This window comes from Arthrobacter sp. D3-18, assembly GCF_054408525.1.
Genome location: NZ_CP096440.1, coordinates 1,536,508 through 1,591,184 on the forward strand (window position 1 = coordinate 1,536,508; position 54,677 = coordinate 1,591,184).

At 62.5% G+C, this 54,677-nt stretch carries 59 protein-coding genes and 1 riboswitch (2 of these 60 only partly in view); of the genes, 34 read left to right on the plus strand and 25 right to left on the minus strand.

The annotated features are described in order from the left end of the window. Positions 1-15, minus strand: partial view of an SGNH/GDSL hydrolase family protein gene (locus tag M1D89_RS09195; protein ID WP_498649967.1) — the 5' portion only. Its footprint begins 981 nt before the window's first position; 15 of the gene's 996 nt are visible here — the first part of the coding sequence; its start codon is at positions 13-15; its stop codon lies off the left edge, out of view. A 160-nt stretch (positions 16-175) separates the two neighbouring features. Between M1D89_RS09195 and typA the strand changes: the two genes are divergently transcribed. Both typA and M1D89_RS09205 read left to right on the plus strand, forming a co-directional pair. Further along, positions 176-2,092, plus strand: a complete 1,917-nt coding sequence (typA, locus tag M1D89_RS09200; protein WP_498649969.1) for a translational GTPase TypA — start codon at positions 176-178, stop codon at positions 2,090-2,092. 40 nt (positions 2,093-2,132) lie between these two features. Further along, on the plus strand, positions 2,133-2,564 hold the full coding sequence (locus M1D89_RS09205; protein ID WP_498649971.1) for a hypothetical protein: 432 nt from the start codon (positions 2,133-2,135) through the stop codon (positions 2,562-2,564). Here M1D89_RS09205 and M1D89_RS09210 read toward each other — a convergent pair. Continuing rightward, positions 2,497-2,748 (minus strand): putative acetyltransferase, encoded by a 252-nt coding sequence (locus M1D89_RS09210; protein ID WP_498649973.1) that lies wholly within the window; start codon positions 2,746-2,748, stop codon positions 2,497-2,499. The genes M1D89_RS09205 and M1D89_RS09210 overlap by 68 nt on opposite strands. 135 nt (positions 2,749-2,883) lie before the next feature. Here M1D89_RS09210 and fdxA point away from each other — a divergent pair, with 135 nt between their 5' ends. The 3 genes from fdxA (at position 2,884) to M1D89_RS09225 (ending at position 5,887) form a co-directional block, all read left to right on the plus strand. Then, positions 2,884-3,210, plus strand: coding sequence for a ferredoxin (fdxA, locus tag M1D89_RS09215; RefSeq protein ID WP_017200392.1), 327 nt, complete (start codon positions 2,884-2,886; stop codon positions 3,208-3,210). 12 nt (positions 3,211-3,222) lie between these two features. Further along, complete coding sequence (gene dapC / locus M1D89_RS09220; protein WP_498649975.1) at positions 3,223-4,371, plus strand: succinyldiaminopimelate transaminase; 1,149 nt, start codon at positions 3,223-3,225, stop codon at positions 4,369-4,371. A gap of 232 nt (positions 4,372-4,603) precedes the next feature. Then, the gene (locus M1D89_RS09225) at positions 4,604-5,887 is read left to right on the plus strand and encodes a citrate synthase (protein ID WP_026005754.1); all 1,284 of its coding nucleotides are present in this window, start codon (positions 4,604-4,606) and stop codon (positions 5,885-5,887) included. Positions 5,888-5,974: 87 nt separating this feature from the next. Here the strand turns inward: M1D89_RS09225 and galE are convergent, their stop codons facing one another. Continuing rightward, positions 5,975-7,015 (minus strand): UDP-glucose 4-epimerase GalE, encoded by a 1,041-nt coding sequence (gene galE, locus M1D89_RS09230; RefSeq protein WP_026005471.1) that lies wholly within the window; start codon positions 7,013-7,015, stop codon positions 5,975-5,977. 80 nt (positions 7,016-7,095) lie between these two features. On the opposite strand from galE, the gene M1D89_RS09235 reads away from it, so the two are divergent. Further along, positions 7,096-7,722 (plus strand): TetR/AcrR family transcriptional regulator, encoded by a 627-nt coding sequence (locus tag M1D89_RS09235; RefSeq protein WP_498649977.1) that lies wholly within the window; start codon positions 7,096-7,098, stop codon positions 7,720-7,722. 108 nt (positions 7,723-7,830) lie between these two features. Continuing rightward, the gene (locus M1D89_RS09240) at positions 7,831-8,442 is read left to right on the plus strand and encodes a hypothetical protein (RefSeq protein WP_402934032.1); all 612 of its coding nucleotides are present in this window, start codon (positions 7,831-7,833) and stop codon (positions 8,440-8,442) included. A 17-nt stretch (positions 8,443-8,459) separates the two neighbouring features. Here the strand turns inward: M1D89_RS09240 and M1D89_RS09245 are convergent, their stop codons facing one another. Both M1D89_RS09245 and dapD read right to left on the minus strand, forming a co-directional pair. Beyond that, positions 8,460-9,299: a hypothetical protein gene (locus tag M1D89_RS09245; protein ID WP_498649979.1), complete on the minus strand. Its 840-nt coding sequence runs from the start codon at positions 9,297-9,299 to the stop codon at positions 8,460-8,462. 13 nt (positions 9,300-9,312) lie between these two features. Then, the gene (dapD, locus tag M1D89_RS09250; RefSeq protein ID WP_498649981.1) at positions 9,313-10,338 is read right to left on the minus strand and encodes a 2,3,4,5-tetrahydropyridine-2,6-dicarboxylate N-succinyltransferase; all 1,026 of its coding nucleotides are present in this window, start codon (positions 10,336-10,338) and stop codon (positions 9,313-9,315) included. A gap of 85 nt (positions 10,339-10,423) precedes the next feature. On the opposite strand from dapD, the gene dapE reads away from it, so the two are divergent. Then, positions 10,424-11,548 (plus strand): succinyl-diaminopimelate desuccinylase, encoded by a 1,125-nt coding sequence (gene dapE / locus M1D89_RS09255; protein WP_498649983.1) that lies wholly within the window; start codon positions 10,424-10,426, stop codon positions 11,546-11,548. Between the two features lie 89 nt (positions 11,549-11,637). Here the strand turns inward: dapE and M1D89_RS09260 are convergent, their stop codons facing one another. From M1D89_RS09260 to M1D89_RS09275, 4 genes are all read right to left on the minus strand, one after another. Then, entirely contained in the window at positions 11,638-12,504 is an 867-nt protein-coding gene (locus M1D89_RS09260; RefSeq protein ID WP_178997006.1) for an amino acid ABC transporter permease, read from the minus strand. After that, positions 12,501-13,151 carry an amino acid ABC transporter permease gene (locus tag M1D89_RS09265; protein ID WP_498649985.1) on the minus strand — a complete coding sequence of 217 codons (651 nt, stop codon included), beginning with the start codon at positions 13,149-13,151 and terminating at the stop codon, positions 12,501-12,503. The genes M1D89_RS09260 and M1D89_RS09265 overlap by 4 nt, the downstream gene beginning before the upstream one ends. A gap of 92 nt (positions 13,152-13,243) precedes the next feature. Then, positions 13,244-14,119, minus strand: a complete 876-nt coding sequence (locus tag M1D89_RS09270) for a glutamate ABC transporter substrate-binding protein (RefSeq protein WP_498649987.1) — start codon at positions 14,117-14,119, stop codon at positions 13,244-13,246. A gap of 55 nt (positions 14,120-14,174) precedes the next feature. Beyond that, positions 14,175-14,930 carry an amino acid ABC transporter ATP-binding protein gene (locus tag M1D89_RS09275; RefSeq protein WP_011775438.1) on the minus strand — a complete coding sequence of 252 codons (756 nt, stop codon included), beginning with the start codon at positions 14,928-14,930 and terminating at the stop codon, positions 14,175-14,177. A gap of 163 nt (positions 14,931-15,093) precedes the next feature. Between M1D89_RS09275 and M1D89_RS09280 the strand changes: the two genes are divergently transcribed. From M1D89_RS09280 to M1D89_RS09295, 4 genes are all read left to right on the plus strand, one after another. After that, the gene (locus M1D89_RS09280) at positions 15,094-15,933 is read left to right on the plus strand and encodes an LOG family protein (protein ID WP_498649989.1); all 840 of its coding nucleotides are present in this window, start codon (positions 15,094-15,096) and stop codon (positions 15,931-15,933) included. An 18-nt stretch (positions 15,934-15,951) separates the two neighbouring features. Then, on the plus strand, positions 15,952-16,293 hold the full coding sequence (locus M1D89_RS09285; RefSeq protein ID WP_498649991.1) for a DivIVA domain-containing protein: 342 nt from the start codon (positions 15,952-15,954) through the stop codon (positions 16,291-16,293). A 104-nt stretch (positions 16,294-16,397) separates the two neighbouring features. Next, positions 16,398-17,603, plus strand: a complete 1,206-nt coding sequence (locus tag M1D89_RS09290; protein WP_498650926.1) for a putative hexosyltransferase — start codon at positions 16,398-16,400, stop codon at positions 17,601-17,603. A gap of 226 nt (positions 17,604-17,829) precedes the next feature. Next, positions 17,830-17,997 (plus strand): DUF3117 domain-containing protein, encoded by a 168-nt coding sequence (locus tag M1D89_RS09295; RefSeq protein ID WP_009357720.1) that lies wholly within the window; start codon positions 17,830-17,832, stop codon positions 17,995-17,997. 109 nt (positions 17,998-18,106) lie between these two features. Here the strand turns inward: M1D89_RS09295 and M1D89_RS09300 are convergent, their stop codons facing one another. After that, the gene (locus tag M1D89_RS09300; protein ID WP_498649993.1) at positions 18,107-18,739 is read right to left on the minus strand and encodes an O-methyltransferase; all 633 of its coding nucleotides are present in this window, start codon (positions 18,737-18,739) and stop codon (positions 18,107-18,109) included. A 237-nt stretch (positions 18,740-18,976) separates the two neighbouring features. Here M1D89_RS09300 and sigE point away from each other — a divergent pair, with 237 nt between their 5' ends. Genes sigE through M1D89_RS09315 form a run of 3 tightly spaced genes read left to right on the plus strand, consistent with a single transcriptional unit; the run spans position 18,977 to position 20,940 of the window. After that, positions 18,977-19,600 (plus strand): RNA polymerase sigma factor SigE, encoded by a 624-nt coding sequence (sigE, locus tag M1D89_RS09305; RefSeq protein WP_017198611.1) that lies wholly within the window; start codon positions 18,977-18,979, stop codon positions 19,598-19,600. Between the two features lie 7 nt (positions 19,601-19,607). Continuing rightward, positions 19,608-20,522 carry a hypothetical protein gene (locus M1D89_RS09310; protein ID WP_498649996.1) on the plus strand — a complete coding sequence of 305 codons (915 nt, stop codon included), beginning with the start codon at positions 19,608-19,610 and terminating at the stop codon, positions 20,520-20,522. A gap of 31 nt (positions 20,523-20,553) precedes the next feature. Next, a complete protein-coding gene (locus tag M1D89_RS09315; RefSeq protein WP_498649998.1) occupies positions 20,554-20,940 on the plus strand; it encodes a twin-arginine translocase TatA/TatE family subunit in 387 nt (128 codons plus the stop codon). Positions 20,941-20,992: 52 nt separating this feature from the next. Here the strand turns inward: M1D89_RS09315 and M1D89_RS09320 are convergent, their stop codons facing one another. The 3 genes from M1D89_RS09320 to M1D89_RS09330 are packed head-to-tail and all read right to left on the minus strand — an operon-like array spanning position 20,993 to position 24,119. Further along, positions 20,993-22,120: an Mrp/NBP35 family ATP-binding protein gene (locus tag M1D89_RS09320; RefSeq protein ID WP_498650000.1), complete on the minus strand. Its 1,128-nt coding sequence runs from the start codon at positions 22,118-22,120 to the stop codon at positions 20,993-20,995. 3 nt (positions 22,121-22,123) lie between these two features. Further along, positions 22,124-22,855 carry a DUF1003 domain-containing protein gene (locus tag M1D89_RS09325; RefSeq protein ID WP_498650002.1) on the minus strand — a complete coding sequence of 244 codons (732 nt, stop codon included), beginning with the start codon at positions 22,853-22,855 and terminating at the stop codon, positions 22,124-22,126. Continuing rightward, entirely contained in the window at positions 22,836-24,119 is a 1,284-nt protein-coding gene (locus M1D89_RS09330) for a magnesium transporter MgtE N-terminal domain-containing protein (RefSeq protein ID WP_011775428.1), read from the minus strand. Before M1D89_RS09330 ends, M1D89_RS09325 begins: the two co-directional genes overlap by 20 nt. A gap of 76 nt (positions 24,120-24,195) precedes the next feature. On the opposite strand from M1D89_RS09330, the gene M1D89_RS09335 reads away from it, so the two are divergent. Then, on the plus strand, positions 24,196-25,017 hold the full coding sequence (locus M1D89_RS09335; protein ID WP_498650005.1) for a YflT domain-containing protein: 822 nt from the start codon (positions 24,196-24,198) through the stop codon (positions 25,015-25,017). Positions 25,018-25,144: 127 nt separating this feature from the next. On the opposite strand, the gene M1D89_RS09340 is transcribed toward M1D89_RS09335, so the two are convergent. Further along, on the minus strand, positions 25,145-26,719 hold the full coding sequence (locus M1D89_RS09340) for an aminopeptidase P family protein (RefSeq protein WP_498650007.1): 1,575 nt from the start codon (positions 26,717-26,719) through the stop codon (positions 25,145-25,147). An 80-nt stretch (positions 26,720-26,799) separates the two neighbouring features. Here M1D89_RS09340 and M1D89_RS09345 point away from each other — a divergent pair, with 80 nt between their 5' ends. Both M1D89_RS09345 and M1D89_RS09350 read left to right on the plus strand, forming a co-directional pair. After that, positions 26,800-27,645 carry a PHP domain-containing protein gene (locus tag M1D89_RS09345; RefSeq protein WP_498650009.1) on the plus strand — a complete coding sequence of 282 codons (846 nt, stop codon included), beginning with the start codon at positions 26,800-26,802 and terminating at the stop codon, positions 27,643-27,645. Further along, positions 27,645-28,253, plus strand: coding sequence for a MarC family protein (locus M1D89_RS09350; protein WP_091468732.1), 609 nt, complete (start codon positions 27,645-27,647; stop codon positions 28,251-28,253). Before M1D89_RS09345 ends, M1D89_RS09350 begins: the two co-directional genes overlap by 1 nt. Here the strand turns inward: M1D89_RS09350 and M1D89_RS09355 are convergent. From M1D89_RS09355 to M1D89_RS09365, 3 genes are all read right to left on the minus strand, one after another. Then, entirely contained in the window at positions 28,226-29,140 is a 915-nt protein-coding gene (locus M1D89_RS09355) for a DNA-methyltransferase (protein ID WP_498650011.1), read from the minus strand. The genes M1D89_RS09350 and M1D89_RS09355 overlap by 28 nt on opposite strands. Before the next feature lie 8 nt (positions 29,141-29,148). Continuing rightward, positions 29,149-30,861, minus strand: a complete 1,713-nt coding sequence (locus tag M1D89_RS09360; RefSeq protein ID WP_498650013.1) for a DEAD/DEAH box helicase — start codon at positions 30,859-30,861, stop codon at positions 29,149-29,151. Between the two features lie 277 nt (positions 30,862-31,138). Beyond that, entirely contained in the window at positions 31,139-32,623 is a 1,485-nt protein-coding gene (locus M1D89_RS09365) for an RNB domain-containing ribonuclease (protein WP_498650015.1), read from the minus strand. 41 nt (positions 32,624-32,664) lie between these two features. Here M1D89_RS09365 and M1D89_RS09370 point away from each other — a divergent pair, with 41 nt between their 5' ends. Next, positions 32,665-33,333 (plus strand): ferritin-like fold-containing protein, encoded by a 669-nt coding sequence (locus tag M1D89_RS09370; protein WP_498650017.1) that lies wholly within the window; start codon positions 32,665-32,667, stop codon positions 33,331-33,333. Positions 33,334-33,362: 29 nt separating this feature from the next. Here the strand turns inward: M1D89_RS09370 and thiE are convergent, their stop codons facing one another. Beyond that, the gene (gene thiE, locus M1D89_RS09375; protein ID WP_498650019.1) at positions 33,363-34,034 is read right to left on the minus strand and encodes a thiamine phosphate synthase; all 672 of its coding nucleotides are present in this window, start codon (positions 34,032-34,034) and stop codon (positions 33,363-33,365) included. Between the two features lie 27 nt (positions 34,035-34,061). Continuing rightward, positions 34,062-34,180: riboswitch (TPP riboswitch) on the plus strand. Here thiE and thiO point away from each other — a divergent pair. From thiO to M1D89_RS09395, 4 genes are all read left to right on the plus strand, one after another. Continuing rightward, on the plus strand, positions 34,173-35,465 hold the full coding sequence (gene thiO / locus M1D89_RS09380; protein WP_498650020.1) for a glycine oxidase ThiO: 1,293 nt from the start codon (positions 34,173-34,175) through the stop codon (positions 35,463-35,465). (Overlaps the previous riboswitch by 8 nt.) Then, complete coding sequence (thiS, locus tag M1D89_RS09385) at positions 35,462-35,698, plus strand: sulfur carrier protein ThiS (RefSeq protein WP_017198595.1); 237 nt, start codon at positions 35,462-35,464, stop codon at positions 35,696-35,698. The genes thiO and thiS overlap by 4 nt, the downstream gene beginning before the upstream one ends. A gap of 2 nt (positions 35,699-35,700) precedes the next feature. After that, positions 35,701-36,498, plus strand: coding sequence for a thiazole synthase (locus M1D89_RS09390; RefSeq protein WP_498650023.1), 798 nt, complete (start codon positions 35,701-35,703; stop codon positions 36,496-36,498). Positions 36,499-36,511: 13 nt separating this feature from the next. Next, positions 36,512-36,847 (plus strand): 4a-hydroxytetrahydrobiopterin dehydratase, encoded by a 336-nt coding sequence (locus M1D89_RS09395; RefSeq protein WP_498650025.1) that lies wholly within the window; start codon positions 36,512-36,514, stop codon positions 36,845-36,847. Positions 36,848-36,922: 75 nt separating this feature from the next. On the opposite strand, the gene M1D89_RS09400 is transcribed toward M1D89_RS09395, so the two are convergent. The 3 genes from M1D89_RS09400 to M1D89_RS09410 are packed head-to-tail and all read right to left on the minus strand — an operon-like array spanning position 36,923 to position 38,273. Continuing rightward, positions 36,923-37,225 (minus strand): hypothetical protein, encoded by a 303-nt coding sequence (locus M1D89_RS09400; RefSeq protein WP_017198593.1) that lies wholly within the window; start codon positions 37,223-37,225, stop codon positions 36,923-36,925. Positions 37,226-37,263: 38 nt separating this feature from the next. Then, positions 37,264-37,488, minus strand: a complete 225-nt coding sequence (locus tag M1D89_RS09405; protein WP_011775412.1) for a DUF3107 domain-containing protein — start codon at positions 37,486-37,488, stop codon at positions 37,264-37,266. Positions 37,489-37,538: 50 nt separating this feature from the next. After that, positions 37,539-38,273, minus strand: a complete 735-nt coding sequence (locus tag M1D89_RS09410; protein ID WP_017198592.1) for a TetR/AcrR family transcriptional regulator — start codon at positions 38,271-38,273, stop codon at positions 37,539-37,541. Between the two features lie 6 nt (positions 38,274-38,279). Here M1D89_RS09410 and moeB point away from each other — a divergent pair, with 6 nt between their 5' ends. After that, positions 38,280-39,482: a molybdopterin-synthase adenylyltransferase MoeB gene (moeB, locus tag M1D89_RS09415; RefSeq protein WP_498650027.1), complete on the plus strand. Its 1,203-nt coding sequence runs from the start codon at positions 38,280-38,282 to the stop codon at positions 39,480-39,482. A gap of 77 nt (positions 39,483-39,559) precedes the next feature. Here moeB and M1D89_RS09420 read toward each other — a convergent pair whose 3' ends face one another. Further along, a complete protein-coding gene (locus M1D89_RS09420) occupies positions 39,560-40,882 on the minus strand; it encodes a glutamyl-tRNA reductase (protein ID WP_498650029.1) in 1,323 nt (440 codons plus the stop codon). A gap of 158 nt (positions 40,883-41,040) precedes the next feature. On the opposite strand from M1D89_RS09420, the gene hemE reads away from it, so the two are divergent. The 10 genes from hemE (at position 41,041) to M1D89_RS09470 (ending at position 52,359) form a co-directional block, all read left to right on the plus strand. Further along, entirely contained in the window at positions 41,041-42,156 is a 1,116-nt protein-coding gene (gene hemE / locus M1D89_RS09425; protein WP_498650031.1) for a uroporphyrinogen decarboxylase, read from the plus strand. Positions 42,157-42,161: 5 nt separating this feature from the next. Next, on the plus strand, positions 42,162-43,634 hold the full coding sequence (gene hemG, locus M1D89_RS09430; protein WP_498650033.1) for a protoporphyrinogen oxidase: 1,473 nt from the start codon (positions 42,162-42,164) through the stop codon (positions 43,632-43,634). A gap of 87 nt (positions 43,635-43,721) precedes the next feature. Further along, positions 43,722-44,423 (plus strand): hydrogen peroxide-dependent heme synthase, encoded by a 702-nt coding sequence (gene hemQ / locus M1D89_RS09435; RefSeq protein WP_498650035.1) that lies wholly within the window; start codon positions 43,722-43,724, stop codon positions 44,421-44,423. Further along, on the plus strand, positions 44,420-45,643 hold the full coding sequence (locus M1D89_RS09440) for a ferrochelatase (RefSeq protein ID WP_498650037.1): 1,224 nt from the start codon (positions 44,420-44,422) through the stop codon (positions 45,641-45,643). Before hemQ ends, M1D89_RS09440 begins: the two co-directional genes overlap by 4 nt. Beyond that, positions 45,640-46,638, plus strand: a complete 999-nt coding sequence (hemC, locus tag M1D89_RS09445) for a hydroxymethylbilane synthase (protein WP_498650039.1) — start codon at positions 45,640-45,642, stop codon at positions 46,636-46,638. The genes M1D89_RS09440 and hemC overlap by 4 nt, the downstream gene beginning before the upstream one ends. Positions 46,639-46,648: 10 nt before the next feature. After that, positions 46,649-47,503, plus strand: coding sequence for a uroporphyrinogen-III synthase (locus M1D89_RS09450; protein WP_498650041.1), 855 nt, complete (start codon positions 46,649-46,651; stop codon positions 47,501-47,503). Further along, the gene (gene hemB / locus M1D89_RS09455) at positions 47,500-48,480 is read left to right on the plus strand and encodes a porphobilinogen synthase (protein WP_179017115.1); all 981 of its coding nucleotides are present in this window, start codon (positions 47,500-47,502) and stop codon (positions 48,478-48,480) included. The genes M1D89_RS09450 and hemB overlap by 4 nt, the downstream gene beginning before the upstream one ends. Next, complete coding sequence (locus tag M1D89_RS09460; protein WP_498650043.1) at positions 48,480-49,595, plus strand: LLM class flavin-dependent oxidoreductase; 1,116 nt, start codon at positions 48,480-48,482, stop codon at positions 49,593-49,595. The genes hemB and M1D89_RS09460 overlap by 1 nt, the downstream gene beginning before the upstream one ends. 44 nt (positions 49,596-49,639) lie before the next feature. Continuing rightward, a complete protein-coding gene (gene hemL / locus M1D89_RS09465; protein WP_498650044.1) occupies positions 49,640-50,959 on the plus strand; it encodes a glutamate-1-semialdehyde 2,1-aminomutase in 1,320 nt (439 codons plus the stop codon). Between the two features lie 113 nt (positions 50,960-51,072). Then, positions 51,073-52,359 (plus strand): glycoside hydrolase family 3 N-terminal domain-containing protein, encoded by a 1,287-nt coding sequence (locus tag M1D89_RS09470; protein WP_498650046.1) that lies wholly within the window; start codon positions 51,073-51,075, stop codon positions 52,357-52,359. A gap of 93 nt (positions 52,360-52,452) precedes the next feature. Here M1D89_RS09470 and M1D89_RS09475 read toward each other — a convergent pair whose 3' ends face one another. The 3 genes in view from M1D89_RS09475 to M1D89_RS09485 are tightly spaced (at most 12 nt apart) and all read right to left on the minus strand, a layout consistent with a single transcriptional unit that may run on beyond the window. Continuing rightward, positions 52,453-53,190: an amino acid ABC transporter ATP-binding protein gene (locus M1D89_RS09475; protein WP_017198579.1), complete on the minus strand. Its 738-nt coding sequence runs from the start codon at positions 53,188-53,190 to the stop codon at positions 52,453-52,455. Further along, positions 53,187-53,951, minus strand: coding sequence for an amino acid ABC transporter permease (locus M1D89_RS09480; RefSeq protein ID WP_091468678.1), 765 nt, complete (start codon positions 53,949-53,951; stop codon positions 53,187-53,189). The genes M1D89_RS09475 and M1D89_RS09480 overlap by 4 nt, the downstream gene beginning before the upstream one ends. A 12-nt stretch (positions 53,952-53,963) precedes the next feature. Then, positions 53,964-54,677, minus strand: the 3' portion of a protein-coding gene (locus M1D89_RS09485; protein ID WP_498650049.1) for an ABC transporter substrate-binding protein. 237 nt of this gene lie beyond the right edge of the window; only the last 714 of its 951 coding nucleotides appear in the window; its start codon lies beyond the right edge, outside the window; the stop codon is at positions 53,964-53,966.

Below are 54,677 nucleotides of genomic sequence, written 5' to 3' on the forward strand. Positions count from 1 at the left end.
GCCACATCGCACCACCGAATAGCTTGCTTTTTAGGCTCAGAAATGCAACTGCGTTTAGACTGGATGCAGGTGCCCTGTGTCCCGGGGTCTTTTCGCTGTGTGTTCCGATCAAGTCGATCAGGTATGCGCGCGGATACAAACAGCTGACTTCACCACTGAAACGAGTCATTAACGCATGTCTGAAACCATCACCAACACTGCGTCGCGGAGCGATCTGCGCAACGTCGCGATCGTCGCACACGTTGACCACGGTAAGACCACCCTGGTCGACGCCATGCTCAAGCAGACCAACTCCTTCGCTTCCCATGGTGAGGTTGAGGACCGTGTCATGGACTCCGGTGACCTGGAGCGCGAAAAGGGCATCACCATCCTCGCGAAGAACACCACGGTTGCCTACAACGGCCCGTCGTCCAACGGCGAGACCATCACCATTAACGTCATCGACACCCCCGGCCACGCCGACTTCGGTGGCGAGGTAGAGCGCGGTCTCTCCATGGTTGACGGCGTCGTCCTGCTGGTCGATTCCTCCGAGGGCCCCTTGCCCCAGACCCGCTTCGTGCTCCGCAAGGCCCTTGCCGCGCACCTCCCGGTCATCCTCCTGGTCAACAAGACCGACCGTCCCGACGCCCGCATCGACGAAGTTGTCCACGAGTCCATGGACCTGCTCCTTGGCCTTGCTTCAGACCTCGCCGACGAAGTTCCGGATCTGGACCTGGACAAGGTCCTCGAAGTTCCCGTCGTCTACGCAGCCGCCAAGGTTGGCCGCGCTTCCCTGGAACAGCCGGACAACGGCTCTGCCCCGGAAAACGAGGACCTCGAGCCCCTCTTCAAGACCATCATCGAGCACATCCCCGCTCCGACGTACAACCCGGACGGCGTGCTGCAGGCACACGTGACCAACCTGGACGCATCGCCGTTCCTTGGCCGCCTCGCACTGCTCCGCATCTACAACGGCACGCTCCGCAAGGGCCAGACCGTTGCCTGGGCGCGCGCAAACGGTGAACTCAAGAACGTCAAGATCACCGAACTGCTCGCTACCAAGGCGCTTACCCGTGTTCCTGCCGAGTCCGCAGGTCCCGGCGAGATCGTCGCCGTCGCCGGTATCGAGGAAATCACCATTGGTGAGACCCTGACCGACGCCGAGAACCCGCAGCCGCTGCCGCTGATCACTGTGGACGATCCCGCGATCTCCATGACCATCGGTATCAACACCTCGCCGCTGGCCGGCAAGGTCAAGGGCGCCAAGGTCACGGCCCGCCAGGTGAAGGATCGCCTGGACAAGGAACTGATCGGTAACGTCTCCATCAAGGTCCTCCCCACCGAGCGTCCCGACGCTTGGGAAGTCCAGGGCCGTGGCGAGCTCGCGCTGGCCATCCTGGTTGAGCAGATGCGTCGCGAAGGCTTCGAGCTGACCGTAGGCAAGCCGCAGGTTGTCACCAAGACCATCGACGGCAAGCTGCACGAGCCGATGGAACACATGACCATTGATGTGCCCGAGGAATACCTCGGCGCCGTCACGCAGCTCATGGCTGCCCGCAAGGGCCGCATGACCAACATGGCCAACCACGGCACCGGCTGGTGCCGCATGGAATTCATCGTCCCTGCGCGTGGCCTGATTGGTTTCCGTACCCGGTTCCTGACGGACACCCGTGGCGCCGGTATCGCTGCCTCCATCTCCGAAGGCTACGAGCCGTGGGCCGGACCGATCGAATACCGTACCAACGGTTCGATGATTGCCGACCGCGCCGGCGTTGTGACGCCATTCGCCATGATCAACCTGCAGGAGCGCGGTTCCTTCTTCGTGAAGCCCACTTCCGAGGTTTACGAAGGCATGATTGTTGGCGAGAACTCCCGCGCTGATGACATGGACGTCAACATCACCAAGGAAAAGAAGCTCACCAACATGCGTGCCGCTTCCTCGGACACCTTCGAAAACCTGACGCCGCCACGCGATCTCACCCTCGAAGAGTCCCTCGAATTCGCCCGTGAAGACGAGTGCGTCGAGGTAACCCCGGATGCCATCCGTATCCGCAAGGTCATCCTGGACTCCAACGAGCGCGCCAAGGCCAACCGCGCCCGCGCCAAGTCCTAGTCCTAGTCCCTACTGGTCTGAACCAGTTCGGAACAGCTGAATGAAGAGAGGAGCCGTCGGTTCGGTCCGTGGAATTGCCACGGCCGTTCTGGCGGCTCTTTTCGTTGCCTTGGCGGGCACCGTACTGCACCGGCAAGCCGTACTCTGGTCCGGCGTCGAGGTCCCCTGGGGCGTGGCCGCGGCCTTGCTGCTGCTTGCGTCCGTGCAGTTGTGGCTAGGCGCATGGTCCCGCTCGGTGATACCGCCGGCGGTGGCAGGCGCGGTGAGCTATGCCGTCGTCGGCGTCCTGTCATCAGCCGGCTCCGCAAAGCAGTTGATTCTTGGCGACCCAGTGGGCAACGCGTGGGTCTTTGGCATCGGCGTAGTGACGTTAATCATGCTTGTGGTTGTTAATCGGCAGGTTCTCAGTCGGTTGCGACGCGGACGGACTGCCGACGCGGCGGCGGCGGTGGAACCTCTTTCGCCGCGATAACCATGGCCAACGGAATCTCGACGTCGGCCGTACGGGTCCTGACGGTACAGGAACCTTCCGTGGTTCCCACCAGATAGCCCAAGGCGTCCGTCAACCCGTCCTCGATCCTGTACCGGACCACCACCCGGATGCCTGGTTCTGCGGCGAGGAGGAATTGTCGGGGCGGCAAATTCGGGGGAGTCACCGTTTCATACTAAGACGCGGGCTAGGTTGGCGTCAGCGCACTGTTGGATAATAGGCTCGGAAGTTGAGTGCCCGGCATGATGCCGGCCGTATTACCCCGGCCATCGCCGGGACAAACCGTGGAGAGGTCTGGGACGTGACGTACGTAATCGCGCAGCCGTGTGTAGATGTCAAGGACAAGGCATGTATTGAAGAATGCCCTGTCGACTGCATTTACGAAGGTGAGCGTTCCCTCTACATCCACCCCGATGAATGCGTCGACTGTGGAGCTTGCGAACCCGTGTGCCCGGTTGAGGCCATTTACTACGAGGATGACACCCCGGAAGAATGGGCCGACTACTACAAGGCCAACGTGGAGTTCTTTGATGACCTCGGTTCCCCGGGCGGTGCCGCCAAGATCGGCAACACGGGTAAGGATCACCCGTACATCGCTGCACTGCCCCCGCAGAACCAAGACCACTAGGCGGTAGTTTCTTTGATTTCAGCGGCGCCGGCTTTCGGCCTTAACCTGCCTGACTACCCCTGGGAGGCCATGGCGCCGTATGTTGCCACGGCCGCCAAGCACCCCGGCGGTGCAGTAAATCTCTCTATCGGAACTCCGGTGGACCCTACTCCGGGGCTGATCCGGGAGGCCCTGGCCAACGCTGCCGACGCCCACGGGTATCCCACGGTTCACGGCACGGAGGCCCTGCGTCAAGCAGTGGTGGACTGGTTCGCCAGCCGTCGCGGCGTTCCGGGTCTGGACCCCAAGGACGTCATGCCGACTGTGGGCTCCAAGGAGCTCGTGGCGTGGTTGCCGTTCCTGTTGGGTTTGAGCGCAGGCGACGTCGTTGTGCGTCCCACGGTCGCCTACCCGACCTACGACATCGGCGCCTCATTGGCAGGTGCCACGGCAGTTGCCGCTGACGACCTGGATGAACTCGATCCCGCCACTCGCGCGAAGGTCCGCTTGATCTGGATCAACTCACCGGGAAACCCCACAGGCAGCGTCCGCGACGTCGAGTCGCTCCAACGGATCGTCGGCCAGGCCCGTGAGCTCGGAGCAGTGGTGGCTTCCGACGAGTGCTACGCAGAGCTGGGCTGGGGCGAATGGGATGTCCAACGTGGCGGCGAAGCTGTCCCCAGCATTCTGGATCCCCGGGTTACCGGTGGTTCCACTGATGGCTTGCTGTGCGTGTACTCGCTCAGCAAACAGTCCAACCTTGCCGGGTACCGTGCCGCCTTTGTAGCCGGAGATTCGGCGATCATCGCGAACCTGGTCAACAGCCGCAAACATGCGGGCATGATCGTTCCCTACCCTGTGCAGGAAGCCATGCGCGTCGCTTTGGGTGACGCCGGCCATGTCCTGACCCAGAAGGATCTCTACCGCGGGCGCCGCGAGAGGATCGTGCCGGCGCTGGAGAAGTTCGGACTGAAAATCCACGAATCCAAGGCCGGGCTGTACTTGTGGTCCACAGCCGGCGAAGCCACGTGGGACACCGTAGCCCGCTTTGCAGAACTTGGCATCGTGGTAGGCCCTGGCGTTTTCTACGGTGATGCCGGCGATGGCTTCATCCGAGTGGCGCTCACCGGCACCGACGAGCGAATTGACGCCGCTGTTGAACGGCTTGGCACGACCTCATAACAATGCTGTGACTTGCGCCACTAATAGCGTCATTCCGCCAGTAACCGGACGGCACGGATTAGTTCCGTAGGGTTACTGGCGGTAGCTTTTTAACTGACTATCAATGGTGGCCTTCTCTAAGAAAGCACTTCGGCCGTTGGAGCCCTGCAACAGTAGGGCCGAAGGCGGCGACACCAGAAGGTTGTTGGACAAGCGTTCGATAGAGGCCCTGAGGCCTCATGAAGGGGACTCCATGACTGAGACCACCAGCGCGACACTGCGCCATGCCGGCGGCGAACTCGAACTGCCGCGCATCAAGGTTGTAGAAGGAAACGAAGGTTATGACGTTTCCAAGCTGCTGAAGCAGACGGGCGCCGTCGCCTATGACCCCGGCTTCATGAACACAGCGGCCACCACCTCGGCCATCACCTACATCGACGGCGACGCAGGCGTACTGCGTTACCGCGGTTACCCCATTGAGCAGCTCGCGCAGCACTCGAGCTTCCTCGAAGTTTCCTACCTGCTGATCTACGGCAACCTCCCCACTCCCACGGAGCTGGAAGAGTTCGATCAGCGAATCCGCCGCCACACGCTCCTGCACGAAGAGCTCAAGGGCTTCTTCGGTGGGTTCCCGCGTGACGCCCACCCCATGCCGGTGCTTTCCTCGGCTGTTTCGGCGCTGTCCACGTTCTACCAGGACTCGCTGGATCCCTTCAACGCGGAGCACGTTGAAGTTTCCACCATCCGCCTCATGGCCAAGCTGCCGGTCATCGCTGCCTACGCGCACAAGAAGTCCATCGGCCAGCCGATGCTGTACCCGGATAACTCCATGAACCTGGTGGAGAACTTCCTGCGCCTTAGCTTCGGCCTGCCCGCCGAGCAGTACGAGATGGACCCCGTGGTGGTCAAGGCCCTGGACCTCCTGCTCATCCTGCACGCGGACCACGAGCAGAACTGTTCTACGTCCACCGTGCGACTGGTGGGCTCGTCCAACGCGAACCTCTTCGCATCGGTCTCCGCCGGTATCAATGCCCTCTTCGGCCCCGCTCACGGTGGCGCCAACGAGGCAGTGCTCAAGATGCTCCGCCAGATCCAAGCCGACGGCATCAAGCCCGAGGACTACATGGAGAAGGTCAAGAACAAGGAAGACGGCGTCCGCCTCATGGGCTTTGGACACCGCGTCTACAAGAACTACGATCCCCGCGCCAAGATCATCAAGGCAACGGCACACGAAGTTCTGGGCAAGCTCGGCGGCAACGACGAACTGCTGGACATCGCCATGCGCCTTGAAGAGAAAGCACTGGCTGACGACTACTTCATCCAGCGCAAGCTGTACCCGAACGTCGACTTCTACACTGGCCTGATCTACAAGGCCATGGGCTTCCCGGAGAAGATGTTCACCGTCCTGTTCGCCATTGGACGCCTCCCGGGCTGGATTGCCCAGTGGCGCGAAATGATCAACGATCCCCAGACCAAGATCGGCCGCCCGCGGCAGCTCTACACAGGGGAGCCGGAGCGTAACTACCCGGCCAACTGATACGGCAACAGCGTAAATAACGACGGCGGCCGCCCACCTCGCGCGAGGTGGGCGGCCGCCGTCGTATGTTGCTGAAGCGGTGCTCGCCTAAGCGTTGCTCGTCGCGGCAGCCTCAGCTGCGTTGTAGCCGTAGGGGTTGTTCTTCTGCCAGCGCCAGTGGTCCTCGCACATCTGGTCCACAGTCTTTGTAGTGGACCATCCAAGGTCAGCAAGGGCGGAGGAAGCGTCGGCCCAGAAGGCGGGGAGATCGCCGGCGCGGCGGTCGGTGATCTCGTACGGAATCGGCCGGCCAACGGCCTTCTCGAAGGAACGCAGGACCTCCAGAACGGACGAACCGCGGCCGGAGCCTAGGTTCCAGCGACGGACTCCGGCGCGCTCGGCGATGTAGTTCAGGGCTGCTACGTGTCCATCAGCCAGATCGACTACGTGGATGTAGTCGCGCTGCGCAGTGCCGTCCGGGGTGTCGTAGTCTCCGCCGAAGACCATGAGCTTTTCGCGGCGTCCCACGGCGACCTGTGCGATGAAGGGGACGAGGTTGTTTGGGATGCCCTGGGGGTCCTCGCCGATGCGGCCGGACGGGTGCGCTCCAACCGGATTGAAATAGCGCAGGAGTGCGATATGCCAGCGGTCATCCGCGTTACCCAGGTCAGAGAGGATGTCCTCGATCTGTTCCTTGGTGCGGCCGTACGGGTTGTTGGCGCCGATTTCCATCTTCTCGATGTAGGGAATCGGGTTGTGCTCGCCGTACACCGTTGCCGAGGAGCTGAAGACAATGGAGCGCACGTTGTGCTTGTCCATGGCGCGGAGCAGGTTCAGGGTGCCCACAATGTTGTTGTAGTAGTAGGCCAGGGGTTCCTGGACGGACTCGCCTACAGCCTTCAGCCCCGCGAAGTGGATGACGGCGTCGATCTGGTGCTGGTCGAAGACCGCCTCAACGGCGGGCTCATCCACCAGGTCCACCTTGTGGAAGGCGGCAGTCTTGCCGGTGAGCTCCGAAACCCGGCGGAGGGATTCCTCGCTGGAGTTCACGAGGTTGTCGAGCACAACGACGTCGTGGCCGGCTTCCTGAAGGGACAAAACGGTGTGGGAACCGATGTAGCCGGTGCCACCCGTGACAAGAATTTTCATGGTCCCTACGCTATCGGAAATCGGAGCCACGCCGCTCTGTGTTGAGCGGTGTTGAAGCACGTTCGTGCTAAAAACTACTGGTGCCCAAAATTGTTGATGCCGAAGCCCGGCGCCATGAAGTTGTCCAAGCCGTCTTTCGGATCATTGCCAGCGACGGCTTGGAGCGGGCATCCCTCAGGGAAGTAGCTGACGAAGCAGGGCTGGCTGTTGGTTCTGTCAGGCACTACTTCGCCAGCAGTGATGAACTTCTGGTCTTCTCCTTCGCGGCCGTGATCGATCGCATTGCAGGGCGTCTTGAAGCTGCACTTGTTTCGGTCGAGGAAGCCTCACCGGATAGCCCGGAGCAGCACAACGCTGTACTGAACCTCCTCGGCCAGTTCCTGCCCTTGGACGAGGAACTCGCAGTAGATGCCTGCGTCTGGATGGCGTTCCGGCACGCTGCCCGGATCAAGCCAGTCCTGGCTGACGAAGCCGAGCGCAGTCACCGTACAGTGGCTGCCGTCATCGGTCGCCTCATCATGCTCCTGAACCCCGCTGAGGCTGACGCGCAGCAAGCCCTTGTGACGGAAGCGGAAAGGCTCCTGGCAACCATGGACGGGCTGTGCATGCATGCACTGCTGCAGCCCGAGTGGATGACCGCGGAGATGTGCAGCGACGTCCTGACGGCTCACCTGCGCTCGTTGCGGGCAGTGCCTGCCGGTAGTTAGGAATGCTGAGCCTGCCCACTCCGTAAGAGGCGAATAACGCCATTACCGTCAGGAGCCAACGGGAATAGACTGGGACATGTCGGGGACCTGCCAAAGGGAGGAATTCGCATGCACGAGTCAGGCGGCCCGGGATGGCGCATCACTATGGATACGTCCGGGCCGATGCTCATCGCCCTGTACTTGCGCGACGTAGCGGGACTGGACGGTGCCGGCAAACCGATGCTTTCCCAGGCAGCTCCGAAAGTCCGTCATGCAGACCACAAGCACCTCACCTCTGATGTTGGTGGCTTCCCGGCGCTGAAGACCGAGTGGGAGGCCTGGTGGGAGAGCCTGGTGAAGTCGTACCCCAACCCGGCACCTGAGCTGGCCCCGCCAAGTTTCAAGGCTTTTGGCAACTCACCGGCATTGCAGCGTGTCCTGCAGGCACATTTCGGCTCCGCGCTTGGATGGGCTACGGACAGGATTGACGAGTATGCCCATCTTGAGGCCGCTCGAGAAGCCAACGGGGTGACTCATGTACTGAATGAAATGGTGGAGGACAGGCTCCTCGAGGTCGGCCGTAGTTCCCGCGACTTCGAACTCACCATCATTGAGCTGCCCCTCAATGAGCCGCGAGCCTGGTACCTGGAACCGGACACCATGATCATGAGTCACCGGCTGCTCTCCGAACCCGATGTGTTCCGCAGCTACGTCCAACCGGTAGTGGAGATGCTCGCTTGATCGGGCTGTACAAAAACTTATGTAGCCGGCGCTGAAACGGTGATGGTGACCGTCTCAGTGGGAGCGGCGGAGGGTTGCCATCCGTCGCGCTTCTCCCGGTTCCACGTCTGGCCTGCCAAATCCACCTGAGTGATGGATAGCGTCTTGGCGTTTGCCACAGCCCAGTGAGCCACGGCCCACGCCTGGGTTCCGCCAATTTCCAGTTGAACCGAGCGGCCCTGAACGGTGGCCGCCTGGGGGCCGAACGCCGTGAGTTCATCGACGACGACGGCAGGGTCACCCGCCGCCTCCGGCATGCGCAATTCGCAGTTCAATGAAGAGGTTGAGTGTCCTGTGAGGGCGGAAGCGAAAGCCCGGCCCATGCCTTCATGCTGGGCGTAAGCACGGGGGAACGCGGAACGCTGGACCGCTTGGGCAGCTTGGGTAATCTCCATGGTCTCGTAACCGGGCACCTTGACCAGTCCGTCAAAGAACGCGTTGCTGGCATAGACGGGGTCCATCACCTGTTCCTCGGATCCCCAGCCTTGCGAGGGGCGTTGCTGGAACAAACCGCGGGAGTCCGGTCCGGCGTCGTCGCCGTAGTTGATGTTGCGCAGCCTGGATTCCTGCATGGCTGTGGCAAGTGCGATGCTCGCCGCTCTGGGTGGTAGCCCACGCCGGACGGAGATCGCCGAGATGAGCGATGCATTGGCAGCCTGGTCCGTGGCAAGCTCATGGCTTTCAGAGCCGACCACGGCGAAGCAGCGCTCCGTGACCAAGGTCTCGGAGCGCTGCAGCACGGCAACTATCGCGTAAATGGCACCTGCTACGAGGGCCAAGGCCAGCACCGCAACGATGGCGCGGCGGAACCGGCGCATGGATTCTCTCCTGCTAGTTGGCGTGGAGAGCCTCGTTCAGCTCCACCGTCTGGCCCTTGCGCGGAAGTACTTCCACGCCGCCGGTGGTGGAGTTACGGCGGAAGAGCAGGTTCGGGACACCCGAGAGTTCCACAGCCTTGATGATCTTGCTGGTGTCCTCGCCGTTCTCGTCCTTGGGGCCCGGAACACGTACACGAGTACCTGCAGTGACGTACAGGCCGGCCTCCACAACGGAGTCGTCGCCGATGCTGATGCCCACGCCGGAGTTGGCGCCGAGCAGAACTCGCTCGCCCAGTGCAATCTTTTCCTTGCCACCACCGGAGAGCGTGCCCATGATGGACGCTCCACCGCCAACGTCTGTGCCGTCACCGGCTACGACGCCTGCCGAGATGCGGCCTTCCACCATGGAGGTACCCAAGGTTCCGGCGTTGAAGTTCACGAAGCCTTCGTGCATTACCGTGGTGCCTTCTGCGAGGTGGGCACCCAGACGGACACGGTCGGCGTCGGCAATGCGCACACCGGTGGGAACGACGTAGTCAACCATCCGCGGGAACTTGTCCACGCCGAAGACCACAACGTTGCCGCGCTTACGCAGGCGGGCACGGGTCAGCTCGAAGCCGTCAACGGCTGCCGGTCCAAAGTTGGTCCATACGACGTTGGGCAGCTTGCCGAACACGCCGTCCAGGTTGATGCTGTTGGGCTTGACCAGGCGGTGCGAGAGGAGGTGCAGGCGCAGGTAGGCATCGGCCGTGTCCGCAGGGGCGGCGTCGAGGTCGATCTGCGCGAAGACCACTTTCTGCTCGGTGCCGCGGTCGGCGTCCTTGCCTTCCTCGGCAAGTGCAACGAGTGCGGGATCGGCATTGTCGACGTCGCGCAGGGTCTCGGCGGCGACGCCCAGAGCGGGTGCCGGGTACCAGACGTCAAGCACGGTTGCTTCCCCGGAAGCCGAGGTGGCGATGGTGGCGAGGCCGAAGCCATAGGCCGATCGTTGGTTGACGGGCGCGTTTGCGGGCACAGCAGAGGAAGCAGTTTCAGTCATGGGGCAAGTCTATCCAGCAGGCAGAGGTCGGTTAAAACCCGTCTCATGCCATAGAAGTCGCATTTGCGGGCATTAGGCTGGACGGGTGACCCTGAACCCTGCTCCCGCCCTCCTTGACCTGCGTCAGGACGTTGCCCTGCTGACGGCCGCGATCATTGACTTCAACAGCGTTTCCGGAAACGAGACCGAACTCGCCGACGCCGTCGAGTCGGCTCTACGCGCCATCCCCGCCTATACCGTGACCCGGGACGGTGACGCCATCATCGCGCGCACCGAACTTGGCCGCTCCGAGCGTGTCATTCTGGCAGGGCATCTGGACACCGTGCCATTGCCCACCGTGGCCGGCTCATTGGGTACTGTTCCTGCCACGTGGGAGTCCGGAGTTCCAGGTGAAGGCGTTCTTTACGGACGCGGGACCACCGACATGAAGGGCGGCGTTGCTGTGCAGCTCGCCCTGGCTGCGACACTGTTCGACGACGGGCGGCAGCCGGACAAAGATGTCACCTTCGTCTTTTACGACCATGAAGAAGTGGAAGCGGTGAAGAGCGGCCTCGGACGGTTGGTCCGCAACCACGGGGATCTTCTGCAGGGCGACTTCGCGATCCTTTTGGAGCCGACTCACGGCACGGTGGAAGGTGGTTGCAACGGCACCAGCCGTTTCGAAGCCACCACCATCGGCGAAACAGCCCACTCAGCGCGTGCATGGATGGGCGTCAACGCGATCCATGCCGCAGCACCCATCCTGGCCCGGCTCGCCGACTACGAGCCGCAGACCATCAACGTGGACGGCCTCGATTACCGCGAGAGCCTCAACGCGGTGAAGATCAACGGTGGAACTGCGGGCAACGTCATCCCGGACCGTTGCGTGGTGGAAATCAACTACCGTTTCGCGCCGGATAAGACGCCGGACCAAGCCGAGGCCCACGTCCGGGAGCTTCTGGAAGGATTCGACGTCGTCCGTACGGACGCTGCTGCCGGCGCCAGGCCCGGACTGAACCACCCGGCCGCCGCGTCCTTCGTTGCCGCCGTGGGCGCCGAGCCCAAGCCCAAATACGGATGGACCGACGTCGCGCGTTTCAGTGAACTGGGCATCCCGGCCGTGAACTTCGGACCCGGTGACCCCCTGCTGGCGCACAAGGACAACGAGCATGTCGACGCCGATGCCGTCCGTGAGTGCCTCCGTGCACTGAGGACGTGGCTGGCGCCGTAGTCCAGGAGCTTTGCGCTCAGCAAACGAAGAAGGTCCGCAGCCCGGTGAATTGATCACTGTGGCTGCGGACCTTCTTGTTTGCTTAAGGATTACTTCTTATCGGTACCAGGTACGTTGACTTCGAGATCCACAGTCTTAATGGCTGAGGCCACGCCGCCGGCGGCCTTCTTGGAGCCGCGGCGCTCAATCATGATCGCAATCCGTGACACGGTCAGGTTGATCAGGATGTAGATCGCAGCGCCTACGAAGAACGCAGGGAACAGGAAGTCCGGGCCCAGGAAGTCGGCCATGATCTGGATCTTCCGAAGGAGTTCCTCGTAGCCCACGATGTAGCCGAGCGAGGTGTCCTTGAGCAGAACCACCAGCTGGGCAACCAGGGATGGAAGCATCCGGCGGACGGCCTGGGGGAACTCGATGGACATCCGTGACTGGAAGCTTCGGAGGCCGATGGCCAGACCAGCCTCGCGTTGTCCCTTGGGGAGGGACTGGATGCCGGCACGCAGGATCTCAGCAAAGATGGCGGCGTTGTAGAGAACCAGGCCAACAACGACGGCTTGGAACTGACCCGTGGCGAAAACCAACAGGACAAACAACATCATGAGGACCACGGGCATGCCGCGGAGGAACTCAAGCACTACCTGCGTGGGAATCCGGATCCAAGGAATCAGCGAGATACGCAACAGGCAGAGCGCGATGCCCAGAGGGAACGCAATCACGGCAGCTACGGCAGCTGCGGCCAAGGTGGAGAGAATGCCTTGGCCGATCAGGTTCCAGACGTCCGGAGCCATGGGACCGTAGAAAATCTCCCAGCGGTCGGCGTCGAAAATGCCCTGCTGTGCCAGCGTTACGACAGCAATCGCGAGGATGCCGAGGATGATCAGGATTCCGGCGGCGGATCCCAGGAGCGAATACAGGCGGGCCTTGGGCCCGGGGACGTCGTACAGGACCGATGTCATCGGGCAATCGCCACCTTTCGTTCAACAAAGTGCGCCAGAAGCCCCAGCGGAACCGTGATCAGGAGGTAGAAGAAAGCCACCCCGAGGAGGATCCAGAGGACTTGGTTGCCGTAGTCGTTGGAGAGTTGGCGGCCGTAGCCGAAAAGCTCCAGGACGAAGAACGCGCCGGCCACCGAGGAGTTCTTCACCAGTGCAATCAGGATGTTGATCAACGGAGGTATGACGGTGCGTACGGCTTGGGGGAGGACGATGAAGCCCAACACCTGGGTGAAGGTCATGCCGATGCTGCGGGCAGCTTCTGCTTGGCCCACAGGCACGCTGTTGACGCCGGAACGGACGGCTTCGGCGATGAAGGCCGCCGTGTAACTGCTCAACGCGATGATGGCCGCGACTTCGAATTGTTCAAACTTAACGCCCAACCGCGGCAGAACAATGGCGGCGAAAAAGAAAATGATGGTGAGGGGGGTGTTACGCGCCACTTCAACATAGAACATGCTGAAACCGCGAAGTGCTGCCACGGGGGAGACCCTCATGGCTGCCAGGAGTGTGCCGACAATGAGGGCAATGATTCCTGAAATTATGGAGAGATAAAGGGTTCGGAGAAATCCGTCCCAATACTCGGGGAGGCTTGCTATGACGGCGTCCATGGGTTCCTTTGGCTGCAGCTAATCAGGGAACAGGGTCCTGGATTCGTCAACTGCCGCCGTCCGGGTGGGCGGCGGCAGTTGACGGGTCCCGACTAGTAGCGGTTGATCGTAGGAAGTTCAGGAGCGGTCTTGATGACCTTGCCTGCAGTGGCTTCCCAAGCCTTCTTGTAGGTGTCGTCCTTGGCGAATTCCTCGAGCTGGTCGTTGATCCAGTTGCGGAAAACCGTATCGTCCTTCTTCAGGCCGATGCCGTAAGGCTCCTTGGTGAAGGTTTCATCGGAGGCGAGCTTGAAGGCGTCCGGTTCCTTGTCCACGTATCCGGCGAGGATGACGTTGTCAGTGGTGACGGCGACAACCTGCTTGTTACGCAGCGGCTCCAGGCAAGCGGTGTAGGTGGCCGCAGGGACTACCTCAGCACCGTACTTTTCGGCGATGGTCTTGGCCGGGGTGGAACCCGTGACGGAGCAGACCTTCTTGCCGGAGACATCTTCCGGCTTGGTGATGGAGGTGTCGTCCTTGTTCACCAACAGCGCCTGGCCTGCTTCGTAGTACGGTCCGGCGAAGGCGACCTTTTCCTTACGGGCATCGTTGATGGTGTACGTGGCGATAACAAGATCGACGCGACCCTGCTCGATGAACGACTCACGGTTCTGGGAGACAGTCTCTACCCACTCGATCTTGTCCGGCTGAATTCCAAGCTTGGCGGCGATTGCCTTGCCCATTTCGACGTCGAAACCGACAGGCTTGCCGTCCAGGCCCTTCTGGCCGAACAACGGCTGATCGAACTTGGTACCGATTTTGATCGTACCGGCCTTGTTCAGCTTCTCCATGGTGGTGCCGGCTTCGAAGCTTGCCGAGGCAACAGGGGGAGTGGTGGTGCTGCTGCCGCCGCAAGCGCTCAGCGAGAGAGCAAGCGCAGCCGATGCGGCCACCAGGAGTGACTTCCTCCGGGTAATAAGAGACTTCATGATGTTCCTTTCATTGGGTGGCCGCCTTACGGCCGGGGGTGCTGGCGGTAAGGAGCTAGTGGGTCAAGAGCTTGGACAAGAAGTCCTTGGCACGGGTGCTCTTCGGGTTGGTGAAGAATTCCTCGGGAGTTGCGTCTTCCACGATCTGGCCGTCAGCCATGAACACCACTCGATCAGCAGCCTTGCGGGCGAAGCCCATCTCGTGCGTGACCACGATCATGGTCATGCCTTCCTTGGCCAGCTGGATCATGACGTCCAGTACTTCGTTGATCATCTCGGGGTCCAACGCGGACGTGGGCTCGTCGAACAGCATTACCTTCGGCTTCATGGCAAGAGCGCGGGCAATTGCCACACGCTGCTGCTGCCCGCCGGAAAGCTGGGCGGGAAGCTTCGGGGCTTGGTGCCCGACGCCAACGCGCTCAAGGAGGGCCATGGCCTCCTTGTCAGCTGTGCCCTTGGCCACCTTCTTAACCTTGATGGGGCCCAGCGTGACGTTCTCAAGAATCGTCTTGTGGGCGAACAGGTTAAAGGACTGGAACACCATGCCGACGTCGGCACGCAAGTGTGCGAGGTCCTTGCCTTCTTCGGGAAGCTTCTTCCCGTCGATGGCGATGTCGCCGTCGTCGATCGTTTCCAAACGGTTGATCGCACGGCAGAGGGTGGATTTACCGGAACCGGAAGGTCCGATAACCACCACGACTTCACCCTTCTGAACCTGGAGGTTGATGTCTTTGAGGACGTGCAATTGACCGTAGTGCTTATTGACGCCGTTCAGGGAGACGAGGGCATCGCCGGACGCTTGAGTAGTCATACGACGAATCTAGCGAACAAAGAAGCAAATATGACCACGGTCACGGCAACTTCCTGAAGATCGTGACTGAACAGAAACCTGCCCCACAGCGATATACCAGACTGCAATGCAAGAAGCGGGTCGCAGCGACGGAGCACGCCTTCATCCGCGCTAGCCTTGGGCAATGAGCATCAGCCAGCACCCAGTTCCCCACCCCGATGCCAACGGCCGCGTCGAGGGTACCCACGTGCCGCTCCCCTCGGAGATCGCGCCTGCCAAGCACAAGGGTCCCTTGGAGCTTCGACGTAAACAGGCAGACACGGGGATGTCGGACCAGCATTTGCTGGATACCAGCGGTGCCGGGCAGTTTATTCATACCGATCCTTGGCGTGTCCTGAGGATCCAGAGCGAGTTCGTGGAGGGCTTCGGAGCCCTTGCTGACCTGGGGCCCGCCGTCAGCGTCTTCGGTTCAGCGCGGACGAAGCCCGGAACCGAGTACTACGAGATGGCCGTCGATGTGGGGCGAAAACTCGCTGAAGCCGGAGTCGCGGTGATCACCGGTGGCGGCCCCGGATCCATGGAAGCTGCCAACAAGGGCGCCGTGGAAGGCAATGGAGTCTCCGTAGGCCTGGGCATCGAACTGCCTTTCGAGCAGGGACTCAACCAGTGGGTGGACCTGGGCATTAACTTCCGGTACTTCTTCGCCCGCAAAACCATGTTCGTCAAGTACGCGCAGGGCTTCGTCGTGCTTCCTGGTGGACTCGGCACCCTCGATGAGCTGTTCGAGGCCATGGTGCTTGTCCAAACCCGCAAAGTGACATCGTTCCCCATTGTGCTGCTCGGTATTCGGTTCTGGGGACCCATGATCGAGTGGATCAAGGACACCCTGGTGGCCGAAGGCATGGTTTCCGAGAAGGACCTTGACCTGATCCAGCTGGTGGATGACCCCGCCGACGCCGTGCATCGTGTCCTGCACGGTGCACCCCTTCCCGCTACCACCAACGGAAATCAGCGCCCGGAGTAGCCGGCTGTTTCTGGCACGATGGACCCTGTGAGCTTTTTCCTGGTGTTTCTAGCGATAGTCCTCATCGGCGCGGCGCTGTATCTCGGTGCCGGGATCGTTCGGGGGCGCTCGATCGGATCGGGCCTTGACCAACCGGTCCCCAACTTGCCCGCAGTTCTGCTGCCGGAGGATGCCAAGCCCTCCGACGTTGACTCCCTGCGCTTTGCCTTGGGGCTTCGTGGGTATCGCATGGATCAGGTTGACCAGGTCCTGGAAGAGCTGAGGGACCAGCTACAGGCGAAGGATCGCGAGATCGAAAGGCTTGGCGCCTTGGTCCAGCCGCGTCTCCAGGACGGCGAAACCGGCCGGACCCGGCAGTGAGCTCCCAGGTCCCCGCGCCGAAGGGAACTGCTGCCCCGAAGACACAGGGGCAGCAAGGACCCACCGCGCGGCTTTCCCTGGGGCTATCAGCCGCCGTCGCCAGAGTGGCCAGGTGGCCGTGGTGGGTGCAGGTTTCCTTGGTCTTTGTGGCTGCCAGGCTTGTCAGCGCCTGTATCTTCATGGCGGCCGCCATTCACCAGGGAACGAATCCCTGGTTCCCGCCGGCTCCGGACTACTGGAACTTCATCACTATCTGGGATGGGCGCTGGTATCAGGAAGCTGTTGACAACGGATATCCTTCGGTCCTGCCCGAGGACGCTAATGGCGTAGTCACACAAAATGCGTGGGCGTTCTATGCGCTCTTTCCCTTTCTCGCCAGGGGTCTCTCGGCAGTCACCGGGATAGGAACCCTCCCTTCGCTCACCGTCATCGCGATGCTCGCAGGGGTGGGCGCAGCTTTGGTGATCTACAAGCTCTTCCGCGAGTTCTCAGGCAAGCGTGCCGCACTGTGGGGCGTCATCTTCGTCTCGACTTTCCCGGTGTCACCCATCCTCCAGGTCCCGTATGCCGAGTCGCTAAATCTGTTGCTGTTGTCAGGTTCCTTGTTGCTCGTTGTCCGGCGCCGGTACCTGGCCGCTATTCCCGTGGTGCTCCTGATGTGCCTGTCCAGGCCTACAGGGGTGCCGTTTGCGGCCATGGTGGGGTTGCTGTTGCTTTGGCGGTTATGGCAGCGCTTCGGGCCATCCAGGACGCTGTCAGCTCCAGCTTCAACCCCTAACGACGACGGGCCGACGCCCGTGCGCGGCCTGCTGTCGTTGGCGGCACTGGTGGTGACAGCCGGCGTCGGAGCCCTCGCCTGGCCGGCCATTGCCTGGGCCACCACAGGTGAACCAACTGCCTACACACGTACCGAAACAGCCTGGCGGGGGCACGATCTTGTGCCATTCAAGCCGTGGTTCGACACGGGCAGGATGCTGTTCGGTCCTGTACTGGGCGTGCTGGCCCCCTTCGTCTTCACGGCACTCTTCGTGCTGGTCATGGTGTCAAAGCCCGTCCGGGCGCTTGGAACCGAGTTGCGGCTCTGGTGCGCCTGCTACATGGGGTACCTGCTGGTCTTCCTGCATCCGCAGACCAGTACGTTCAGAATGCTGCTGCCCCTTTTTCCGCTGGCGCTGGGGGTGGCGTTGCTGTCCAAGTCCAAGGCGTACCGGGGAACCGTGGTGCTGATGTTCGTCCTCCTCCAGATCGTCTGGGTGGTGTGGCTGTGGGCGTGGGCCCCGCTCCCCGGGGGCGGGGACTACCCGCCCTGACGTGGACCTTTGCCGGGCAAGGGGAGTATGTACAAAGCCCGGACAAATAGGCGTTTGATTCGCTACGGACGGGTAATTACGGGATAATGGACTAAGAGCAAGGACAAAGCACCGAAAAGTGCCCGGCCAAGGCGGCCTCCCAAGCGGTGCCGCCGGCTGCAATTGCGACGCGGAACCAGCCCGGCCGGGTTGGCGTGACTTGGGACAAATGGAGGGGATTTTCCTAATGGCGGCTATGAAACCACGTACCGGCGACGGCCCTATGGAAGTTACCAAAGAGGGACGCAGCTTGATCATGCGTGTGCCGCTCGAAGGCGGAGGACGACTCGTTGTCGAGCTCAACGCCGCGGAAGCGGCCAACCTCAAGGAATGCCTCGTGGGCGTTACTGAATAGGCGTTTTGACTAGAGTTACAAAGCAGGGCCCGGGCGGGCAAATCAAGCCGGGGCCCTGCTTTTGTTTAAGCTCTTGCTGCTGGTTCAAGTCCTGGCGTGATGAGCCGTCCTACTTCTTGACGGCCACCAGAAGTCCATCGCCGGTGGGCAGCATCGCCGAGGCCAGACGCTCGTCGTCGCGAATGGCCTTGCCGATCTGACGCAGAACCACAGTGGTGGCATCACGCGCTGCCGGGTTGGAGACGCGGTCTTTGTCCAGCGCATCGTTGATAACCAGGGTGCCGCCGGACTTCAGGAGGCGGATTGCCTGATCCACATACTTGGGAAAGTTTGGCTTGTCGGCGTCGATGAAGACGAGGTCGTACGCGGAGTCGGTCAGGCGCGGCAACACGTCGGCCGCGCGGCCCGAGATGGTGCGGGTACGGTTGGCCGGGCTACCCGATTCCAAGAACGCTTCCCTGGCCGCCTTGAGGTGTTCGACGTCCACATCGATAGTGGTCAGCACCGCGTGGGGACTCAATCCACGCAGCAGGCAAACCCCGGATACCCCGGCACCTGAGCCGACTTCCACCACTGTCTGCGCTTTGGAAGCGGCAGCGAGTACGGTCAGTACCGCGCCCACTCCGGGACTGATGGGCGTAACACCAAGTTCGAAGGACCGTTCCCGGGCGCGCAACAATACGTCATCCTCAGCTGGCAGATCTTCTGCGTAGGACCAGCTGCTTGACTTGTCGGCACTCATGAAGGGGTTCGCTTTCCGCGGGTAGGGGTGTTTGTACCAAGACTACTGTGTCCGCCCCCGTAAACCCGTTGCAGGGAATCGTCCGCGCACCTGTGTCCACGGCCGATTTCAGCCTTGCGTGGAAATCCTCTGCCAGTCAGGAAATTCCCAGACAAACTTGGGATGATATTGCTCCGGTCATCCATGAGGTGGGCGGCGCCGAAGACTCGGTGAACCACAGTTTGAGGGGAGTGGACGATGCCGGCATCGCATGCTGCGCCAGTCCAAACATCGGAAAGCCTTGAGGCCGTTACTGATTGGGTCATGCCCAGCTGGGAGGAAGTGGTTTCGAACCACTCCGCCAAGGTGTATCGCCTCGCTTATCGCCTGACCGGGAACAAGTTCGACGCCGAAGACCTCACCCAGGAGGTTTTCGTGAGAGTTTTCCGTTCCCTTGAAAACTTCAAGCCGGGAACCTTGGACGGCTGGTTGCACCGCATCACCACCAACCTGTTCCTGGACCAGGCCCGGCGCAAGAGCCGGATCCGCTTCGACGCGCTTGCTGAGGACGCCGAATCCCGTTTGCCGGGCCGCGAGCCAGGCCCGGAGCAGAGCTTCGAGCACAACAACCTTGACCTTGATGTCCAAAGGGCTTTGGAAGAACTCCCGCCGGACTTCCGCGCGGCCGTCGTGCTGTGTGACCTTGAGGGCCTTTCCTATGACGAAGTCGCGGAGGCGCTCGGTGTGAAGCTTGGAACCGTCAGGTCCCGTATCCACCGGGGGCGGACAATGCTGCGCGAGAAGCTCGCCCACCGTGACCCCCGCCCGGCAGAGGCCCGCAAGCCGCGGCTGAAGATGCCCCGCATCGCCAGCATTCTTTAGGTAGTCGATGCCTCGACGTTCACTTCGTCCGGGAGCCCTGTCCCGGCGCAAATTGGCTGCGCTTCGCCATACGCGCAGCCCAGAACACCTGGAGCACTGCTCGGACTGCCGGATCGCGCTCCGCCGGGAACGGCAGTACCTCGAACGCCTCCGTGGTGCAGCCGTGCCCGAAGCCAGCCAGGATCTTGCGGCGCGACTAATCCAGCACACCGAACGCTTGGCCAACGAGCCAGCCCCAACGTACTCAGCACCGCAATATCCGCACCGTCGTTTGCGGGGCCTTGGCTTTGCGGCAGTTGCTGCCGGCACTTTGGTGGTGAGCGCAGGAGCCTTGGCGGTGTCAGCCTATGTGATCGCCGGCGATGAAAGGCCACAGGCCCTCGCGGGAACCAGCGATGGTGGCTCACTTGCCGGTGCCTGGACGGCTAACCCCACAGAAGCCATGGTTGGACCCGCGTTTCGGGCGGGCAGCACTGTCAGTTTGAGCGCTGCCCAGTTGGAATCACTGCGGGAGGACGGGTGGGCGTGTCCCGAGCTGTCCGGATTGGGCTTCCACGTCGTGTCCGCCCAAGCCACCATGCATAACGGGAATCCGGCCGTGGAGATCAGGCTCGAAAGCAACGGTCACTACGCCACCATCGTGGAGGAACATCTGCCGGCGGATCGATCCGGCACTGGACGGTCTACGTCCGCGCAGCTTTCTGTCACCCAGGGAAGCCCGTGGAAGGCCGTCTACACCATGCCGGCCGCAGTCATCAGCTATGCCTCAGACCTCCCGGCGGACAGCGCGGACGACGCCGTCCCTGAAATTGTCCGGGCGGGCGAGTCCATGGCATTCGTGTCCGACGACGACGATCCGGAAGCCTGGTACGAAAGGCTGCTGCGCGGCCTCCAGACCCTGCTCCGTCCTACCGGTTTATGAGCGGCACCACAGACAAGGTAATCTTCGTAGCGTGCTTGGAATCAACGGCCCGGAGTTCATACTCCTTCTGATTATCGGCGTACTCGTCATCGGTCCCAGCCGTTTGCCCGAATACACTCAAAAGCTTGCCAACCTGGTCAAGGAAGTCCGTCGGATGGCTTCCGGCGCCCGCGAACAGATCAAAGAAGAAGTCGGCATCGACATTGATGAGGTCGACTGGAAGAAATATGATCCGCGCCAGTATGATCCCCGTCGAATCATCAAGGACGCGCTCCTTGAGGACGACACCAAGCCAGTCAGTGCCGGAGCTCCCGCAGCTGCTGCCACTGCGGTAGATACCAAGCCCAAGGCCCCTGTGCGGGTCATTGAGCGGCTCGCCGAGGGCGAAGCTGCCCCGTTCGATTCCGAAGCGACCTGATTCGAAGCAGCTGACAGCCCGTTAAGGCCAGTTCAGCGTGAAGAGCGACGGCCTAGCGCGGCTGAATTCCCAAGGGCATGCCGGACAGTCCGCGAGGTCGCGTGGCCAAGGCGGCAGCAATGCCCTCCATCGCTTTGGCGGCAGCCGTTTCAGGTGCTGCCAGGACCACGGGTTTTCCGGCGTCGCCGCCTTCCCGCAAGCGGATGTCCAAGGGAATTTGCCCGAGGAGCGGAACGTCGCTGCCCACGGCAGCGCTCAACCGCTCAGCCAGGATGGCACCTCCGCCACTTCCGAACAATTCCATGCGTTCGCCGTCGGGCATTTCCAGGTAGGACATGTTCTCGATGACGCCGGCCACCTTCTGCCCTGTCTGGGTGGCGATGGTGCCGGCTCGTTCTGCGACGTCTGCCGCTGCTGCCTGCGGTGTGGTGATAACCAAAATTTCTGCGTTGGGCAGGAGCTGGGCCACGGAAATGGCGATGTCGCCCGTGCCCGGGGGCAGGTCCAGGAAGAGGGCATCGAGGTCGCCGAAGTAAACGTCAGTGAGGAATTGTTCCAAGGCCCGGTGCAGCATCGGACCGCGCCAGGCTACCGGCTGGTTGCCTGCGACGAACATGCCGATGGAGATGACCTTCACGCCATAGGCGACGGGCGGCAGGATCATGTCGTCCACCTGCGTGGGCTTTTGGTTGATCCCCATCAGGGCGGGCACGGAGAAGCCGTGCACATCGGCGTCCACGATGCCGACCCGGAGGCCTTGGGCGGCAAGTGCACACGCCAGATTAACGGTGACGGATGACTTGCCCACACCGCCTTTTCCGCTGGCTACGGCGTACACCTTGGTCAGGGAGCCGGGCTTGGTAAACGGTATGCCGCGCTGTCCACCGGGCCCGCGGAGTTGTTCCTTGAGGGTTTCCCGCTGGGCTTGGGTCATGACCTTCAACTCAACGTCCACGCCTGTGACGCCTTCCACCCGGAACAGGGCGTCGGTGGCGTCCTTGGTGATGGTCTCACGCAGGGGGCACCCGGCAATGGTCAGCAGAACTGCGACGTGTACGGCGCCGTCATTATCGGCCGACACCGATTCCACCATTCCGAGTTCCGTAATGGGGCGCCGGAGCTCGGGATCAATGACGGTGGCCAGGGCAGCAAGCAGCGCCTCGGCAGATGCGATGCTCATGGGTCAGGCTCGGCTTTCAGGGTTTTCAGGCGATGGCTTGCCGGTGGAATGTTGTGGACCTGCAGCCCGCGGCGGTCGGACCTTCGGAATCTGCTGTGTGCGGGGCCCACGCGATTTGTCGCGCTTCTCCTTCAGCTTTTCCTTGACCTTCTCACCCGGCGATTCCGTGCCATCAGCGGAGGCTTCGTTCTCGCGGAGTTCCTCCTGGGCATCGATGATGTCTTCCAGCAGGCTTCGGAGCTCGGTCCGGACATAGTCACGGGTGGCTACTTCGCGCAAGGCGATGCGCAGTGAAGCCAGTTCCCGTGTCAGGTATTCGGTGTCGGAGAGATTACGTTCGGCACGCTGGCGGTCCTGCTGGAGCGAGACACGGTCGCGGTCATCCTGCCGGTTTTGGGCGAGCAGCAGGAGCGGTGCCGCGTAGGAAGCCTGAAGGGACAACATCAGAGTCAGCAGGGTGAAGCCCAGCTCTACACGGTCGAACTGCCAGTCCGTGGGCGCGAAGGTGTTCCAAGCGAGCCAGAACACACAGAACACCGTCATGTAGACGAGGAACGTCGGCGTGCCCATAAACCGGGCGAAGCCCTCCGTTGCGTTTCCGAAAGCGTCCGGGTTCGGGGAGAACTTGGGCAGGATGCGTTGGCGACCACTCAGGGGTGTGTCCAGGCTGCTGCTCGAGCGTCCTGTGGACTTGGGGGATCGGGTGACGTTGTTATCAGCCAATGCGGCCTCCAAGTTTCCTTATTGGGGCGTCGTCCTCATGGGCGCGCCAGTCATCCGGCAACAGGTGATCCAGCACGTCATCAACAGTCACCGCCCCCACAAGGCGGCCGTCGTCGTCAACGACTGGAAGTGAATTCAAGTTGTACGTGGCCAAGGTGCGGGCCACTTCGCTGATGTGGGCTTGGTCCGAGAGCGGCTCAAGGTTCTTGTCCACCAAGTTGCCCAGCGGTTCCGGCGGCGGAAAGCGCAGTAGCTGCTGGATATGCACCACGCCCAGGAAACGGCCTGTGGGGGTCTCCAAGGGAGGGCGGGCGATGAAGATGGATGAGGCCAGGGCAGGCGAGAGCTCCTCCCGGCGAACGTGGGCCAGGGCCTCGGCCACGGTAGCTTCCGGCGGCAGGATGACCGGGACCGGAGTCATGAGGCCACCGGCGGTGTCTTCGTCGTATTCCAGGAGGCGGCGGACGTCCTCGGCTTCCTGGGGTTCCATGAGTTGAAGCAGCTCTTCCGCCTGGGCCGAAGGCAGCTCGGCCAGGAGGTCTGCGGCGTCGTCCGGATCCATCTCTTCGAGGACGTCAGCGGCGCGCTCCACATCCAACGCGGAGAGGATCTCCACCTGGTCATCTTCCGGGAGCTCCTGGAGGACATCGGCGAGGCGCTCGTCCTGAAGCTCACTTGCCACTTCGAAACGGCGCTTGTCGCTCATTTCCTGGAGGGCTTCAGCGAAGTCGGCAGGCTTAAGGTCTTCGTGCGTGGCAACGAACTGCGTAGCGGCCTGGGGCTCATTGTGGGCGCCGGTCTGGGCATCGGCCCAATCGATGATCAGGGTCTCATTGCGGCGGAGCCTGCCAAACGGAGACAGGGAGTGTCCACGGCGGACGAACAGCTTGCTGACAAACCAGTCCTTGGACCTGTGCTGGTCCATGGCGATGTCTTCGATCGTGGCGTCTCCACTGCCGTCGGCCAGGGTCACGCGGCGGTCGAACATCTCAGCGACCACCAGTGTTTCCGCACCGCGCTGCTCGAAACGGCGCAGGTTGACCAAGCCGGTGCAAATGATCTGCGTCTGATCTATGGAAGTAATGCGCGTCATGGGGACAAAAACCCGCTTCTTGCCCGGAACTTCAACCACGATGCCCACCACATGGGGAGCGCCACGGGTTCCGCGGGAGAGCACCACGACGTCGCGCAACCGGCCTAGACGATCGCCCAGGGGGTCGAAAACGTCCAAGCCGAGCAAGCGCGCGACAAAGACGCGTGAGGGATGTGTGCTCATGTTTACAGGCTACCGAGTCTGCTCTCTTTTAGCTGAATTCCAGCCGCTACACATGTCCATGAGACACAATGGGGCTATGTCAAACATTTTTGGTGCTCCCAAAGCCGTTGAGGAATCCCGCAGTGTCCCCCAAGGTGACACCGTAGGCTCGTACACCTCGTATTTGGATGCCCAGAAGGCGGTGGACTACCTCGCAGACCAGCAGTTCCCCGTACAGCTGGTGTCGATCGTGGGCAACGACCTCAAGATGGTGGAGCGGGTGACCGGCCGCCTGAGCTACCCGAGGGTGGCATTGTCCGGTGCCCTGAGCGGCATGTGGTTCGGCCTCTTCGTCGGCGTTATGCTGTCCTTCTTTACTCCCGCCGGGGGACCGTTCTCCATCATCACCTCCGTGCTCATGGGTGCTGCTTTCTTCATGCTGTTCGGCATCGTCACCTATGCCATGCAGCGCGGGAAGCGTGACTTCACCTCGACCAGCCAGGTGGTGGCTACCAACTACGACGTCATCGTTGCTGTAGAGGCAGCCCACGAGGCCCGCCGTTTGCTTCACCAGCTACCCATGAACCAGTCTCAGGCAGCCGCGCCGCAGGCCAACTACAACCAGACGAATGCGCCGTTCCAGCAGCCTGGCCAGGCCCCTGAGCGGCCTTCCACCTGGAACGACCCCTACGGCCAGCGTGGCCCCGAAGCCAATGGGCCAGCTCCGGAAGGACAGACCGCAGCTGCGCCGGTGAACCAGCCGGCTCAGGCCCCGGCGCCGGCAGCTGTCCGTTACCCGGACCTCCCTGACGGTCGCCCGCAGTACGGTGTCCGGGTGACCGACGGCCACGACACGGCACGGAACGCATCGCAGGAAGACGGCGAGCAGTCCAGCGCCGAGGGTTCGTCCAAGCAGTAGTCGCTTCCGCAGGCACCAGCCTCTGCAATGCACCAGCTTCTGCAATGCACAAAGGGAAGGCCACCGGATCTCCGGTGGCCTTCCCTTTGTGCTGGCTGAACTGCCTGCGTCAGCCCAAAGCCCGCGCTTAGCCCTGGGCTTCCTGGTAGATGCCGGCCATCCAGGACTCGACGTCGTCGGCCTTGCGCGGCAACGCTGCGCTGAGGTTCACGGGGCCGTTGGCCGTCATGAGGATGTCGTCTTCGATGCGGACGCCGATCCCGCGGTACTCCTCGGGAATGGCGAGGTCTTCATTCTTGAAGTAGAGCCCCGGTTCGATGGTGAAAACCATGCCTTCGGTGAGGATTCCATCGAGGTAGAGCTCCCGCTTTGCCTGTGCACAGTCGTGGACGTCCAAGCCAAGGTGGTGGCTGGTGCCGTGCGGCATCCAGCGGCGGTGCTGCTGGCCCTCCGGGCTGATGGCTTCCTCCACGGACACAGGCAGCAGGCCCCATTCGGCGAGGCGCTCGGCCAGGACCGTGGTTGCAGCGGTGTGGATGTCCCGGAACTTCAGGCCCGGCTGAGCGGCAGCAAATCCGGCATCGGCCGCGTCGAGCACGGCCTCGTAGACCTTTCGCTGGACATCAGTGAACGTACCCGTGGCCGGGAGCGTGCGGGTGATGTCAGCTGTGTAGAGGGAATCGGCCTCCACGCCGGCATCGAGGAGAAGGAGCTCGCCGGCGTTGACAGTTCCGGAGTTGCGGTTCCAGTGCAGCACGGTGGCGTTGTTGCCGGACGCGGCAATGGTGTCGTACCCGAGTTCGTTGCCTTCCTCGCGGGCGCGGGCAAAGAAGGCGCCCTCAACTACACGTTCGCCGCGCTTGTGGGTCAGCGCGCGGGGCAGGGCCCGGACCACGTCAGCGAAGCCTTCCACGGTTGCCGCCACAGCGATCTTCATCTGCTCGATTTCCCACTCGTCCTTGATAAGGCGCAGCTCGGATAATGCTTCGCTGAGCTTCTCATCCAGGGCGTCGAGTTCGCCAAGGTCCAGGTTCTCGGGGTCTTTGGCCGTGTTGTAGCGGGCAGTGTCCACCAGCGCATCAATGTTCTCGTCCACCTTGCGGACCAAGCGAATGGAGATGCCGCCGATTTCGGGGGCGCCCACATTCTTGGTGATGGCCATCTCGAGCTCGGAGATGTGCGCGGTGGGGAGGCCGAGGCGGGCTTCGAATTCGGCCAGTGTGGGACGCGCGCCGATCCAGAACTCTCCGGCGCGTGAGTCAGCGTAGAACTGCTCTGTATCCCGGCCGGCCAGCGGGCGGAAGTACAGGGTGGCAGTGTGGTGACCGCCGTCGTCGCCCTTTCCTTCAGCGACCGGCTCCAGGATGAGGACGGCGTCGGGCTCGTGGTCGAGGCCCAGGCCGGTGAGGTGGGCGAACCCGGAGTGCGGGCGGAAACGGTAGTCGCAGTCGTTGGAACGGACCTTCAGCGGACCGGCCGGGATGACGAGCCGTTCGCCCTTGAACAGTTCGGAGATAGTACGACGGCGGCGGGCAGCGTGGTCTGCAACAGCGTCTCGCGCGGGGGTCACCTGCGGGGCGGGCGCCCAGTTGCTGGCCATGAAGGCCTTGAAGGCATCGGATGTGGGCCGTTGCGAGCGGTTGTTGACACGCTCTTGCAGTGGCTGGGAGGACGAGTTCTGGGTGTTTTCGGCATCGTTCACCGTTACATCGTCCCACCAGTTACGTGAGGAGGCCAACGGCGCAACACTCCAAGCAGGCCGGCATCCCATAGGCTGGGAAAGTGAGGATAGACCTGCATGCGCACTCAAATGTTTCCGACGGAACCGAGACACCGGCCGGCGTGATCATCTCCGCTGTCTCGGCCGGCCTGGACGCCGTGGCGTTAACCGATCACGATTCGACGGACGGCTGGGAATCTGCCGCCGCGGCTGCCCGGGAACATGGCATTGCCTTCGTTCCTGGAATCGAGATTTCCTGCCGGACCGAGCAGGGAATCAGCGTCCATCTGCTCAGTTACCTCCACAACCCCACCCATGCGGGTTTGCTGGAGGAAATCACCAAGTCCAAGGATGCCCGGCTCACTCGTGCCGAGCACATGGTGACTTTGTTGTCCGAGGATTATCCGTTGACGTGGGACGACGTCATCCACCACGTAGCTCCGGGTGCCACGGTGGGCCGCCCGCACATCGCCGATGCCTTGGTCGCGGCTGGCGTGGTCGCGGATCGAACGGAGGCCTTCACTTCCATCCTCACCTCGCATTCGCGGTACTTCGTCCAGCACTATGCGCCCAACCCGGCAGTCGCCGTCGAGCTTGTCCGTGCAGCCGGCGGCGTTCCAGTCTTCGCCCATCCTGTGGCCTCGTCGAGGGGACGCATCGTGGGGGAGCAGACATACCGGGACATGATTGATGCCGGACTGCTGGGACTTGAGGTTGAACACCGCGACAACCCGGAAGAGGGCCGCACGTTCCTGCGGCGCCTGGCCGCTGAACACGGTTTGCTCATGACAGGGTCGTCTGACTACCACGGAACGGGCAAGCCCAACCTGTTGGGCGAAAACACTACCTCGCCCGAAGTCTTGTCACGCATTGAGGAGCTGGCAACAGGCAGCACGGTCATTCGCTGATGGATCTGCAATTGCTTGCCTCCGTGATCGTCACCTTGTTCGTGATCATGGATCCTCCCGGTACCGTCCCGATTTTCATGTCTCTAACGGCGCAGATGTCGGCCAAGGACAGAAACCGCTCCGCGTTCCAGGCTCTTTTGGTGGCCACCGGTGTGATCGTAGTGTTCGCGATCTTCGGGCAGTCCATCCTCAACTACATGCACATCTCGCTGGCGGCGTTGCAGGGGGCCGGGGGCCTGCTCTTGGTACTCATTGCGCTGCAGCTGCTGACAGGGTCCACCAGCGGCGAAGAGAATGCTGCCAAGTACAAGAACGTTGCGTTCGTGCCACTGGGAACGCCGCTCATGGCCGGGCCCGGTGCGATCGTCGCTGTCATGGTGTTCGTCCAGCAGTCCAGCCAGCTCTCGGAGTACTTGGCGGTGGGCCTCGGCATTGCTGTTGTGCTGGGCTCGCTTTACCTTGCCATGCGCTTCGCGGGCGTCGTCCAGCGAGTGCTCGGTGAAAACGGAGTGGAGCTGGTCACCCGGATTGCCGGCCTGCTGCTGTCAGCCATTGCCGTCCAGATGATCGCGGACGCCGTTCAGGCCTTTGTGAAGGGCGCTGCCTGATCCAGGCTTGTGACGGGTAGAGATCCGCTCTGATGGAAATCTGCCTTGCTACCCAGCCGTTTCCGCATGACCTCGATGGCCTGTTCGTTCTGGTCTACGCACACGAACTTACGGCCCAGCTTGGCGGCCACGGCACCCAGGGTTCCTGAACCAGCGAAGAAATCAAGGCACCAGTCGCCCTCGCGGCTTGATGCAGAGACAATCCTGCGTACCAGGCCTTCGGGCTTTTGAGTTGGGTAGCCGGTCTTCTCACGGCCCGTCGGCGAAACGATGGTGTGCCACCAAACGTCGGTGGGCAGCTTGCCGAGCTCGCGTTTGGCTGGAGTGACCAGGCCAGGCGCCATATACGGTTCCCGGTCCACTTCTGCGTTGTCGAAGTGATATTTGGTGGGGTTCTTGACGTACACCAGGATGTTGTCGTGCTTGGTGGGCCAGCGGTTCTTCGCACGGGCGCCGTAATCGTAGGCCCAGATGATCTCGTTCAGGAAGCATTCCCGGCCGAAGATCGAGTCCAGCATGACCTTGGCGTAGTGGACTTCGCGGTAATCCAAATGCAGGTACAGGGTTCCGTCGTCGGCCAGAAGTCGCCAAGCCTCCACGAGCTTTGGCTCCAGGAAGGACCAGTAGTCGCTGAAGGCGTCGTCGTAGCTGTGCAGGGCGCCCTTGATGGTGTCGTAAGAGCGGCCCTTGAAACCGACACGGTCGCCGTCGCCGTCCGCGTTGCGGACCATGCGGGTTTCCTGGCGGCGTTGGACCCTGCCCGTGTTGAAGGGCGGGTCCACGTAAATGAGTGTGAAGGCGCCGTCCGGCAGCGTAGGGAGGAACTCCGCGTTGTCCGCGTGCACCACCAAGTTGCCGCCGTCCGGCGCCCAAACAGATTCAGTCATTGAGGTTTTTAGGCCTCGGTGCTGCCGGACTGGGCAGCTGCGGTCTCACCGGAAACCACTTCGCCGTTGCGACGACGAGTGCGGGTCCGACGCGTACGTGACGGCTTCTCCGCATTGTCCGCGGTGGTGGTGCGGGTCTCCGAGGCGCCGGCAGCGGGGGCTGCCTCGCCATCAGAAGTACGACGGCGCCGCGTACGGTTGCGGCCACCCTCGCCCTTGGATTCACTGGACTCGGACTCACCGGACCTGCCGGAGCGGCCACGGCCGCCGTCACGACCGCCGTCGCGCTTGCCGTCGCGTCCGCCATCGCGGCCTGAACCGCCGGAGCGGGCGTTCTTCTTGCCGGTCTCGCCCAGGTCTTCAAGGACCTCGGCGTCGACGCCGGCGAGGACGCGCTTGTTGCGCGGCAGGCGGCCCTTGGTGCCCTCGGGGATGTCGAGATCGGAGTACAGGTGCGGCGAAGAGGAGTACGTCTCTACGGGCTCGGGAACGCTGAGTCCCAGGGCCTTGTTGATCAAGCCCCAGCGAGGCATGTCGTCCCAGTCAACAAACGTGACTGCAGTGCCCTTGTTTCCTGCGCGGCCTGTGCGGCCAACACGGTGCAGGTAGATCTTTTCGTCTTCCACGCACTGGTAGTTGATGACGTGGGTTACATCATCAACGTCGATGCCGCGGGCTGCGACGTCGGTGGCCACCAGGACGTCAACTTTGTTGTTGCGGAACGCGCGGAGCGCCTGCTCGCGGGCGCCCTGGCCAAGGTCGCCGTGGATGGCTGCAGCTGCGAAGCCGCGGTCAACGAGTTCTTCGGCAACCTTCGCGGCGGTGCGCTTGGTCTTGGTGAAGATGATGGTGCGGCCACGTCCGCGGGCCTGCAGGATGCGGGCCACAACTTCGGTCTTGTCCATGCTGTGTGCACGGTAGATGAGCTGGCGGATGTCGCGCTTGGTGAGGCCTTCATCGTTCGGGTCAGCTGCCCGGATGTGGGTGGGCTGCGTCATGTAGCGGCGGGCCATCGCGATGACCGGGCCGGGCATCGTTGCCGAGAAGAGAAGCGTCTGGCGAACGGCGGGGGTACCGGCGATCAGCGTCTCGACGTCGGGGAGGAAGCCGAGGTCCAGCATTTCGTCGGCTTCGTCAAGGATGACCATCTTGACGTTCTTGAGGCTGAGGTGCTTCTGCTTGTACAGATCGATCAAACGGCCGGGTGTGCCGACTACGATTTCGACACCCTTCTGCAGGGCATCGATCTGTGGCTCATAAGCACGGCCGCCATAAATGGTGGCGATGCGGGCATTGCGCTTGCGTGATGCAGCCTGGAGATCGTTGGCAACCTGTACGGCCAGCTCACGCGTGGGGACTATGACCAGGGCCTGCGGTGCGCCTGGGACAGCAAGCTTTTCGTAACCGGCATCGTCGCGGCCGGCTACGCGCTGGAGGGCGGGAATGCCGAACCCTAGCGTCTTTCCGGTACCCGTCTTGGCCTGGCCGATGATGTCGTGGCCGCTCAAAGCGACCGGCAGGGTCATGGCCTGGATGGGGAAGGGGTGCGTGATGCCGGCGTCGGCCAAGGACTCGACGATGTCGGCGCGGACGTTGAAGTCAGCAAACGACTTCTCTTCGATCTCGTGGGGCGTCTCATCCGAGATGATCGTTTCCTCGGGTTCGATTGATTCGGTTCCGGTGGAGTCCGTCAGGACTTCGTGGGTATGCAATTCACTCACAGGGAGTTTCCTTATTCATTTGGGCATTGGCGCTGCATGCTCAACGGCGGCGGCGGAGCCGTACCGGAGCACGAACGGGCGCGCAAGCAAGTCCAGTGGAAGCCGATCGCGGGCTATCTAAGTACTGGCACTGGTGACCAGTTGGTACATCTCAAGATCGCGTAGGGGCGGGCTTGTTGAGTTCAAAAATTAACTGAATCAACGACCGGGCATCCATTACTACAAGCCCAGTCTATCCTCTGGGGGCCGGAAAGCCCGGATCGCCGGATGTACGGCTTCAGGGCAGCAACTGGAACCGGATCTCCCGGCTGGCGATATCCGCCTTCAGAAGCCGCACCCGAACCTTGGTTCCGGACTCCATTTCTCCGTCGCAGCGGGCCGTAACAGCAGGGTCTGCGATTTGCACGACGCCAAAAGGTCCGTTGCCGTTGCCGTTGCCATTGCCGTTTCCCTTGGCGGCACCGTTGGAGGGCTTGGACCCGGAAATGACCACAGCCTCGAATTCCTGGCCTATGTGGTTGGCCACGAGCGCGGCTTCCACGGTGTCCAATGCCGCGCGCTCGAGGCGTCCGGCCAACTGATCCGAGGCTGCCATGATTTCGGGCAACGACGGGAGGGCTTCACGCGCCCACGCCGGGATGTCGTGGTTATTGCTGAGCGCTTCGCAGATCACCAGGACGAAGCGATCGATGAGGCGCCGCAAGGGAGCTGTGGTGTGTGCATAGGGAGCCCCGATAGCTGCTTGGATCACATTGGCCGGAACGTCACCGTCAAAGGGCGTGTAGCCTGCGCCCCGGAACAACGTGCCGGCTGAATGCAGGATGGCCAGCTGTTTGGGATCGGATGCATCCAGGGTCCGCAGGTACTCGCCGTAGCTGACTTGTCCGTCCCAGGGTTTGCCGAGGGCGGTGGTCTGCCGCTTGAAATGAAGCAGTGACCGATCATCAGGTGCGGGCATGGTGCGCAGGATGCCCACTTTTCCATCGAGCATCATCTGGGCGGCGGCCATGCCTGTCATGAGGGAAATCTGCGCGTTCCAGTCCTCAACCGGCAGGGAGGGTGCCGCGGCGATTCTGTACCCGCCGCCGTCGGTCGCTTGGACTATTTCCTGCTCCGGCATGTTGAGGCTTGCGCCGCCCCGCTGCCGTTCCAGTTCGACGCGCTTCAATCCCACTTCTTTGAGGAGTTGAAGAACGCGCGGGGCGGTACCGTCGTCGATCTGCTGTTGGGCGCCCTTGTAGCTCAGTTTGGCCCTGCTGCGCACCGTCCCACGGGCAACGGTGACGGCCAAAACTTCAGCTTCCGCGTCCAGGTCAAAATCCCAGACGAAAGCACTGCAGTCCTGCTCGGCCAGCAGGCTTCCCGCGTTCTCACTGATGACCTCCGGGTGCAGTGGGATCCGGCCGTCAGGAGCGTAGAACGTTTGCCCGCGTTGACGCGTTTCGGCATCAAGTGCGCCGCCTGGAGCCACAAAGGACGGCACATCGGCGATGGCATAGAGGACCTTGTATCCGTCACCGGCCCGTTCAATGAACAGAGCCTGGTCCAGGTCGGTGGACGTCGCGGGGTCAATGGTCACAAAAGGAATGTCCCGCAGGTCCTGGGCCGGCAACTCAAGGGCCTCCACCGCTTCCCTCGCCTCTTCCACAGCTTCTGCCGGGTATTCGCCAGGGAGTTCCAACTCCGTCCTCAGGGCGGCAAGGGCCGCGGCGAGCTGGTCCGACGAGTCGTCGACGTTGGGCGCAATCCGATGATGTGACACGAAAATCAGGTTAGCCCGAAATGGGCCGATAGTCTTGGATCATGGGCACTTCCCAGGGCGCCGCAGCGTATGCCGGGCAACTCTCAGCGGAGTTGCTTGGAGCCATGGCGTATGGCGAACTGTCCGCCTTCGGGCGGCTCTCCTTGGATTCCCGCTATGCACCCACGCTTCACGACAGGTCCGTGCTCGCGAAAATCTCAGTCGGGGCCTACGGAAACTTTGCCCTCCTCAACGACCGCCTGTCGGAGATGGGCCTGGATCCGGAACAGGCCATGCTGCCGTTTCAGCGCTCCTTCGATCACTTCCACGAGCGCACCAAGCCGGGGGACTGGTTCGAATCCGTAATGAAGGCCTACGTCATCGATACTGTGTCATCAGATTTCTATAGGGCTGTCTCGATGTTCCTCGACCCAACAACGCAGCATTTCGTTGAGCGCGTTGCTTCCCCCGATCAGGCCACGGAAGTCCTTCGCGTCCTGCTCAGGCGGGCCTTGGCAGATGACCCGCGCCTCGCTTCGCGATTGGCGCTGTGGGGCCGCCGCTTGGTGGGGGAAGCGTTGACGCAAGCGCAGCGCGTCGGCATGGAACATCCCCTGCTGGGGCCAATGCTGAAGAGCGGCGGGGACGCGCGTGCCGCGGTGAAAAAGCTGACGACTGAGCTCGCCGATAAGCACGCCCGCCGGATGACTGGCCTCGGCCTGACCGCTTAGCCCGCGGATCGCGCGGAACTCCGACTTCCCTAGACGGTATCCAAAGCTTCCAGCAGCGACTTGGCTGCCGCCGTCGGGTCCGTTGCCGCTGTGATGGCACGGACCACCACGATACGGCTGGCGCCCGCTTTCACAACCTGTTCAACGTTACTGAGATCGATGCCGCCGATGGCGAACCAAGGGATGGTCGCCCCGTCGCCTGAACGGTTGACCGCTTCTGCGGCATATGTGACCAGGTCCAAACCGACTGCAGCGCGGCCGGGTTTGGTGGGTGTTGCCCACACTGGGCCCACGCAAAAATAATCCAGTCCCAAGGGCCCTTGGGCGGTGGCTACAGCTGCATCGATTTGTTCCGTTGTGTGGGTGGAGAGGCCGATGCCGGTGACATTCGGCAGCAGGGTCCGGGCGGCCGTCAGTGGCAGGTCCTTTTGCCCGATGTGGAACACGGGAGCCCCGGAAATACTGGCAACATCGGCCCGGTCGTTGACAGCCCAAAGACGTCCGTGCCGTTGTGCGACGCTCCGCAGGACGGCCAACATCTCCAGTTCTTCGGCAGCTTCCAGAGTCTTGTCGCGGAGTTGGATGATGTCCACACCGCCCTCGAAAGCGGCGTCTACAAAGTCCTCAAAATCGCCCTGCTGCTTACGGGCATCTGTGCACAGGTAGAGGCGGGCGGAGGCAAGAGCGTCAGGCTGAGTCATGGGAACCAGAGTAGTTCCTCTAAACTGGGCACGTACTGCGGGAGCCGCGACATTCGTCATATGACTGTCCGGCTGAGAGGGCTTCAGCGCCGACCGCTTGACCTGATCCGGCTAGTACCGGCGTAGGGAAGGAAACGAATGGCAGATCCCCGCCATACCCCTCTTCATGCAGACGTTGCCGTCATTGGTGGCGGCGTCATCGGCCTCGGCATCGCTCACGAGGCCCGGCGATTGGGCCGTTCAGTTGCGCTGATCGACCCCGCACCAGCTTCCGGTGCCTCCTTCGCAGCGGCCGGCATGCTTGCACCGGTCAGTGAACTCCATTACCAGGAAGAAGACCTTCTTGACTTAATGCTTGAGTCTTCCCGGCTGTGGCCCTCCTTCGTGGACGGCCTGCATCAAGGCGCAGAGGACAGCGGATACCGCACGACGCCGACCCTCGCCGTGGGTGCCGATGCAGCCGACCGCCGGGCGCTCGCGGACCTAAGGTCGGTCCAGATTGCGGCTGGCTTAGGAGTCGAACCTCTCGCTCTGCGGGACGCGAGGCAACGGGAGCCGCTCCTCAGCCCGCAGATCTCCTGCGCTTTCGATATTCCTGCCGACCACCAAGTCGATCCGAGAAAACTGGCGGCATGCCTCTTGGCAAGACTGGCAGACCATTCGCCAAGTGACAGTTCCTGGGTGTCGGGAGCCGATGACGGATTCGCAATTGCTTCCCAAGCTCGCGGTTTGCTGTGGGAAGGCGGGCGGGTCGCAGGAGCGGAGCTTGAGTCAGGAGTCTCTGTCCTCGCCGGAGAGACCGTGGTGGCCAACGGGCTTGGGGCGTCCCAATTGTCCGGTCTCCCTGATGGTCTGAGCCTTCCGGTAAGGCCGGTCTATGGGGACATCCTCCGCCTTCGCGTTCCCGATCACCTGCGGCCCTTGGTCACATCAACGATTCGCGGAATGGTTCGTGGAGTGCCTGTCTACATCGTGCCCCGGGACGACGGAACTGTGGTGATAGGAGCGACGCAACGCGAAGACGGGTTGTCAGCGCCTTTCAATGCGGTCTCGGCGGGTGGCGTTTACCAATTGCTGAGGGACGCCCAAGTACTGGTCCCCGCAGTGGCTGAGCTGGAACTCCTTGAAACAACAGCCCGCGCCCGCCCCGGAACACCGGACAACGCCCCGCTGCTCGGACGGGTCGGTGCTTCCAACGGTGACATCGGTGCTTCCAACGGTGACATCGAGGGCCTGGTGATCGCCACGGGATTCTTCCGCCACGGAGTCCTCCTGACTCCCGTGGCCGCCAAGATCGTCGGAGAACTCATTGTTAGTGGCTCAGCGGACCCCCGATGGGTCCCCTTTAGGCCCCATCGTTTCGCGAGCAACGCCCCTGTTGCCCGAGCACTCACGCCAGCAGTACGAACCACCACCGAGGAAACAGCATGAACATCAAAGTGAACGGAACCGACCACGCAGTCTCTGACGACGCATCCGTCAGTACCCTCGTCACCGCCGTCACCGGTCGCGCCTTGGACCCCCGCGGACAAGCGGCCGACGGCGGCAAGCTGGGAGTCGCCGTCGCACGCAATTCCGAGGTGGTGCCGCGCAGCCAATGGGCCGTGACAGCGCTCGCCGACGGAGACGAACTCGAACTCGTAACAGCAGTCCAGGGAGGCTAATCATGACAACAGCAAACGTTGACGTCCGCACCGACGCTCTGGTGATCGACGGCGTCGAATTCGGTTCCCGCCTCATCATGGGGACCGGAGGCGCGCCGAGCCTCGATGGCTTGGGATCAGCACTCCTCGCTTCGGGGACCGAGCTCACCACAGTGGCCATGCGCCGCTATTCGCCCGCCGAAACCGGCTCGCTGTTCCAACTGCTGGTGGACCATGACATCCGCGTGCTGCCCAATACTGCTGGTTGTTTCACGGCCAAGGATGCCGTGATGACTGCCGAGCTGGCTCGGGAAGCACTTGAGACCGATTGGGTGAAGCTGGAAGTCATCGCGGACGAACACACACTCCTTCCCGACGCCGTGGAACTGGTGGATGCAACGGAGCAACTCGTAAACCGCGGCTTCAAGGTATTCGCCTACACCAATGACGATCCCGTGCTGGCGCTCAGGCTCGAGAATCTGGGTGCAATAGCCGTCATGCCCTTGGGATCGCCCATTGGGACCGGCCTTGGCATTCTCAACCCGCACAACATTGAACTCATTGTGTCCCGGGCCTCCGTGCCCGTGGTCCTCGATGCGGGGATCGGCACGGCCTCTGATGCTGCCCTCGCCATGGAACTGGGCTGTGATGCCGTCCTGCTTGCCACCGCTGTAACGCGGGCGCAGAACCCCGTTCAGATGGGCGAGGCCTTCAAACACGCCGTGATCGCCGGTAGGCTGGCCAAGCAGGCGGGCCGGATTCCTCGACGGGAGCACGCGCTCGCATCCTCGGCGATGGAGGGCCGGGCAGAGTTCCTCTGATGAAGGAGCAGTCATGGCAGGCACGGAAGACCAACTGACTGAAGCAGCCATCAACGATGCCCTCGGGAACCTTCCGGACTGGAAGTACCAAGGTGGCCTGGTGACTGTTTATAAAACCTCGACGGCGGCGGACGCGCTTGCGCTCATCGCCGCGGTTGGAGGGATCGCGGAGGATCAAAATCATCATCCGGATCTGGAGTGGCGCTACAACAGGGTTTTTCTCCGCTATGTATCCCACGATGCGGGCGGCCAGGTGACCAAACGTGACGTTGCCGCTGCCACCGCTGTGAGCGAAGCGGCCGCAAGGATAGGTGCAGCCGCGCAGCCTGAACGGTACCCGGCAACCTGAAGCGCCGAGATGGCACTTAACACCAATACCAAGCTCGGCCATTGGTGTTAACTGCCATCTCGCGAGCTTAAGGCCTTAAAGCCGCAGCGCCTTGGTGAGCGCCGCGGTGTCGTGCTTCGTTCGCGTCCGGCCCAAGAAGAGCACCACGGCAACCGCCGCGGCGGTCCCGAGCACAATTGGCAGGACCCACGGAATCCATGTTGCGCCGGGCTGGTATCCCAATCCGGCGCTGATGAAAGCGATCCAGCTCAGCGTGCCGACAGCTGCTGAGACGCCGGCCGGCAGAGCGATCCCGTATTTGCCGTGCCGCTTGTCGTTGGCCCACACGATGAAACCTGTGGCAATGGTGGCCAGAACCACCACGACGAGAGAAAGCATGAAAACTCCTTAGCGGACGACGAGACGTGGGGATAGGGCTAGAGGGCGCCGAAGCCTACGCGGCGAACTTCCTCGGCGCCGATCTCCACGTAGCCCAGGACATTGCCCGGAACGATGATCTGGCGGCCCTTCTCGTCCGTCAGGCGAAGTTCGGAGCCCTTGGTCACGGCCTCGGCCACGATCTTGGCGACCGCGTCGGCATCCAAAGCGGATTCGAGCACGATCTCACGGCCAACGTTCTGAATGCCGATCTTTACTTCCACAGCAAGGCCTCCAAGCCAATCAAGGGTTAAGTCAGTCCTCTATTTGTAGCCTAGGACTCTTTGGGGAATCGACTGATTCCGCGCCAAGCTAAACGATAGATCAGATCGCTGGCCACATCGAGGTCCAGGTTTCCATCCGTCTCAAGCCAATACCGGGCGCTGACCTGCGCCATTCCGGCCAAACCACGCCCAAGGAGCTGCGCTTCAAGAGGGGGCAGCTTGGTGTCCTCGGCAATGACGTGGGCCACGGCGTCCGCAAACGTTTTGTTGAAAGTCTCCAAACGAGAACTGACGTCGGGGTCGTTAATGAGGTCCGATTCAAAGACCAGGCGGTGGGCTTGGTCGTCGTCGGCGATGAACCTGTAGTAGGCGCGCATGACGGCCTTGACGCGTTCCTTGTTGTCAGTGGTGGAGTTCAAGGCGTCGAGCATCAGCTGCGTCAAGGTAGCCAAATGGCTGTCCAAGAGAGCCATATAAAGCTCGCGCTTGGACGGGAAGTGCTGGTAAAGCACTGGTTTGCTCACATGTGCGGCTTCCGCGATTTCGTCCATGGCCGCCCCGTGGAAGCCGTTGGAGACGAAAACTTCCAATGCCGCGTTCAGCAACTGTGCGCGGCGCTCGTCGCGCGGCAACCTTGGTGAACGCGTTGTACCTGCCCGTTCCAGCTTGGCCGGTGCTCCATCGTTTGCCCGTGTGCCGTCAGCCACAGTCTGCCGCCTTTCCTTTGCAGTTATGACTACTCTACCGGGGGGTAATATGACCGGGCGGCATCTGCAGGCATACATTGGGGTATGGCCTCAATTGTTGCTGCCCACACTGCTGCGCCCGCTGTCCTGCCGCCCCTCGTTGAACCGGCCGCCCAACTCACTCCGGCGGAGGTGGAGCGGTACTCCCGGCACCTCATCATTCCTGAAATTGGCGCCCTGGGCCAACGCAGGCTCAAGAATGCCAAAGTCCTCGTCATCGGCGCCGGAGGCCTCGGGTCCCCGGCACTGCTGTACCTGGCCGCCGCGGGCGTGGGCACCCTTGGCATTGTGGATGACGACGTAGTTGACCTCAGCAATCTGCAGCGACAGGTCATCCATGGTGTGAAGGACGTGGGTACGCCCAAGATCGAATCCGCGCGCAACGCCATTGCAGAGCTCAACCCCTTGGTCAACGTGGTCCTGCATGACATCCGGCTCGACTCTTCCAACGCGCTGGAGCTGTTTGCGGAGTATGACCTCATCCTGGACGGGGCCGACAACTTCGCCACGCGGTACCTCGTGAACGACGCCGCTGCCATCCTCGGTAAGCCTTATGTCTGGGGCTCCATCTTCCGTTTTGACGGCCAAGTGAGCGTCTTCTGGGCCGAACACGGGCCCACCTACAGGGATCTCTACCCCGAAGCGCCTCCCGCGGGGTCTGTGCCGTCCTGTGGCGAGGGCGGGGTGTTCGGCATGCTGTGCGCAGCGGTCGGATCGCTCATGGTGACTGAGGCCGTGAAGCTGATCACCGGCGTCGGGCGTTCGTTGCTCGGCCGTGTGGCGCTCTTTGATGCTCTTGGCGGCAGCTGGCGCGAGATCAAGGTCTCCAAGGATCCCGAAGCCGAACCCATCACGGAACTGACCGACTACGAAGCCTTCTGCGGCGTGACGCCACCGGCCGCCACGGATCAGGCTCACACTGTTACCGCCAAGGACCTCGCCGGGATGCTTGCCGAACGGGAGCTGGGGGAGCGGGACTTCGAACTCGTTGATGTCCGTGAGTCCGGCGAGCACAGCATCGTGAGCATCGACGGCTCCCGGCTCATTCCGCAGGGCCGCATTCTCTCGGGTGAGGCGTGGGTAGAGCTGCCGCAGGACAAGGACATAGTGTTCCACTGCAAGGCCGGCACGCGCTCGGCAGCAGTCTTGGAAGCGGCGCAGAAAGCGGGCTATACCCGCGTCAGCCATCTCGACGGCGGTATTCTCGCCTGGGTGCGGGATGTGGAGCCGGAAAAGCCCGTTTACTAGACAGTCGTGGGCTTACTGGACCGAGGTGGGCGCCCGGCTGACCGGGCACAGCCAACGGGTGGGCGGCAACCTGGCGGCTAGGCGCTTTCGGAGCGGAGTTGCTCGTGATCCACCGGGCACTCGGCGGCCGGGGCAGCAGCCTGGGGCTGTTCCACCTGGATGCCGTAGAGGGCCTCGAGGGCGGCAACGTAGTCGTCCTGTTGGCCGTTTGCTGCTAGTTCACGCGCCCGGACGGTGGGGATGTGCAGGAGCTGCTTGACCATCCGGCGCAGGGCGAACTCCACCTCTTCGGCAGCGGCGGTACAACCGTGCCGGGCGCGGACCTTTTCCATTTCCGCGTCAAGGACGTTCATGGTGTGGCGGCGAAGCGCCACGATGGCGGTGTCCACGGAGCGCGCTTCGCGTTCGGACTCGAACGACGTGGCGGCGCCGTTGACGATTGCGCTGGCCTGCGAAAGTGACTCTGCTTGTTCCTGGGGCGCAGCGAGCCGAACGGATTCAAGCGTCAGGAGTTCAACGCCGTCGAGTTCGCCCACTGCTGGGTCGAAATCGTGGGTGAGGGCGAGGTCAATTGCGATCAAGGGCTTGCCCGAATTTGCCCGGACGCGGGCAAGGTCGGCGGCCTCCACCCGATTGTCGGAACCGCTGCAGCCGATCATGACGTCGGCTGCGGCAACAGCAGCAGGAAGAGTGTCGGCGTCGAGTGCCGTCCCGCCGCGGGTCGCGACGAAGCCTTCGGCGCGGCCGGAAGAAGAGTAGACGGAAACATCCGTGCAGCCGCGCTCACGGAGCAGTGACATGGTAGCGCCGGCGTAGGCCCCGGTTCCGAAGACAACCACTTTCTTGGTGGACCAATCATCGTTCTCGGCGAGGTCGGTGGCCAGGTCCAGTGCCACGGAGACGATCGAAAGCCCGCGTGAGCCGAGGGCGGTTTGCGCGCCAACATCCTTGGCGGTCTTCGATGCTGCCTGGAAGAGGCGCACCAGACCGGAGCTGGCGGTTCCTTCCTGCTGCGCGGTGATCAGTGCCCGGCGAACCTGGCCTGCAATTTCACGCTCACCCACGACGGCTGAATCCAGTCCGGCGCTTACAGCGAAGAGGTGCCGGGTAACGTCCGGGCCTGTGTGTGTGGCAAACGAGCGGGAGACGAGTTGCTCGTTGAGGCCGCTGAGTTCGCTGATCTGTGAAACGAGGGCGGAACGGGCTGCCTCAAGGTCAGCTCCGTTGGCAGTTTCGCCGTAAACCTCGTAGCGGTTGCACGTGGCCAGGACCACGGCTCCGGAGACCACGGCGGAGTCTGTCAGGGCTGCCGAGGCAAGCTCAGAGGAACCGTTGCTCAACTGAGCGACAGTTTCGAGGTCGATGTCGGCGTGTGTAGCCACCAATGAGAAAAGAACCACAGCACCCCAATCATAGCTTTTTCGTAGCCCGGTAGAACAATGTGGCGCCGTGGTGATCCACACGCAAGCGAGTGATCCCGGCCACAACGGCCCGGGCGGGGCGCGACGTGACAGCTTGTCGTTATCTTTTGCCCCGGATTTTCGGCACAATCGAAGGCATGACTTCTAGCGCGGCAGCATCCAACAGTACGGCCTCCAACGCCCCGGCGGGAACCCTCGACGCCAACCACCCGCTGAAGGACGGTCGGACCTCGGACTCACCGCTGATCACGGCATACCGGGGCGGCACGCCCTCCCGCAGGCCGGTATGGTTCATGCGCCAGGCTGGCCGATCCCTTCCGGAGTACCTGAAGGTACGCGAGGGCGTGGCCATGTTGGACTCTTGCCTCCGACCCGAACTCGCCGCCGAGATCACCCTCCAACCTGTTCGCCGCCACGATGTGGACGCCGCCATCTTCTTCTCCGACATCGTCATTCCGCTGAAGCTGGCGGGTGTCGGTGTGGACATCGTCCCCGGCGTGGGACCCGTCCTGGACAAGCCGGTCCGAACAGCAGCTGACGTTGCTGCCCTGCCCACGCTGACGTGGGAAGCCCTGGAGCCTATCCGTGAAGCCGTCCGCCTGACGGTTGCCGAATTGGGAAAGACCCCGCTTATCGGCTTTGCCGGCGCGCCGTTCACCCTCGCTGCCTACATGGTTGAGGGGAAGCCCTCGCGTGACCACCTCGGCCCGCGGACCATGATGCACGCGGACCCCGAGACCTGGGCCGCGCTGGCCAACTGGGCGGCCGACACCTCCGGCATGTTCCTTCAGGCCCAACTTGAGGCAGGCGCTTCGGCAGCGCAGCTCTTTGATTCGTGGGCAGGATCGCTGGGCTTGGCTGACTACACCAAGTACGTGGCGCCTGCATCTACCCGTGCGCTTGACCACGTCCGTGGACTCGGGGCACCGCTGATCCACTTCGGCACCGGCACCTCCGAACTGCTGGTTGCCATGCACGACGTCGGAGTTGACGTCGTGGGCGTGGACTACCGGCTGCCCTTGGACGAGGCCAATCGTCGGCTCGGCGGCACTGTGCCGCTGCAGGGCAACATCGACCCCGCTCTTCTGTCTGCCCCGTGGGAGGTTCTTGAAGCCCACGTCCGCGAAGTCATCGCTGCTGGTTCCCACGCCCCGGGCCACGTGCTGAACCTCGGCCACGGAGTTCCTCCCGAAACGGACCCCACAGTCCTGACACGCGTCGTGGAGCTCATTCACTCCATCCCCGCGGAGTAGGAACAATGCGCGGGGTACACGCAGCGCCCAAAGCAGCAGCAGGAGGACCAACCGCCGTCGTAGTGGGCGGTGGGATCTCTGGCCTGATTGCCGCACGGGAACTGGCCGCGGCCGGTTCTGCGGTTACGGTCCTTGAGGCAAACCAAGCCTGGGGCGGCTGCGTGGGAAGCCATGTTGTTGCCGGGCTGCACCTGGACAGTGGGGCGGAATCGTTCGCCACCCGATCCACAGCTGTAGCCGACCTCGCACGTGAACTTGGACTGGCGGACAGGATCGTAGCCCCGCACCCCGGCGGTGCTTGGGTGCAGCTGCCGAACGGCCCGCAAGAGCTACCAAAGACGGGAGTGCTTGGTATTCCGGCAAACCCCTGGGACCCCGAAGTGCGGCGATCTTTGGGCCTCACGGGAGCCATCAGGGCCTCCTTGGACCGCTGGCTCCCGGCCTCTGTCGGAACGTCTTCGGACGTCACCAGCGTTGCCTCCTTGGTTCGTACCCGGATGGGCAAAAAAGTTCTTGAACGGCTCGTTTCACCTGTAGTTGGTGGCGTTCACTCGGCCGACCCCGCCCTCTTGGATGTTGACATGGTGGCCCCGGGGCTGCGCGCTGGGATTCGCGCTCAGGGCTCACTCGCTGCCGCTGTTGCGGCTCAACGCAAAGGTGCCAAGGGTTCCGCATCCGGTTCCGGCGGTGCGTCTGGTCCGGCTAAGGCGGGTTCCGCCGTCGCGGGCTTAAAAGGTGGAATGAACACCCTGGTGGAAGCGCTCGTGGCGGATCTGCGGGAACGTGGAGTCGCGTTGCTCTCCAATCAACACGCCGATGATGTCGTGAAGACACAGGATGGCTGGAGGGTCACCGCCGGGAATGCCACGTACGACGCCGGCAGGCTGGTGGTTGCGCTTGAGGGTCCGGCCGCCGTTGGGCTGCTGCAGCAGTCCTTGCCTGAGCTGTCCAGCCTCCGCCCGGCTCCCGGCCCGTTGGTGAGTCTTGTGACGATGGTTGTGGACTTGCCTCAGCTGGATGGCAGGCCCCGAGGAACCGGGATTTTGGTGGCTCCGCAAACTCCGGGGATCAAGGCCAAGGCGTTGACGCATGCAACGGCCAAGTGGGATTGGCTGGCAGACGAAGCCGGTCCGGGCACACACGTTCTGCGTCTCTCCTATGGTCGGCGCGAAGAAGCTGGCGGGGGCGGGGACGTTGTCCTCGATGATGAATCACTGTTGGCCGCGGCTTTGGAGGATGCTTCCGCGCTGCTGACCGTCCCGATATCGCAGGCGGACATCGTTGACTGGGATGTGGTGCGGTGGGCGGGCGCCCTGCCGTTCGCCGCCGTCGGTCATAAACAGCGCGTGGCGCAAGTTCGCCAGGTCTGCGGCGCAGCGGATGGACTTACCGTGGTGGGTGGCTGGTTGGCTGGAAACGGCCTTGCCGCAGTAGTGGCCGATACGAGGGCGCAACTCGCGGCAGTACGGGCCGACTAACTGTCTGCTTTGTGATTTGCATCACTTCTACGCCTTGTAGAACTGATCCGTTTCGACTTAGGGGCTGGCACGGGGCAAACTTGAACCATGAGCCACACTTCTGCCGAATCTGTCACTAAAACTGCTGAAACCGAAGAACAGTTCTACACGCTGTGGACGGTCTTCAAGCGCTCGGCCGACGTCCTGCGCAGCGGCGATGCCGCACAGGAATTCGAAGCCCTTGCGGAGAAGCTCGCGGAGGGCGGCGTGATCCTCCGGGGCAGCTACGACGTCTCGGCCATGCGTTCGGACGCTGACATCATGGTGTGGCTCCATGGGCCCAAGCCGGAGGACCTGCAATCCGCCGTCCGCTCAATCCGCCGCAGCAAGCTCTTTGCGGGAACTGACATCGTCTGGTCCGCCATGGGCGTGCACCGCGAAGCTGAGTTCTCCAAGAGCCACGTGCCCGCCTACGCCCGCGGCGTCGAGCCCAGCACCTGGCTCTGCGTCTACCCGTTTGTGCGTTCCTACGAGTGGTACCTGCTGCCCACGGACGAGCGTGGCAAGATGCTCCGCGACCACGGCCTGCTTGGACGCGAATTCCCGCAGGTCATTTCCAACACTGTCTCCTCTTTTGCCCTGGGCGACTGGGAATGGATCCTCGGCCTCGAAGCACCTGAACTGGTTGACCTCGTGGACCTGATGCGTCACCTGCGGTCCACGGAAGCGCGACACCACGTCCGCGAAGAAATCCCCTTCTATACCGGCCGCCGCGTCACGGCTGCCGAGATTGCCGAGGTCCTGGCATGACCCAGCCCGTTATCTCCACAGCACCGAACGCCGTCACTGAGCGTGGCCGGCAGGAGCCCAAGCGGTACGACGCCGTGCTGCTCGCATCCTTCGGTGGTCCTGAAGGCCAGGATGACGTCATTCCGTTCCTGCGCAACGTCACCCGTGGTCGCGGCATCCCGGATGAGCGCCTCGAAGAGGTCTCGCACCACTACCGGGCTTTTGGCGGCATCAGCCCCATCAACCAACAGAACCGTGAGCTGAAGGCCGCGATCGAGGCTGAACTGGCACAGCGCGGCATCGAGTTGCCGGTCCTCTGGGGAAACCGGAACTGGGACCCGTACATCGCGCCGGTCCTGCAGGACGCTTACGACGCCGGACACCGCCGGATCCTGATGCTCACCACCAGCATCTACTCCTGTTACTCCAGCTGCCGGCAGTACCGTGAAGACATTGGTATTGCGCTGACCGAAACCGGCTTGGACGGCAAGCTTGAAGTGGACAAGATCCGCCAGTACTTCGACCACCCCGGCGTAGTTCAGCCGTTCCTTGAGGGAACTACGGCCGGCTTGGAGGAGATCCGTGGGAAGCTCGCCGCAGCAGGCGAAGCCGACCCGGATTCGAAGATTCGAGTGCTGTTCGCCACCCACTCCATTCCTACCCGGGATGCAGAGGCTGCAGGCAGGTCCGAGGACGAACCGCGCGAATTTGCTGAAGGTTCCGCCTACGCTGCACAGCACCTTGCCAACGCCAAAGCCATCATGGACGCTGTGGCACCGAACGTGGCCTGGGACCTCGTATACCAGTCCCGCTCGGGCGCTCCGCACATTCCCTGGCTGGAACCTGATATTAATGACCACCTGGAGGAGATCGCCCCCGAAGGCGTCCGCGGTGTGGTCATCGTTCCCCTTGGTTTTGTCAGCGACCATATGGAGGTTGCCTGGGACCTCGACACCGAGGCACTGGAAACCTGCAATAACCTGAACATCGAGGCCACCCGCGTGCCCACTCCGGGTACGCACGCGGCTTTCGTGTCCGGACTGGTGGACCTGATCTGCGAACGCACCGTAGAACACAACATCGCTGACCGTCCCCACGTAACGGACCTTGGCCCTTGGTACGACGTCTGCCGTCCCAACTGCTGCGAGAACTTCCGAGGGGCAAAACCCGTCATCTCCGAAGTTGGCGCCAGCATCGGTATCGGCCATGACGCCTACCCCGCTCCGGAGGCTGCCAAGTGACTGTTCGCATCGGCACCAGGGCGAGCAAACTTGCTCTGACGCAGACGCAGCAAACTGCGGACCAGTTGGCTGCCGTCGGCGGCTTCCCGGTGGAGCTCGTGCACATCAAGACCGAGGGAGACGTCAAAACCGGATCCCTTTCCCAGATGGGCGGCACAGGTGTGTTCGTTGCTGCCCTGCGGGATGCACTCCTCGCTGAAACCTGTGATGTCGCCGTCCACTCCCTGAAGGACCTGCCCACGGGAGCCGCACTTGGCCTGAGCATCGCCGCAACACCCAAGCGGGTGGATGTCCGTGACGTTCTTTGTGCACGCGACGGTATGACTCTTGCCGAGTTGCCGGGCGGCGCCAAAGTAGGCACAGGCTCGCCACGGCGGGCCGCTCAGCTACGGGCTGCACGTCCGGACATTGAGGTACTCGATATCCGTGGGAACGTTGATACGCGTCTCGGCCGTGTCCCGGGACTACCAGGAAACGCCACCGATGAAGTTGTTCCAGGCAAGTCCTGCGACCTCGACGCCGTGGTGCTGGCCGCCGCGGGCCTGGAGCGCATGGACCGCCTGGACACTGTCAGCGAGTTCTTCGAATCCGATGTCATGCTGCCTGCCCCCGGGCAGGGAGCGTTGGCCATCGAATGCCGGACCAACGATGCCCCGCGTTTGGCGGGTTCCACCGAAGGGTCAAACGGAGTGCTCGCACAGGCCCTTGCGGCGCTGAACGACGACGACACCCGTCTCGCCGTCACGGCCGAGCGTGCAGTCCTGGCCAGGCTTGAAGCCGGATGTGCAGCTCCTGTGGGTGCCTACGCCTTCCGCAAGGGCAGCATGCTGCACCTTGAAGCAGTGGTCTGTGCCGTGGATGGCACCAAGACTGTGCGCGAGAAGAAAGCCACCGACGGTCTCACGGAAGTCGGAGCCACGTTGCTCGGCATCGAAGTGGCGGAGCTCTTGCTCGCTGCCGGCGCCGCGGAGATCGCGGACCTTGCGGCGTCCTGAGACGCATGAATTGAACGGGCTGACCGGTCGGCGCGTCCTGATTACCAGGACCGCCGACCGTGCGCGTCCCCTGGCATCGCTTTTGAGCGGTTTGGGAGCGGAGCCACTGGTGCTGCCGCTCATCGATTTTGAGAAGGCGGGGGACCAGGTTCCCCTTGACGCCGCCTTGGAACGTTTGGTGGCCGGTGATTTCAACTGGATGGTGATCAGCAGCATCACCACTGTGCGGGTTTTATTGGAGAAAGCTGCTCAGCGCGGCGTCGCCGTGGCGGACCTTGTCCCAGCCGATACGAAGGTTGCCACGATAGGTCCCTCCTCCCGTCAGGTCCTTGAATCCGTGGGCCTCACGGTCGCCTTGGCTCCTGCGGAAGTCCAGTCGGCCGATGGATTGCTTGCTGTGTGGGAGGCGTCCAGTGAACGGGTTTTCCTGCCTCAAGCTGACATCGCATCGCCCGGCCTGCGGGAAGGCCTGGCCGCTGCCGGTGCGGATGTCACCTGCGTGGTCGCTTATCACACGGTGGACTACCCTGCCCGAGCGGAACTTCGCCTTACAGCGGAACTTCCGTCCGGCGTCGTGGTTTCCGCCCTTGATGTTCCGGCAACGCTCAGCCCGGAAGAGGCACGCGCCGCACTGGATGCCGGAACCCTGGACGCCGTAGTGGCTGCTTCTCCCAGCGCTGCACGTCGCATCGCCCAATTGTTTCCGGCATTGGGCACCTGCCGCTTCGTCGCCATTGGGCGTCCGACGGCGACAGAGGCCTCGCGGTTCGGCCTCACCGTTGCAGTTACTGCCAAAGAACCAACCCCGGACGGCATTGTGGCCGCCTTGGAATCTATTTTCGCCAACGAAGGGAACCCGCAATGAGCTTTCCGAACCATCGTCCCCGCCGCTTGCGCACCACTCCCGCCATGCGCAGGCTTACCGCCGAGACCCGCCTGGCGCCCGCGGACCTGATCCTTCCGGCGTTCATCCGGGAGGGACTTACTGAGCCGAGCCCCATCAGTTCCATGCCGGGGGTCGTCCAGCACACCACCGAGTCACTGAAGCGGGCGGCCGCGGAAGCCGTGGAGTTGGGCGTCGGAGGCATCATGCTGTTCGGCGTGCCTGCGGTACGTGACGCGCAAGGCACCGCCTCCCTGGACCCTGAGGGCGTCCTGAACAAGGCCATTCGCGACGTCAAGGCGGAGGTCGGTGATGACCTGGTGATCATGGGCGATGTTTGCCTCGACGAATTCACGGACCACGGCCACTGCGGCGTCCTTGATTCCGATGGCTATGTGGACAACGACGCCACGCTGGAGATCTATGGCCGGATGGCTGTAGCGCAGGCCGACGCCGGAGCCCATGTGCTGGGCCCCTCGGGAATGATGGACGGCCAGATCGCGGTGATCCGTCAAGCACTGGAGGAATCCGGACACAAGAACACTGCTGTTCTTGCCTATGCGGCCAAGTACGCGTCAGCGTTCTACGGCCCGTTCCGAGAGGCCGTGGATTCCCAGCTCAAGGGTGATCGCCGGACCTACCAGATGGACGCGGCCAACCGTCGGGAGGCCATCCTGGAAGTTGAGCTGGACCTCGAAGAAGGCGCCGACATGGTGATGGTCAAGCCTGCCATGAGTTACCTGGACATCCTGGCCGATGTCGCTGCCATGAGCCCGGTGCCGGTCTCGGCCTACCAAATCTCGGGGGAGTACGCCATGATCGAAGCGGCCGCAGCCAACGGATGGATCGACAGGCGCGGTGCCATCACGGAGTCCGTCCTCGGCATCAAGCGTGCCGGAGCCGACACCGTCCTGACCTACTGGGCCTCCGAACTGGCAGGCTGGCTGAAGGAGTCCTGATGTCCCCTGTTTCCCCAGAGTCCGCTGTTCCCGCAGAATCAGTAGTCCCGTCCGACCCCAGCGCGCCAGTGGGGGCCAACGAGATCCTCCTCGGCCTGAATACTTTTGGCGACGCCGGTGTGGATGCCGAGGGGAACCCGAAGGAGCATGCGCGTGTCCTGCGCGAACTGCTCCAGGAAGCAAAGCTGGCTGACGCCGTCGGAATCCATGCTTTTGGTGTGGGCGAACACCACCGCCGCGATTTCGCTGTGTCCGCGCCAGAGGTCTTCCTTGCAGCGGCAGCCGCAGTGACCTCGCGGATTCGCTTGGGGTCGGCCGTTACCGTGCTCAGCTCCGATGATCCGATCCGGGTTTTCCAGCGCTTCGCCACCGTGGACGCGTTGTCCAACGGCAGGGCAGAGGTAATGCTCGGCAGGGGTTCGTTCGTGGAGTCGTTCCCGCTGTTTGGTTTGGACCTGGCGGACTACGAAGTCCTGTTCGAGGAAAAACTGGAGCTGTTTGATAAGGTTCGGGCACAAAAACCGGTTCATTGGGAGGGGCGCACGCGGCCCAACGTCAATGGACTGCAGGTATACCCAAAATTGCAGCACCACTTGCTGCCGGCCTGGATTGGCGTCGGAGGTACACCTGAGTCCGTGCTGCGCTGTGCCGAATATGGTTACCCCATCATTTTCGCCATCATCGGGGGAGAGCCCCGCCGCTTCGCACCGCTGGTCAACCTGTACCGTGAGGCGATGGCCAAGTACGGCCATCCGATGCGTCAGATCGCAACGCACTCACCCGGTTTCATCGCTGACACGGACGATGCTGCCCGCGAAGAGCTCTTCCCGCATTGGCTGGAGCAGCGTAACAGGATCGGTTCCGAACGTGGCTGGGGTCCAGGGAACCGTGGGGAGTTTGATGCCATGTGCGGCCCGGAAGGTGCCCTCTACGTTGGCTCCCCGGAAACCGTGGCGCAGAAAATCGTCCTGCTCAAGCGGAACCTTGGCGTGGACCGCTTCGACCTCAAATACAGCAATGGAACATTGCCGCATCAATCCATGATGCGCTGCATCGAGCTCTACGGCACCGAGGTAGCCCCGCGGGTTGCTGAGCTGCTGGCCACAGCATCCTAGGTGGCGGCCATGCCGCTCCCTGAATCACTGAAAGAATAGGAACCATGACGTCAAACACCCCCGTGTCCGATCAACTGTTCGACCGTGCCCGGTCCCTGATGCCCGGCGGCGTGAACTCGCCGGTGCGGGCCTTCGGGTCAGTGGGCGGCACTCCGAAGTTCATGGTGTCCGCCAAGGGCGCCTACCTGACGGACGCCGACGGTAAGGAATACGTAGACCTCGTCTGCTCCTGGGGCCCGGCGCTGCTGGGCCACGCCCACCCTGCCGTGCTTGACGCCGTTCACGCAGCTGTGGACCGGGGCCTTTCCTTCGGAGCCTCCACACCGGATGAAGCCAACCTTGCCGCGATCGTCAAGGACCGGGTGTCCGCCGTCGAACGCCTGCGGATGGTGTCCACCGGAACTGAAGCCACCATGACGGCCGTTCGCCTGGCCCGCGGTTTTACGGGCCGCAACCTGATCATCAAGTTCGCCGGTTGCTACCACGGGCACTTGGACGGACTGCTGGCGGCTGCAGGATCCGGTGTCGCCACGTTGGCACTGCCCGGCTCTGCCGGTGTCACAGAGGCCACCGCAGCTGAGACCTTGGTTCTGCCTTACAACGATCTCGCTGCCGTCGAGGCTGCCTTCGCTGCCCACGGCCAAAACATCGCTGCCGTCATCACGGAAGCGGCTCCGGCGAACATGGGCGTCGTCACCCCGGGCGAAGGCTTCAACGCGGGCCTATCCCGTATCACCAAGGAAAACGGTGCGCTCCTCATTCTCGACGAAGTCCTTACCGGCTTCCGCACCGGCTACTCCGGCTACTGGGGATTGACCGGTCGCCAGGAAGGTTGGGCTCCGGACCTGCTCACTTTCGGCAAGGTCATCGGCGGTGGAATGCCGACGGCGGCCCTCGGCGGCCGTGCCGACGTCATGGACTACCTCGCTCCCGTAGGCCCGGTCTACCAGGCCGGTACCCTGTCCGGAAACCCCGTGGCTATGGCCGCAGGCGTGGCAACGTTGACCAACGCAACTCCTGAGGTCTACGCCTACGTTGATGCCCGTTCGCTGGAACTCTCAGCTGCGCTCTCCTCCGCCCTTGATGACGCCGGTGTGGACCACTCCATCCAGCGGGCGGGCAATCTGTTCTCTGTTGCGTTTGGTACCTCTACCCACGGCGTGCACAACTACGACGACGCCCAGCGGCAGGAAAGCTTCCGATACGCCCCGTTCTTCCACTCCATGCTTGACTCCGGCGTTTACCTTCCGCCGTCGGTCTTCGAAGCCTGGTTCCTCTCCGCTGCCCATGACGACGCCGCGATGAACCGCATTATCGACGCCCTTCCGGCAGCAGCGAAAGCTGCAGCGGGCGCTACGGCCTAGATCCTGTGTGATGCCCCGGGCAATTGCTTGAAGCTACTGTCCGGGGCATTGTTGCGTCCGATCGGGGTAGGCTCGTAGGTGGAAACCCACCCCCAACGAATTCACGGTTTACCATGCGCAAGTCCCCTTCCATTGCATCATTGAGTCTCAGCATCGCCACCGCCGGAGTGCTGCTGGTCGCAGCCGCTGGCTGTTCCAGTGGCACAGACGGTTCCGGCCAAACCTCGGGGGAGGCGACGCCGTCGGTGGCTCCTTCTTCGCCCTCAGTATCGCCCGCTCCCACAACGCCGCCGGCATCAGTTACCAACTCAGCGGTTCCTTCCCCGCCCCCCTCCGTAGCCCCTGCGCCGGCGCCCAGCGCGCCGTCAGCTGCGGAGCAGCAGCTCGCCGCACTCAGCCTTGAGCAACGGGTGGGACAACTGTTCATGGTGGCAGCCAAGGCCAGCGGTGCCGAACCGGGAACCATGGATGCGCTGACCAAATATCACGCCGGAAACGTTTACCTCAGCGGACGCAGCAAGGCCGGAACTGCCCCGACCGCGTCCCTTGTGTCTTCGCTGACAGGCACGGTATCTACTGCCACCACCGGCGGGGTACCCCTTTTTGTGGCCACCGACCAAGAGGGCGGATACGTCCAGGTTCTCTCCGGTCCGGGGTTCTCCACCATTCCCACGGCCCTGGTCCAAGCGTCTTCCGGGGCGGCGAAACTCCGCGCGGATGCTACAACGTGGGGGAAGGAACTTAGCAGCGTAGGCGTCAACGTGAACCTCGCACCGGTTTTGGATACAGTGACCAGCCCGCAGTTTGCGCCCTCGAATGCCCCCATCGGCCATTTTCAGCGGGAGTACGGCTATGACCCGGCCAACGTCTCGCTGCTGGGCAATGCCTTTGCCGATGGCATGAAGGACGCCGGAGTGGCCCCCGTGGTGAAGCACTTCCCGGGACTTGGCAGGGTTGTTCCCAACACGGACGTCACAAGCGATGTCCGTGACACGACAACCACACGGAACGATCCCGCATTGTCGCCCTTCCATGCGGCCATCACATCGGGCGCCCAGTGGGTCATGGTTTCGAATGCCTACTACGACAAGATCGACGCCGCCAACATTGCACCGTTCTCACCGACCGTGATGGATACGATGCTGCGTGCTGACGCCGGCTTCAAGGGGATTGTCCTTTCGGATGACCTCTGCAGCGCTGCCCAGCTGGAATCATGGTCCGATGCCGAGCGTGCCCTGAACTTCTTCGGCGCAGGCGGAACCATGCTGGTCTGTGCCGATCCCGCGAGCATTCCGGCAATGCACCAGGCGGTGGTGCAGAAGGCCACGGCAGATCCTGCCTTCCGGGCAAAGGTGGACGCCGCAGCGCTTACGGTGCTGCGGGTCAAAGCCGGTCAATAGCGGCTCCAAGGCAGTCCGAACAGCAAAGAACCCCGCCTTCGCTTGGAAGGCGGGGTTCTTTGTAGCGGGTGTAATCCTGCTAAGCGGAGGTCCTTAAAGGACGTCCGAAAGGAAACCCTGAAGGCGTTCCGTTTGCGGGTTGGTGAACAGCTGCTCCGGAGGTCCGGATTCAACCACCACGCCGGCATCCATGAAGGTCACGATGTCTGAGACGTTGCGGGAGAAGCCCATTTCGTGGGTTACCACCACCATGGTCATGCCTCCCTGGGCCAGGTCCGTCATAAGCGCAAGAACACCCTTGACGAGTTCCGGGTCCAGCGCGGAGGTAGCTTCGTCAAAGAACATCACCTCAGGCTTCATGGCCAACGCGCGGGCAATCGCCACACGCTGCTGCTGTCCGCCTGAGAGGTTGGCCGGACGGGAATCCGCCTTATGCTTCAAACCCACCAGGTCCAACTGGGCCAGTGCCTCGTCGCGCGCCTGTTCCTTGGACATGCCACGGAGTTTGCGCAGTGCCAGCGAGATGTTCTCAGCCACCGTCTTGTGCGGAAAAAGGTTGAACTGCTGGAAGACCATGCCGATGCGGCGACGCAGTTCGTCCGGGTTGTCCTTGAGGACCGAACGTCCATCCAGCAGGATATCGCCCTGATCCGGCTCGATGAGCCGGTTCATCACACGGAGCAGCGTTGACTTGCCTGAGCCGGACGGGCCGATAACGGAGGCCGTGGTGCCCTTCTCGACGTGCAGGTCGATGCCCCGCAACACATGGTTGCTGCCGAACGACAGGTGGATGTTCTTCGCCGTCAACGTACCTGATGCGAATTCACTCATGCCTGCGCTCCTTTTCCTACGACGGCCGCTGCCTCGTCCGGTTCCTTCTTCTCGGGGCGTCCAGCGCGCATGCGGGCATCAATAAAGTTCACGAAGTGCGTGAGTGGGATGGTCAACGCCAGATAGAAGATGGCTGCTGCCACGTAAGGGGACAGATTGCCACTGTTGGCTGCTGCATCCTTACCTATCTGGAAGATTTCACGCTCTGTTGCCAGGAGGCCAAGCATGAAGACCAGTGACGATTCCTTGATCAACGCGATGAACTGGTTGACCAACGCAGGAAGAACGCGGCGGATGCCTTGCGGCACTACAACCAGGCGCATGGACGAGCCGTAGCTGAACCCGAGGGCACGGGTTGCCTCAAGCTGGCCCTTGTCCACGCTTTGGATGCCGGAACGGAAAATCTCGCCGATGTACGCACCGGACATCAAGGACAGCGCCGCGATGGCCATGGGGTACGGGCTGGTGGAGCCCGTCAGTTCGCGAATAATCGGGCCAAAGCCGAATCCGATCACCAGGATGGTCAGCACCGGGGGGAGCCCGCGGAGAATGTCCGTGTAAATGCGGGCTACCCACCGTGCTGCTGCGTTCCGCGAGATCCCCATCAGGGCGAGCAACATCCCGAGCGCGGTCCCGATGATGCCCGAGACGACAGCCAGGACGATGGTGTTGGGCAGACCGACAGCGAACATCTTGGGAATGACTTCGCCCATCGCCTCCCAGTCAAAGAAGGTGTCGGCTAATTGATTGAGGATATCCATGGAACGCCTTGGTTACTTGGCGGGGAGCTGGACGGCCTTGCTGCCCGGCTTCCAGCCCTGGGGGGTCTGCTCGGCGGCAGTGGGACGGTCCTTGTACCATTCGGCTGTGAGCTTGGCCCAGGTTCCGTCAGCGATGACAGCGTCCAGACCGGAGTTCAGGGCATCAATCAGCGGCTGGTTGTCCTTGTTCACTGCGTAGGCGGTGAAGTTCTGGGTGTTGACAACCTTCTCGGCGATCTTGGTGTTGTCGCCGTCCTTGACCTGGCCTTCTGCCTGCTGGGAAGGTGCAACCCAAGCATCGATCTGGCCGTTCTTGACGTTGCCGTAAACGGTGTTGTAATCAGGGAAACGGACCGGCTCGATCTTAAGCGTGTTGGTCATGTAGTCATCCTGGACGGTGCCTTGGACAACGCCGATGCGCAGGCCTTCCTTGACGTCCGCGAAGCCGGTGACCTTGGAGTCGCTCTTGGTCACGATTGCCATGTAGCCGAAGTCGTAGCCATTGGTGAAACCGACCGTCTTGCGGCGGGCGTCCGTGGTGGAGATCGAGGAGGATCCGACGTCGAACTGCTTGTTGCCCACCTGCGACAGGAGCGCTGAGAAGTCAGTGGACGCAAACTCGACCTTGAGCCCCAGCTTGTCACCAATTGCGCGCAGGAGTTCGTTGTCGTAACCGGTGAACTTACCGGAAGGATCAATAAAGATGTTCGGCGGGGCGTCGGAAAG

Excerpts from the sequence above, each read along its gene's own strand:
- typA (WP_498649969.1), top strand. The coding sequence starts at position 176 with ATGTCTGAAACCATCACCAACACTGCGTCGCGGAGCGATCTGCGCAAC.
- M1D89_RS09205 (WP_498649971.1), top strand. The coding sequence starts at position 2,133 with ATGAAGAGAGGAGCCGTCGGTTCGGTCCGTGGAATTGCCACGGCCGTT.
- M1D89_RS09225 (WP_026005754.1), top strand. The coding sequence starts at position 4,604 with ATGACTGAGACCACCAGCGCGACACTGCGCCATGCCGGCGGCGAACTC.
- galE (WP_026005471.1), bottom strand. The coding sequence starts at position 7,015 with ATGAAAATTCTTGTCACGGGTGGCACCGGCTACATCGGTTCCCACACC.
- M1D89_RS09240 (WP_402934032.1), top strand. The coding sequence starts at position 7,831 with ATGCACGAGTCAGGCGGCCCGGGATGGCGCATCACTATGGATACGTCC.
- M1D89_RS09245 (WP_498649979.1), bottom strand. The coding sequence starts at position 9,299 with ATGCGCCGGTTCCGCCGCGCCATCGTTGCGGTGCTGGCCTTGGCCCTC.
- dapD (WP_498649981.1), bottom strand. The coding sequence starts at position 10,338 with ATGACTGAAACTGCTTCCTCTGCTGTGCCCGCAAACGCGCCCGTCAAC.
- M1D89_RS09260 (WP_178997006.1), bottom strand. The coding sequence starts at position 12,504 with ATGACATCGGTCCTGTACGACGTCCCCGGGCCCAAGGCCCGCCTGTAT.
- M1D89_RS09265 (WP_498649985.1), bottom strand. The coding sequence starts at position 13,151 with ATGGACGCCGTCATAGCAAGCCTCCCCGAGTATTGGGACGGATTTCTC.
- M1D89_RS09270 (WP_498649987.1), bottom strand. The coding sequence starts at position 14,119 with ATGAAGTCTCTTATTACCCGGAGGAAGTCACTCCTGGTGGCCGCATCG.
- M1D89_RS09275 (WP_011775438.1), bottom strand. The coding sequence starts at position 14,930 with ATGACTACTCAAGCGTCCGGCGATGCCCTCGTCTCCCTGAACGGCGTC.
- M1D89_RS09280 (WP_498649989.1), top strand. The coding sequence starts at position 15,094 with ATGAGCATCAGCCAGCACCCAGTTCCCCACCCCGATGCCAACGGCCGC.
- M1D89_RS09285 (WP_498649991.1), top strand. The coding sequence starts at position 15,952 with ATGGACCCTGTGAGCTTTTTCCTGGTGTTTCTAGCGATAGTCCTCATC.
- M1D89_RS09295 (WP_009357720.1), top strand. The coding sequence starts at position 17,830 with ATGGCGGCTATGAAACCACGTACCGGCGACGGCCCTATGGAAGTTACC.
- M1D89_RS09300 (WP_498649993.1), bottom strand. The coding sequence starts at position 18,739 with ATGAGTGCCGACAAGTCAAGCAGCTGGTCCTACGCAGAAGATCTGCCA.
- sigE (WP_017198611.1), top strand. The coding sequence starts at position 18,977 with ATGCCGGCATCGCATGCTGCGCCAGTCCAAACATCGGAAAGCCTTGAG.
- M1D89_RS09310 (WP_498649996.1), top strand. The coding sequence starts at position 19,608 with ATGCCTCGACGTTCACTTCGTCCGGGAGCCCTGTCCCGGCGCAAATTG.
- M1D89_RS09320 (WP_498650000.1), bottom strand. The coding sequence starts at position 22,120 with ATGAGCATCGCATCTGCCGAGGCGCTGCTTGCTGCCCTGGCCACCGTC.
- M1D89_RS09330 (WP_011775428.1), bottom strand. The coding sequence starts at position 24,119 with ATGAGCACACATCCCTCACGCGTCTTTGTCGCGCGCTTGCTCGGCTTG.
- M1D89_RS09335 (WP_498650005.1), top strand. The coding sequence starts at position 24,196 with ATGTCAAACATTTTTGGTGCTCCCAAAGCCGTTGAGGAATCCCGCAGT.
- M1D89_RS09350 (WP_091468732.1), top strand. The coding sequence starts at position 27,645 with ATGGATCTGCAATTGCTTGCCTCCGTGATCGTCACCTTGTTCGTGATC.
- M1D89_RS09355 (WP_498650011.1), bottom strand. The coding sequence starts at position 29,140 with ATGACTGAATCTGTTTGGGCGCCGGACGGCGGCAACTTGGTGGTGCAC.
- M1D89_RS09370 (WP_498650017.1), top strand. The coding sequence starts at position 32,665 with ATGGGCACTTCCCAGGGCGCCGCAGCGTATGCCGGGCAACTCTCAGCG.
- thiE (WP_498650019.1), bottom strand. The coding sequence starts at position 34,034 with ATGACTCAGCCTGACGCTCTTGCCTCCGCCCGCCTCTACCTGTGCACA.
- thiO (WP_498650020.1), top strand. The coding sequence starts at position 34,173 with ATGGCAGATCCCCGCCATACCCCTCTTCATGCAGACGTTGCCGTCATT.
- thiS (WP_017198595.1), top strand. The coding sequence starts at position 35,462 with ATGAACATCAAAGTGAACGGAACCGACCACGCAGTCTCTGACGACGCA.
- M1D89_RS09390 (WP_498650023.1), top strand. The coding sequence starts at position 35,701 with ATGACAACAGCAAACGTTGACGTCCGCACCGACGCTCTGGTGATCGAC.
- M1D89_RS09395 (WP_498650025.1), top strand. The coding sequence starts at position 36,512 with ATGGCAGGCACGGAAGACCAACTGACTGAAGCAGCCATCAACGATGCC.
- M1D89_RS09400 (WP_017198593.1), bottom strand. The coding sequence starts at position 37,225 with ATGCTTTCTCTCGTCGTGGTGGTTCTGGCCACCATTGCCACAGGTTTC.
- M1D89_RS09410 (WP_017198592.1), bottom strand. The coding sequence starts at position 38,273 with ATGTATGCCTGCAGATGCCGCCCGGTCATATTACCCCCCGGTAGAGTA.
- moeB (WP_498650027.1), top strand. The coding sequence starts at position 38,280 with ATGGCCTCAATTGTTGCTGCCCACACTGCTGCGCCCGCTGTCCTGCCG.
- hemE (WP_498650031.1), top strand. The coding sequence starts at position 41,041 with ATGACTTCTAGCGCGGCAGCATCCAACAGTACGGCCTCCAACGCCCCG.
- hemG (WP_498650033.1), top strand. The coding sequence starts at position 42,162 with ATGCGCGGGGTACACGCAGCGCCCAAAGCAGCAGCAGGAGGACCAACC.
- hemQ (WP_498650035.1), top strand. The coding sequence starts at position 43,722 with ATGAGCCACACTTCTGCCGAATCTGTCACTAAAACTGCTGAAACCGAA.
- M1D89_RS09440 (WP_498650037.1), top strand. The coding sequence starts at position 44,420 with ATGACCCAGCCCGTTATCTCCACAGCACCGAACGCCGTCACTGAGCGT.
- hemB (WP_179017115.1), top strand. The coding sequence starts at position 47,500 with ATGAGCTTTCCGAACCATCGTCCCCGCCGCTTGCGCACCACTCCCGCC.
- M1D89_RS09460 (WP_498650043.1), top strand. The coding sequence starts at position 48,480 with ATGTCCCCTGTTTCCCCAGAGTCCGCTGTTCCCGCAGAATCAGTAGTC.
- hemL (WP_498650044.1), top strand. The coding sequence starts at position 49,640 with ATGACGTCAAACACCCCCGTGTCCGATCAACTGTTCGACCGTGCCCGG.
- M1D89_RS09470 (WP_498650046.1), top strand. The coding sequence starts at position 51,073 with ATGCGCAAGTCCCCTTCCATTGCATCATTGAGTCTCAGCATCGCCACC.
- M1D89_RS09475 (WP_017198579.1), bottom strand. The coding sequence starts at position 53,190 with ATGAGTGAATTCGCATCAGGTACGTTGACGGCGAAGAACATCCACCTG.
- M1D89_RS09480 (WP_091468678.1), bottom strand. The coding sequence starts at position 53,951 with ATGGATATCCTCAATCAATTAGCCGACACCTTCTTTGACTGGGAGGCG.